This is a genomic window from Streptomyces sp. NPDC059142, assembly GCF_042755665.1.
Taxonomy (GTDB): domain Bacteria; phylum Actinomycetota; class Actinomycetes; order Streptomycetales; family Streptomycetaceae; genus Streptomyces.
This window is the reverse complement of the sequence record NZ_JBHZDA010000055.1, coordinates 1-40902: the sequence shown is the minus strand read 5'-3', so window position 1 is coordinate 40902 and position 40902 is coordinate 1. Positions and strand designations below refer to the sequence as shown.

38 protein-coding genes are annotated in these 40902 nt (G+C 73.2%); 23 read left to right on the top strand and 15 right to left on the bottom strand.

Annotated elements, in window-relative coordinates:
- On the top strand, nucleotides 1–350 hold a 350-nt coding region (locus ACFXPK_RS20440), incomplete at its 5' end, for a PfkB family carbohydrate kinase (protein ID WP_385077290.1).
- A 292-nt stretch (nucleotides 351–642) separates the two neighbouring features.
- Complete coding sequence (locus ACFXPK_RS20435) at nucleotides 643–1935, top strand: transglycosylase family protein (RefSeq protein WP_385077288.1); 1293 nt, start codon at nucleotides 643–645, stop codon at nucleotides 1933–1935.
- On the opposite strand, the gene ACFXPK_RS20430 is transcribed toward ACFXPK_RS20435, so the two are convergent.
- Together ACFXPK_RS20430 and ACFXPK_RS20425 are read right to left on the bottom strand one after the other, a co-directional pair.
- Nucleotides 1816–2844 (bottom strand): DMT family transporter, encoded by a 1029-nt coding sequence (locus tag ACFXPK_RS20430; protein ID WP_385077285.1) that lies wholly within the window; start codon nucleotides 2842–2844, stop codon nucleotides 1816–1818. The genes ACFXPK_RS20435 and ACFXPK_RS20430 overlap by 120 nt on opposite strands.
- Before the next feature lie 267 nt (nucleotides 2845–3111).
- On the bottom strand, nucleotides 3112–3684 hold the full coding sequence (locus ACFXPK_RS20425) for a TetR/AcrR family transcriptional regulator (protein ID WP_384999503.1): 573 nt from the start codon (nucleotides 3682–3684) through the stop codon (nucleotides 3112–3114).
- 95 nt (nucleotides 3685–3779) lie between these two features.
- On the opposite strand from ACFXPK_RS20425, the gene ACFXPK_RS20420 reads away from it, so the two are divergent.
- Nucleotides 3780–4673, top strand: coding sequence for an alpha/beta fold hydrolase (locus ACFXPK_RS20420; protein ID WP_384999499.1), 894 nt, complete (start codon nucleotides 3780–3782; stop codon nucleotides 4671–4673).
- A gap of 14 nt (nucleotides 4674–4687) precedes the next feature.
- On the top strand, nucleotides 4688–5563 hold the full coding sequence (locus ACFXPK_RS20415; RefSeq protein WP_385077281.1) for an alpha/beta hydrolase family esterase: 876 nt from the start codon (nucleotides 4688–4690) through the stop codon (nucleotides 5561–5563).
- A gap of 101 nt (nucleotides 5564–5664) precedes the next feature.
- On the opposite strand, the gene ACFXPK_RS20410 is transcribed toward ACFXPK_RS20415, so the two are convergent.
- From ACFXPK_RS20410 to ACFXPK_RS20390, 5 genes are all read right to left on the bottom strand, one after another.
- Nucleotides 5665–6675, bottom strand: coding sequence for an ABC transporter permease (locus ACFXPK_RS20410; RefSeq protein WP_385077309.1), 1011 nt, complete (start codon nucleotides 6673–6675; stop codon nucleotides 5665–5667).
- Nucleotides 6676–6680: 5 nt separating this feature from the next.
- Nucleotides 6681–7646, bottom strand: coding sequence for an ABC transporter permease (locus ACFXPK_RS20405; protein WP_385077279.1), 966 nt, complete (start codon nucleotides 7644–7646; stop codon nucleotides 6681–6683).
- Nucleotides 7639–9168 carry a sugar ABC transporter ATP-binding protein gene (locus tag ACFXPK_RS20400; protein ID WP_385077306.1) on the bottom strand — a complete coding sequence of 510 codons (1530 nt, stop codon included), beginning with the start codon at nucleotides 9166–9168 and terminating at the stop codon, nucleotides 7639–7641. The genes ACFXPK_RS20405 and ACFXPK_RS20400 overlap by 8 nt, the downstream gene beginning before the upstream one ends.
- 40 nt (nucleotides 9169–9208) lie before the next feature.
- Entirely contained in the window at nucleotides 9209–10294 is a 1086-nt protein-coding gene (locus ACFXPK_RS20395; protein ID WP_384999493.1) for an ABC transporter substrate-binding protein, read from the bottom strand.
- Nucleotides 10295–10482: 188 nt separating this feature from the next.
- Nucleotides 10483–11523: a LacI family DNA-binding transcriptional regulator gene (locus tag ACFXPK_RS20390; RefSeq protein WP_384999490.1), complete on the bottom strand. Its 1041-nt coding sequence runs from the start codon at nucleotides 11521–11523 to the stop codon at nucleotides 10483–10485.
- Nucleotides 11524–11647: 124 nt separating this feature from the next.
- On the opposite strand from ACFXPK_RS20390, the gene ACFXPK_RS20385 reads away from it, so the two are divergent.
- The 4 genes from ACFXPK_RS20385 to ACFXPK_RS20370 all read left to right on the top strand — a co-directional run bounded on the left by ACFXPK_RS20385 (nucleotide 11648) and on the right by ACFXPK_RS20370 (nucleotide 17254).
- Nucleotides 11648–14233: a PA14 domain-containing protein gene (locus tag ACFXPK_RS20385; RefSeq protein ID WP_385077276.1), complete on the top strand. Its 2586-nt coding sequence runs from the start codon at nucleotides 11648–11650 to the stop codon at nucleotides 14231–14233.
- A 199-nt stretch (nucleotides 14234–14432) separates the two neighbouring features.
- Entirely contained in the window at nucleotides 14433–15146 is a 714-nt protein-coding gene (locus tag ACFXPK_RS20380; protein ID WP_385077273.1) for a GNAT family N-acetyltransferase, read from the top strand.
- 120 nt (nucleotides 15147–15266) lie between these two features.
- Entirely contained in the window at nucleotides 15267–16796 is a 1530-nt protein-coding gene (locus ACFXPK_RS20375; RefSeq protein ID WP_385077270.1) for an SDR family NAD(P)-dependent oxidoreductase, read from the top strand.
- A 287-nt stretch (nucleotides 16797–17083) separates the two neighbouring features.
- The gene (locus ACFXPK_RS20370) at nucleotides 17084–17254 is read left to right on the top strand and encodes a hypothetical protein (protein WP_385005250.1); all 171 of its coding nucleotides are present in this window, start codon (nucleotides 17084–17086) and stop codon (nucleotides 17252–17254) included.
- A 63-nt stretch (nucleotides 17255–17317) separates the two neighbouring features.
- Here the strand turns inward: ACFXPK_RS20370 and ACFXPK_RS20365 are convergent, their stop codons facing one another.
- Both ACFXPK_RS20365 and ACFXPK_RS20360 read right to left on the bottom strand, forming a co-directional pair.
- Nucleotides 17318–17827: a DUF1990 family protein gene (locus ACFXPK_RS20365; RefSeq protein ID WP_385077267.1), complete on the bottom strand. Its 510-nt coding sequence runs from the start codon at nucleotides 17825–17827 to the stop codon at nucleotides 17318–17320.
- Nucleotides 17824–18714, bottom strand: a complete 891-nt coding sequence (locus ACFXPK_RS20360) for a YndJ family protein (RefSeq protein WP_385077264.1) — start codon at nucleotides 18712–18714, stop codon at nucleotides 17824–17826. Before ACFXPK_RS20360 ends, ACFXPK_RS20365 begins: the two co-directional genes overlap by 4 nt.
- A gap of 167 nt (nucleotides 18715–18881) precedes the next feature.
- Here ACFXPK_RS20360 and ACFXPK_RS20355 point away from each other — a divergent pair, with 167 nt between their 5' ends.
- The 5 genes from ACFXPK_RS20355 (at nucleotide 18882) to ACFXPK_RS20335 (ending at nucleotide 24771) form a co-directional block, all read left to right on the top strand.
- Nucleotides 18882–20051: a DUF6777 domain-containing protein gene (locus ACFXPK_RS20355; protein ID WP_385077262.1), complete on the top strand. Its 1170-nt coding sequence runs from the start codon at nucleotides 18882–18884 to the stop codon at nucleotides 20049–20051.
- 135 nt (nucleotides 20052–20186) lie between these two features.
- Nucleotides 20187–22307, top strand: coding sequence for a SpoIIE family protein phosphatase (locus ACFXPK_RS20350; RefSeq protein WP_385077260.1), 2121 nt, complete (start codon nucleotides 20187–20189; stop codon nucleotides 22305–22307).
- Nucleotides 22308–22601: 294 nt separating this feature from the next.
- Nucleotides 22602–23606, top strand: a complete 1005-nt coding sequence (locus ACFXPK_RS20345; protein WP_385005262.1) for an aldo/keto reductase — start codon at nucleotides 22602–22604, stop codon at nucleotides 23604–23606.
- Nucleotides 23603–23914, top strand: coding sequence for an L-rhamnose mutarotase (locus tag ACFXPK_RS20340; RefSeq protein WP_385005264.1), 312 nt, complete (start codon nucleotides 23603–23605; stop codon nucleotides 23912–23914). The genes ACFXPK_RS20345 and ACFXPK_RS20340 overlap by 4 nt, the downstream gene beginning before the upstream one ends.
- A 5-nt stretch (nucleotides 23915–23919) precedes the next feature.
- Nucleotides 23920–24771, top strand: coding sequence for an amidohydrolase family protein (locus tag ACFXPK_RS20335; RefSeq protein WP_385077303.1), 852 nt, complete (start codon nucleotides 23920–23922; stop codon nucleotides 24769–24771).
- Here the strand turns inward: ACFXPK_RS20335 and ACFXPK_RS20330 are convergent.
- Nucleotides 24759–25481, bottom strand: a complete 723-nt coding sequence (locus ACFXPK_RS20330) for an alpha/beta fold hydrolase (protein ID WP_385077256.1) — start codon at nucleotides 25479–25481, stop codon at nucleotides 24759–24761. The two genes, ACFXPK_RS20335 and ACFXPK_RS20330, sit on opposite strands and share 13 nt — an antisense overlap.
- 172 nt (nucleotides 25482–25653) lie before the next feature.
- Here ACFXPK_RS20330 and ACFXPK_RS20325 point away from each other — a divergent pair, with 172 nt between their 5' ends.
- Nucleotides 25654–26538, top strand: a complete 885-nt coding sequence (locus ACFXPK_RS20325) for an Fpg/Nei family DNA glycosylase (protein ID WP_385077253.1) — start codon at nucleotides 25654–25656, stop codon at nucleotides 26536–26538.
- A gap of 34 nt (nucleotides 26539–26572) precedes the next feature.
- On the opposite strand, the gene ACFXPK_RS20320 is transcribed toward ACFXPK_RS20325, so the two are convergent.
- The gene (locus tag ACFXPK_RS20320) at nucleotides 26573–27238 is read right to left on the bottom strand and encodes a zf-HC2 domain-containing protein (RefSeq protein WP_385077250.1); all 666 of its coding nucleotides are present in this window, start codon (nucleotides 27236–27238) and stop codon (nucleotides 26573–26575) included.
- A gap of 84 nt (nucleotides 27239–27322) precedes the next feature.
- On the opposite strand from ACFXPK_RS20320, the gene ACFXPK_RS20315 reads away from it, so the two are divergent.
- The 4 genes from ACFXPK_RS20315 to ACFXPK_RS20300 all read left to right on the top strand — a co-directional run bounded on the left by ACFXPK_RS20315 (nucleotide 27323) and on the right by ACFXPK_RS20300 (nucleotide 31244).
- Entirely contained in the window at nucleotides 27323–28072 is a 750-nt protein-coding gene (locus ACFXPK_RS20315) for a LytR/AlgR family response regulator transcription factor (protein ID WP_385004849.1), read from the top strand.
- A gap of 117 nt (nucleotides 28073–28189) precedes the next feature.
- A complete protein-coding gene (locus tag ACFXPK_RS20310; RefSeq protein WP_385004851.1) occupies nucleotides 28190–28555 on the top strand; it encodes a hypothetical protein in 366 nt (121 codons plus the stop codon).
- Nucleotides 28552–30051: a cation acetate symporter gene (locus ACFXPK_RS20305; protein ID WP_385004853.1), complete on the top strand. Its 1500-nt coding sequence runs from the start codon at nucleotides 28552–28554 to the stop codon at nucleotides 30049–30051. Before ACFXPK_RS20310 ends, ACFXPK_RS20305 begins: the two co-directional genes overlap by 4 nt.
- Nucleotides 30048–31244 (top strand): sensor histidine kinase, encoded by a 1197-nt coding sequence (locus ACFXPK_RS20300; protein ID WP_385077247.1) that lies wholly within the window; start codon nucleotides 30048–30050, stop codon nucleotides 31242–31244. The genes ACFXPK_RS20305 and ACFXPK_RS20300 overlap by 4 nt, the downstream gene beginning before the upstream one ends.
- A gap of 70 nt (nucleotides 31245–31314) precedes the next feature.
- On the opposite strand, the gene ACFXPK_RS20295 is transcribed toward ACFXPK_RS20300, so the two are convergent.
- Complete coding sequence (locus ACFXPK_RS20295; RefSeq protein ID WP_385077244.1) at nucleotides 31315–31875, bottom strand: hypothetical protein; 561 nt, start codon at nucleotides 31873–31875, stop codon at nucleotides 31315–31317.
- Between the two features lie 142 nt (nucleotides 31876–32017).
- Between ACFXPK_RS20295 and ACFXPK_RS20290 the strand changes: the two genes are divergently transcribed.
- Nucleotides 32018–32242, top strand: coding sequence for a zf-HC2 domain-containing protein (locus tag ACFXPK_RS20290; protein ID WP_385077300.1), 225 nt, complete (start codon nucleotides 32018–32020; stop codon nucleotides 32240–32242).
- On the opposite strand, the gene ACFXPK_RS20285 is transcribed toward ACFXPK_RS20290, so the two are convergent.
- The gene (locus ACFXPK_RS20285) at nucleotides 32179–32757 is read right to left on the bottom strand and encodes a sigma-70 family RNA polymerase sigma factor (protein WP_385004861.1); all 579 of its coding nucleotides are present in this window, start codon (nucleotides 32755–32757) and stop codon (nucleotides 32179–32181) included. The genes ACFXPK_RS20290 and ACFXPK_RS20285 overlap by 64 nt on opposite strands.
- A 296-nt stretch (nucleotides 32758–33053) precedes the next feature.
- On the opposite strand from ACFXPK_RS20285, the gene ACFXPK_RS20280 reads away from it, so the two are divergent.
- Nucleotides 33054–34211 (top strand): CapA family protein, encoded by a 1158-nt coding sequence (locus ACFXPK_RS20280; RefSeq protein WP_385077241.1) that lies wholly within the window; start codon nucleotides 33054–33056, stop codon nucleotides 34209–34211.
- A gap of 135 nt (nucleotides 34212–34346) precedes the next feature.
- On the opposite strand, the gene ACFXPK_RS20275 is transcribed toward ACFXPK_RS20280, so the two are convergent.
- On the bottom strand, nucleotides 34347–34805 hold the full coding sequence (locus tag ACFXPK_RS20275; RefSeq protein WP_385004865.1) for a universal stress protein: 459 nt from the start codon (nucleotides 34803–34805) through the stop codon (nucleotides 34347–34349).
- A 61-nt stretch (nucleotides 34806–34866) separates the two neighbouring features.
- Here ACFXPK_RS20275 and lysX point away from each other — a divergent pair, with 61 nt between their 5' ends.
- Both lysX and ACFXPK_RS20265 read left to right on the top strand, forming a co-directional pair.
- Nucleotides 34867–38262 (top strand): bifunctional lysylphosphatidylglycerol synthetase/lysine--tRNA ligase LysX, encoded by a 3396-nt coding sequence (lysX, locus tag ACFXPK_RS20270; RefSeq protein ID WP_385077239.1) that lies wholly within the window; start codon nucleotides 34867–34869, stop codon nucleotides 38260–38262.
- 94 nt (nucleotides 38263–38356) lie between these two features.
- Nucleotides 38357–39241 carry a polysaccharide deacetylase family protein gene (locus ACFXPK_RS20265; protein WP_385007543.1) on the top strand — a complete coding sequence of 295 codons (885 nt, stop codon included), beginning with the start codon at nucleotides 38357–38359 and terminating at the stop codon, nucleotides 39239–39241.
- Between the two features lie 67 nt (nucleotides 39242–39308).
- Here the strand turns inward: ACFXPK_RS20265 and ACFXPK_RS20260 are convergent, their stop codons facing one another.
- On the bottom strand, nucleotides 39309–39971 hold the full coding sequence (locus tag ACFXPK_RS20260; RefSeq protein ID WP_385007545.1) for a class F sortase: 663 nt from the start codon (nucleotides 39969–39971) through the stop codon (nucleotides 39309–39311).
- A 333-nt stretch (nucleotides 39972–40304) separates the two neighbouring features.
- On the opposite strand from ACFXPK_RS20260, the gene ACFXPK_RS20255 reads away from it, so the two are divergent.
- On the top strand, nucleotides 40305–40790 hold the full coding sequence (locus tag ACFXPK_RS20255) for a hypothetical protein (RefSeq protein WP_385007547.1): 486 nt from the start codon (nucleotides 40305–40307) through the stop codon (nucleotides 40788–40790).
- The last annotated feature ends 112 nt before the right edge of the window (nucleotides 40791–40902 follow it).

Here is a 40902-nt window from a genome sequence, read left to right as displayed (position 1 = left end):
TTTATATGAGACCGCACAGGCACCCCGCCTCGCGGGGCCGGCGCCTGGCCGGGGCGGGGCGCGTGTGGGTGATCACCCGGGGCGCAACGGGCGCCACGGCGTTCGCCGGGGACGCGGAGCCGGTCTCGGTTCCCGCGGTCCCCGTCGAGGTGGTCAACACCATCGGCGCCGGTGACGCGTTCATGGCCGGGGTCGTCAACTGGCTGACCACGCACGGGGTGGCGGGCTCCGGCGCCGTCGCGGGTCTCTCCCGCGAGCAGGTGACCCGGATGCTGGAGTTCGCGGCCCGGGTGGCCGCCTCGGTCTGCGCCCAGGCCGGTACCGAACCGACCAGACCGCCGGACAACTGACCGCTCCCGTACGGCGGTCGCCGTACCCGGACCACACCGTGGGCCGCCGCTCCGCATCCGTGCGGGGCGGCGGCCCACGGCGCGTACGGGCCCGCCCCCTATCCGGCCGGAGGGATACCCGCGGTGAATTTCGCACTATCGGGGACACCACGGGTGCCGGGATGGCACGCTGTGTGCCGATACGCGGCCGTCCGGTGACCGGGGCGCGGCCGGTGAGCCCTTGTCACGGTCGGCGCGGAGCACTTACGTTGGCCGCTGCGACGTGTCCTACAGCCAGTGGGGGAGCCACATCATGGCCGCAACCGGTCGGCATCGCCGATACCAGCCGAGCCGTATCAACCGTGCGTCGCTCACCGTCACGGCGGGCGGGGCGGGCATGGCACTGCCGCTCCTCGCCGCGGCGACCGCGCACGCGGCGCCGGTGGACGTGTGGGAGAAGGTCGCGGCCTGCGAGTCGAACCACAACTGGCAGATCAACACCGGCAACAGCTACTACGGCGGGCTCCAGTTCACCCAGTCCACCTGGGAGGCGTACGGCGGCACCCGCTACGCGCCGCGCGCCGATCTCGCCACCAAGGACCAGCAGATCGCCGTCGCCGAGAAGGTGCTCAAGGGCCAGGGCCCCGGCGCCTGGCCCGCCTGCTCGGTCCGCGCCGGACTGACCCGGGGCGGCGACGCGCCCGAGATCACCCCGGCGAAGGCCCGCGACACCGGGACCGCGGTCCAGACCGAGGCGCGGACGCAGAGCGCCCCCGCGAAGGCCGAACCGAAGCGGACCGAGACCAGGAAGGCCGCCTCGCCCACCTCCGTACCGACCCAGCGCGAGGGGTACACCGTCGCCCGCGGGGACTCCCTCTCGGGCATCGCCGCCGAGCAGTCCGTCAAGGGCGGCTGGCAGCGGCTGTACGAGGAGAACCGCCGGGTCATCGGCGCGGACCCCGACCTGATCTTCCCCGGGCAGAAGCTGGTGCTCCAGGCGCCCGCCAAGGGAGCCGGGGGAACGGCGGCGCCCGCCCCGGCCGAGAAGCGCGCCGAGACGCCGAAGCAGACCACGAAGCAGCGGGAGAAGGCCGAACCGAAGCAGCAGGAGAAGCCGAAGCAGCAGGAGAAGAAGGCCGAGGAGAAGAAGACCGAGGAGAAGCGGCAGGTCAAGGCGGAAGCCCCGGCCGCGAAGCCGAAGACGGGCTCCATGACCGCCCCGGTCTCCGCCTCCACCGGCACCCAGTACCGCCAGTCCGGCTCCTGGGCCAGCGGCTACCACACCGGTGTCGACTTCCCCGTCCCCACCGGGACCTCGGTCAAGGCCGTCGCCGCAGGCCGCGTGGTCTCCGCGGGCTGGGCCGGAGCGTACGGCTACCAGGTCGTCATCCGGCACACGGACGGCAAGTACAGCCAGTACGCGCATCTCTCCGCCCTCACCGTGCGCGAGGGTCAGAGCGTCGGCGGCGGCCAGCGGATCGCCCGCTCAGGATCCACCGGCAACAGCACGGGACCGCATCTCCACTTCGAGATGCGTACGGGGCCCGGCTACGGCTCCGACATCGACCCGCTCGCCTATCTGCGCGCGGGCGGCGTCCGCCTCTGAGCCCCGCTCCCGGGGCCGTGGCGCCCGCGGCGGCCGGGCGGCCGGGGCCGATGACCCCACGCTGCCCTGCCGCGCCGCACGGGACGCGGCCAGCCGCTCCGTGGTGAGCAGGATCAGCCCGCCCGCGGCGACGACACCCGAGGCGAGCGCCAGCGCCGTACCCAGCGTCCCGTAACGGAATTCCTCACCGAACAGCGTCAGCCCCACGGCCGCCGCCACCACCGGGTTCACCACCGTGACCGTGGCCAGCGGTCCCGCCAGCCCCGCACCCCGGTACGACGCCTGCGAGAGCAGCAGCCCGCCCGCCGCGAGCACCGCGATCACCACCAGGCTCGGCACCCGCACCGTCGGCCGGTCCGAGGTCCAGTCCACCGCGACGGTCTTGGTGAAGACCGAGGCGATACCGAACGCCACCCCCGCCGAGGCCGCCAGCAGCATGCTCCGTACGGCCGGCCGCCCCACGAGCTGCGCGACCAGGAAGAGCAGCCCCACCGCGCCGAACGTGCCGGCGGCCAGGTACAGCCGCTCCCCGCCGTCCAGCGAGTGCCGGTCCGTGCCCTCGGTCAGGGCGAGCAGCCCCGCCAGGCCCACGGACGCCATGAGCGCGCCCCGCCACGCGGTGCGTCCGGCCCTGCGGCCCACGAAGAGCGCCGCCATGGGCAGCGCGAAGACGATGGTGAGCGCGCCGAGCGGCTGGACGACGCTGAGCGGCCCGTACGCCAGCGCGACGACATGCAGCGCCGCCCCGAGCCCGTTGAGGGCCACGGCGGCCCACCACAGCCCGTGGTGCAGCGGTGCGTACGGGCGGGCCGGGGTGTCCGTGGCCACGTGCTCCTGGAGGATCGCCCCGGACGCGTAGGCGACCGCGGAGACCAGCGAGAGGAGAACGGACAGGGCGAGTGCACTCATGCCTTCCACGATCTCTCGCCCCGAGGGATCCCGCGTCGTCCTGGAGACGTCAATGCGGCGTAATGCGGGAGGATGACGTGGCGGTACGGATGTCCACCCGTGGGCGGTGCCCCAGGTCAGCGCCGTCCCCATGGGCCGCGGACCGGGTGGCCCACGGGCGGGCGAACCGGACACGCCGCCACCCCGTGCCACCGGCGGTGGCGGAGCGTGAGCGCCGCCGCGGGACCGGCCCTCCGGTGTGCCGCCCCGTACCGGGAGCCGTGGTGATCAGGGGCGGTGCAGGCCGGTGAGGAGCAGGTCGAGGTAGCGCAGGCCGAGCGCGGCTCGTTCGGTCGGGTCGAGGGCGCTCCGGATGTTCGCGGCGTGGGCGATGCCGCACATCAGAGGGGTCATGTCCGACTCGGTGACGCCGGAATCGATGACTCCCGCCGCGTGCGCGCGGGCCAGCAGCTCGGCGAAGGCCGTGGCGAGCCTTCGTTTGAGGTCGCCGGTGTGCTCCAGGGCGTCGGTGGCCGCGGCGAACACCGGAGGGACCGCCGGGTCGGTCAGCATCACTTCGATCGCCGCGGCGAGGAAATCACGCAACGCCGTCCAGGGGTCGTCCTCGGCCACCGCGTGCTCGGCTCGTCGCAGCAGCTTCTCGACGGCGGGCAGCGCGATGGTCTCCAGCAGCGCCTCCGGCGTCGGAAAGTGCCGGTAGACGGTGGCCACGCCGATGGATGCGGTCCGCGCCACGTCGTTGAGCTGCAGGAGTCTGCCGTCGTCGACGTATCGCCGGGCGGTCTCGATGATGCGTTGCCTGTTCTGGGCGGCGTCCTTGCGCAACGGTGGCGTGCTCATACCCCCACTATAACTGGATGGGGTATCCGGTTGTGCTACGTTGAAGCGGATGACTCATCCACTTATGGTTCGGGTCCCGCAACGAGGAGAGACCGATGCCCTTCACCGTGGACGCCGTCCCGCACCTCCCCGCCGGATTCGGCGACACCTTCACCAGCCGCACCGTCGACGTCAACGGCGTCGAACTGCACGCCGTGGTCGGCGGGACCGGCCCGGCCCTGCTGCTGCTGCCGGCGTGGCCGCAGTTCTGGTACGGCTGGCGGCTGGTGATGCCCGCTCTCGCCGAGCACTTCACGGTCGTGGCCGCCGACATGCGCGGCATGGGCGCCAGCGGCAAGCCCGCCGACGGGTACGACGCGGTCACCCTGGCCGACGAGATGGCCGGCCTGATGACCTCCCTGGGCCACGACGACTTCCATGTCGCGGGCTACGACATGGGGATGATGGTCGGCTACGTGCTCGCCGCCCGCCATCGCGACCGGGTGACCAAGCTCGTGCTGGCCGAAGCCGTCCTCGCCGGCTTCACCCCGATGCCTCCGCTGCTCATGCCCCCCGAAGTCAACGAGCTGGCCTGGCATTTCGTCTTCAACCGTCTGGCCGAGATCAACGAGCGCATGGTGTCCGGCCGCGAGGAGATCTACTTCGGCTACCAGTTCGCCACCAAAGCCGCATCGCCCGAGGCCATTCCCCAAACCGCGGTCGACGTCTACGTCGACGCCCTGCGCGACCCCGCCGCCCTGCACGCGAGCTTCGAGTTCTACCGCGCGGGAGAGTCAGGGGACCAGGTGGTCGCGCTGGCCGCCGAGGGGCCGCTGGACCTACCGGTTCTGGCCATCGGGGGCGAGCACGGCATGCGTGACGGCGTCGAGCGGGCGGTGCGGCAGGTCGCCTCGAACACCAGCGGCGCCGTCGCTCCGGGCGCTGCGCATTTCCTGCCCGAGGAAGCGCCCGAATGGATGGCGCGCACCTTGACCGACTTCTTCGCCTGAACCGGGGGAACACCATGTCCAGCCTTCTCGAAGCCACCCGCGGCAGTGTCACCGTCGCCGGGACCACCCGCACCTTCACCCGTGTCGGCACCGCGGCGCCGGGCGATGCCAAGCCACTGATTCTGGTATTCCACGGATCCGGCCAGACCGGCGACAAACACCGCGCCTTCACCGGCCGGGTCTTCGACGCGCTCGCCGCCCGCGGTGCACTGGTCGCCTACCTCGACGGTTTCCGCGGCAACTGGAACGACGCCCGCCGCGAAAGCCGCTTTCCGGCCCGCCAGGCCGGCATCGACGACGTCGGCTTCACCCGCGCGGTCATCGCCACGTTCGCCTCGGACCGGCGCATCGACCCCAACCGTGTCCATGCCGTCGGCTACTCCAACGGCGGCCAGATGGTCATCCGCCTCGCCCATGAAACGCCCGACCTGCTGGCGGGTGCGACGGTGATCGCCGCCACCATGCCCGCACCGGAGAACTTCCTCGCCGGTCAGGCACCCCGGGCGTCCCTGCCGGTCCTGTTGATCCACGGAACCAAGGACCCCATCGTCTCCTACCAGGGCGGCACCATGAACTGGGCCCTGCGCACCCTCTTCAGGGCGGGCGGCCCGACCTGGTCGGCCCCCCGCACGGCTCGCTACTTCGCCGAGCGCAACGGGATCACCGGCGAACCCACGACCATCCGCCTGCCGAAGAAGACCACGGCCGACTCCACCGAGGTCGAACGCACGACGTACGAGGCGGAAGGTGTCCCCCCGGTGGTCCTCTACACCGTCCACCGCGGCGGCCACACCGTCCCCGCCCCCTCCTCCTCCGCCCCGGCACTCATCGGCAGGACCAGCCGCCAGATCGACACGGCAGATCTCATCACCCGGTTCTTCGACCTCTGACGTCGCCGCGTCGCGGCTGGTGAGGAACGGACGCCGGTGCGCGGCGCGCGGCCGTCTCCCGCCGCGGCGGACGATCCGGGCGGCACTCATGAACCGCCCGCTCAGAGCATCCGGCGCCGCCGCCCCAGCCAGGTCTGGGCGATCACCACGACCGCCAGGAAGGCGCCGCTGACCACCTGTTGGTAGGCGGAGTCCAGCGAGCCGATCTGGTTGATGACGTTCTGGATGACCTTCAGCAGCAGCACCCCGACGAGCGACCCGCTGAGGAAGCCGAAACCGCCCGTGAGCAGGGTGCCGCCGATGACGACGGCGGAGATCGCCTCCAGCTCCATCCCCGTGCCGAGAATGGTCACCCCGGAGACCAGCCAGGCCGCGTTGAGCGCCCCCGCGAGCCCGGCGCAGAGCCCGGAGAGGGTGTAGACGGCGATCTTCGTACGGGCGACCGGGGCGCCCATCAGCGCCGCTGCGTCCTCGTTGCCGCCGACCGCGTACACGTACTGGCCGAAACGGCTGCGGCGCAGCACGACCGCGCCCAGCACGAAGAGCGCCGCCGTGATCCACACCGGCAGGCCGATCCCGAGCAGGGTGTCCTGGCCGAGCCGGGCGAAGAAGGACGTCCCGTCCACCAGGTAGGTGTTGGCGCCCTCGTCGGTGACCGACAGCAGCACCCCGCGCGCCAGCAGCATCGCGGCGAGCGTGACGATGAACGGGGCCAGCCGCGCCCTCGCGATCAGCAGACCGTTGACCAGACCGATCAGCCCGCACACCGCGAGCGGCAGCAGCAGCGCGACGGCCGTCCCGTACCGCGAGCCCCAGGCCGCGAGCACCCCGCCGAGCGCGAAGAGCGAACCCACCGAGAGATCGATCCCGCCGGTGATGATCACGAAGGTCATCCCGAGGGCGACGACGGCGAGGAAGGCCGAGGAGACCGCCATGTTCGCCAGGTTGTCGCCGGTCGCGAAGGTGTCGAAGCCGATCGAGGCGGCGACCGCCACCACCGCGAGGGTGACGAGCGCCCCGTGCCGCTGGGCGAGCGCGCTGATCCGTTCGGCCCGGCTCGCGCCGAACGGATCCCCCTCGTCGTTCAGGGAGTTGGCCTCCCGTGCCTCCACCGTGGTCACCGCTTCCCCCGTTCCCGTGCCGCGTACACCGCGAGCACGATCACCACGGCCTGGGCGATCTGGGTCCAGGACGGCGGCAGGTCGTGTTTGATGAGCGTGGCGGTCAGAAGCTGGATGAGCACGGCGCCCGCCACGGTCCCGCCGATCCTGATCCGGCCGCCGCTCAGCGGCGTACCGCCCACCACCACCGCGGTGATGGCCGACAGCTCCATCAGGGTGCCCAGCGAGGTCGGGTCGCTCGCCTGGAGCCTGGAGGTGGCCAGCACCCCGGCGACGGCGGCCAGGACACCCGAGCCGACGTACACGAGGATCAGCACCCGGCGCACCGGCAGCCCCGCCAGCCGGGCCGCCGGCCGGCTGTCACCGATCGCGAGGAGCTGCCGGCCGAAGGTCGTGCGCCGTACGGTGAACCCCACCGCGAGCGCCAGTCCGGCCGCGATCAGCACCAGATACGGGATCCCCAGCAGATCGCCCGAGCCCAGCGCGGCCAGCCCCGGGTCCCTGACGTCCTTGAGCTGGGGGAGCAGGACCAGGGCGAGCCCGCGCCCGGCGACCATCAGCGCGAGCGTCGCCACGATGGGCTGCACCCCGACGAACGCGACCAGCGAACCGTTGGCGAGCCCGACGGCGGCCCCGCCCACCACCGCCACCAGCAGCGCGATCCACGGCCCGTACCCCAGATAGAGCGAGAGCAGCGAGGTGGAGAGCGCCATCACCGCGCCCACCGAGAGGTCCACGCCCTCGCTCCCGATGGCCAGCGCCATCCCGAGCGCCACGATGATGACGGGGGCGACCTGCACGGCCTGGGTGCGGAAGTTCTCCGCGGACAGGAAGTGCGGGGTGAGCAGCACATTGGCGAGCAGCAGGGCGGCCACGCCCGCGTAGACGCCGTACTCCTGGAGGAGTGTGAGCAGCCGCGCCCGGTCCACGGGGACGCGCCGCGGCGCCGCGAGATCAGTCATGACGGGCCTCGTCCTCCTGGGGTACGCCCCCTGCCGCGATGGCGTGCAGCAGCCGGTCCTCGGTCACCTCGGCACCGGTCAGCTCCGCCACCACCGCACCGTCCTTGAGCACCACGACCCGGTCGGAGCCCTCGATCAGCTCCTCCATGTCGGAGGAGATCAGCACCACCCCGAGCCCCTCGCCCGCGAGTTCGTCGATCAGCCCCTGCACCTCCGCCTTCGCGCCGACGTCGATACCGCGCGTGGGCTCGTCCAGCAGCAGCACCTTGGGGCGCATCGCCAGCCACCGGGCGAGCAGCACCTTCTGCTGGTTGCCCCCGGACAGCTCACCGACCTTCTGGTGCGGACCCGACGCCTTGATCCGCAGCCGCTTCATGAAGGTGTCCACCAGCCGGTCGATCCGCGCGTCGTCGACCAGCCCGAAACGGGCCAGCTCCGGTAGCGCGGCCAGCGCGATGTTCTCCCGTACGGAAAGCCCGGGGACGATGCCCTCGGCCTTGCGGTCCTCGGGCAGCAGACTGATACCGGCCCGGATCGCGGCGGGCGTGGACCCGGTCCGTACGGGCGCGCCCGCCACCACCACCCGGCCCCCGTCGGGCGGCAGCGCGCCCGCGATGGCCTTCGCGGTCTCGCTGCGGCCCGAGCCGAGCAGTCCGCCGAGCCCGACCACCTCGCCGGGCCGCACCCGTACCGACACCCCGTGCAGCATCTGACGCACCGTCAGATCATGTGCTTCCAGGACAGGTTCACCGGCCGTCTCGTGTCCGCCGGAGAACTTCGTGAGCCCTTCGCCGCGCACCTCGCCCATCTCGCGTCCCAGCATCAGCGAGACCAGCCGCAGCCGGTCCAGTCCGGCGATCGGGCCGGTGTGTACCCGGCGGCCGTCGCGCAGCACGGTGACGGTGTCGCAGATCTCGTACAGCTCGTCCAGCCGGTGGCTGACGTAGATCACCGCGATCCCGCGCTCCCTGAGCATCCGGATCACCCCGAACAGGGTGCGGACCTCGCGGGGTTCGAGCGACGAGGTCGGCTCGTCCATGACGACGACCCGCGCGTCGACCGAGACCGCCCGTGCCAGTGCCACCATCTGCTGGGCGCCGACCCCGAGCGAGCGCAGCGGCCGGCGGACGTCCACCCGCAGCCCGAGTCCGCGCAGCGCCTCGTCCGCGTCGCGGTGCATCCGCCCGAAGTCGATCAGCCCGAGCCGGCCGCGGGGCTCGCGGCCCAGGAAGAGATTGCGGGCGACGCTCATCAGGGGGACGAGGTTGACCTCCTGGTAGATGGTGGAGATCCCGGCGTGCTGCGCCTCCAGCGGGGTGGCGAACCGCACCGGCTCGCCCCGCAGCGCGATCTCGCCGCCGTCGGGCCGGTACACACCGGTGAGCACCTTGATGAGGGTGGACTTGCCCGCGCCGTTCTCGCCGATCAGCGCGTGGACCTCACCCGGGCCGACGGCGAGGTCCACCCCGTCGAGCGCCCGCGCGCCGGGGAAGGACTTGGTCAGCCCGGTGACCGACAGCAGCTCCGTGCGTACGCCGCCGGCCCGTGTGTCCGACGGCACGTCAGTAAGCCTTGCCCAGATCGGTCTTGGCGTTCTCGGGGGTGTACGCGGTGTCCTGGATGACGATGTCCTGGGAGACCTTCTCGCCCCGGGTGAAGGTGTCCAGGGTCTGGAAGGCCAGCGGACCGAAGCGCGGGTTGGACTCGATGACACCGGAGATCCAGCCGTCGACAATGCCCTGCACCGCGTTGCGGGTGCCGTCGACGGTCACGATCTTGACATCGCCCGGCTTCTTGCCCGCGCTCTTGAGGGCGTTGACGGCGCCGAGGCCCATCTCGTCGTTCTCGGCGTAGATCCCGGTGATGTCCGGGTTGGACTGGATGAGCTGCTCGGTGACCTGCTGGCCCTTCTCCCGGGAGAACTCGCCGGTCTGCTCGAACACCACCTGGAGCCCGGGGGCCTCGGCCGCGACCTGGTCCTTGAACCCCTTGGTGCGTTCGGTGGTGACGTTGTTCCCGGCGGTACCGAGCAGAATGGCGACCTTGCCCTTGCCGCCCGTCGCCTCGATCATCCGGTCGGCCGCGCGCTTGCCCTGCTCGACGAAGTCCGAGCCGATGAAGCTCACATAGTCCTTGCAGGGCGTCGCGTTGATCTTCCGGTCGATGGTGATGATCGGGATCTTCTTCGCCGCGGCGGAGCGCAGCACCGGGCCCCAGCCGTCCGAGTTGAGCGGCGCGATGACCAGCAGGTCCGCGCCCTTGGTGATCAGGTCCTGGACATCGCTGATCTGCTTGGAGAACTGCGACTGGGCGTTGGCCGTGAGGAGTTCGACGCCCCGGTCGGCGGCCTCCGCCTTGAGGGAGGCCGTCTCCGCGATCCGGAAGGGGTTGGCCTCCTTCTCGGACTGGGAGAAGCCGACGGTCGCGCCGGCCAGGTCCAGCTTCTTCCCGCCGAACTGGTCGAGTCCACAGGTAGCGCCGGTTCCGGCGCTGGGGGAGGCCACCACCTGGTCGCCACCCCCGGCCGCCGCCTTGCTGTCACCGGAGGCGTCGTCCTCCGACTTGGCGCAGCCGGTCAGGGCGAGTGCGGCGACGAGGCTCGCGGCGAGAACGGTCGTGGTGGTGGAACGGACAGCGGAAGACTTCATGGCGGAACCCCATCTCGGCACGGCCCCGGCGCGAGGAACACCGCCCGGGAGATCTGCTCGTACGGTCTGCTGGTCTGCACGGTCTGCTGCGCTTGTTCGGAAGGTTTTTTACATCGTTGTACGGATCCTGTAAACCCTTCGCGCGAGAACGGCGCCACACGGTCCCCGGACCGCTCCGTACGGGCGCCTCACGCGCCGCCGATCGTGGACTCCCGCTCCACCAGCCGGAATTCCGCCCGGAGTTCACGCCCCTGCGGCTCGTCCGTGCCCTGGTCGCCGGCGAGTTCCCGGCCGCCGTCCAGCCGCTCCACGAGGGACTGCACGGCGAGCCGCGCGATGGTGTGTTTCGCGGGGGAGACCGTGGTCAGGGTGACCGTCCCGTACCGGCCCTCCGCGACGTCGTCGAAACCCACCACCGCCACATCGCCGGGGACCCGCAGCCCGCGCTCGGAGAGCACCCGCATCGCACCGATGGCGATCAGGTCGTTGTACGCGAAGACCGCGTCCGGCAGCTCGCCCGAGTCCAGCAGCCGGGCCATCGCCGCCGCTCCGTCCTCGTGCGCCCAGCCGCCGGTCGGCGCGACCAGCGAGTCCGGCGCGGGCATCCCCGCCGCCGCCAGCTCCTCGCGCCAGCCGCGCAGCCGGAGCTGCGAGGGCTCGTTGACCCGGTCGGTACGCGCCCCGAGGAACGCGATCCGGGAGCGGCCCAGCGCGAGCAGATGGCGTACGGCGGTCCTGGCCGCCGCGACGTTGTCGATCGCGATGTGGTCGTAGGGCAGGTCGTACTCCCGCTCGCCGAGCAGCACCAGCGGCGCGTCCCGGTCGCGGCCGCGCAGATCCTCCGCCTCCAGCTCGATGGGGCTCAGGATCAGCCCGTCGATGACCCGCGCCCGGAAACCCTGGCTGACCAGGATCTCCCGCTCCCGGCTGCCCCCGGTGTGATCGAGCAGCACGGTGTACTCGTGCTCGGCGGCGGCGTCGATGACCGCGCCCGCCAGCTCGGCGAAGTACGGATTGCCCAGCTCGGGCACGGCGAGTGCGAGGATGCCCGTGCGGCCCTTGCGGAGGTGGCGGGCCGTCAGGTTCGGCACGTAACCCAGCTCGTCGATGGCCCGCTGCACCCGGGACCGCATCGAGGGGGTGACATGGCGGTAGTTGTTGACCACGTTCGACACGGTCTTGATCGAGACACCCGCGCGCTCCGCGACGTCCCTCAGGCTCACGCTCACCGATATCTGCTCCCTGACTCTGGACAGTGCCGCGAAGGGCGTGCTGTCATGCCAACTGCCGTTCCTTCCAACGTTGTACAGACTGTCGCAACGAGCCGCCACCCTCTCTCCGCAAGGAGGATTTGTGCGCATCCGAAGAAAACTGGCCCTCCTGCTCGCCGCCGTCCTCGGCGTCGCCGGACTCACCGCGGCCCCCGCCGCCTCGGCCGCGGACGACCCGGCCGACGTGCACGGGCTCAAGGGTGAGTACTACACCCAATCCGCCCCCGGTGCCTTCGATTTCCACACGCTGAAGGCCACCGTGTTCGACCCGCTCATCGACTTCGCCAATCTGGAGCCGCGGCTGGCCGCCACCACCGGACAGGCCGACGACGTCTCCGTGCGCTGGACCGGGAAGATCGTCCCGGCCACCTCCGGCGCCCACACCTTCTCGATGATCGGTGACAACGGCTTCCGGCTCTGGGTCGACGGACGCCTCGCCATCGACCACTGGGTCGACGACTGGGACAAGGAGCAGACCGCCGAACCGGTCGACCTGAAGCAGGGTCAGGCCTACGACATCAAGGTGGAGTACTTCGAGCACTACGGAGGCTCGAACCTGCGCCTGCGGTGGACCGAGCCCGGCGGCGTCAAGAAGCCCGTGCCCGCCTCCGCCTTCCGGCTGCCCGACGGCTTCTCGTACAACGGAGCCCTCGCCACCACCGTCCTGCCCGACGGCCGCACCTTGCGCCTGGACTTCGGGCAGAAGCTCGCCGCCCCGCCCGCCGGTCTGGCCGGCCACCTCAGCGCGGTCATCGGCGGCGCGCAGTGGCCGCTCGGCACCGTCAAGAAGGACCCGAAGGACGCCCGGCGGCTGCTGGTCACGCTCAAGGAACCGGTCGTCGGCAGGGGTGGCAGCGCCGACCTCCGCTACGACGGGACCGGCGGCCTCGGCGGCCAGGACGGCGCCCCCGTCGACCCGTTCTGGAGCAGCGGACCCAACACCTCGGAGTACCAGCTCACCACCCCCTGGGCCAAGGAGGTCGGGCCCCGTAACGCCCTTCCCGAGTACCCCAGGCCGCAGTTGACCCGTGACGCCTGGCAGAACCTCAACGGGCAGTGGCAGTTCGCCGCCGCCACCGAGGGCGAGCGGCCCCCGGTCGGCAAGAACCTGCGCGAGAAGATCCTCGTCCCCTACCCCGTGGAGTCGGAGCTGTCCGGCATCGAACGGCACGAGGACCGCATGTGGTACCGCCGCACCTTCACCGTGCCGTCCAACTGGCAGGTGGGCAAGGGCCAGCGGCTCAACCTCAACTTCGACGCCGTCGACTGGCAGGCCGAGGTCTACGTCAACGGCGTCAAGGTCACCGAGCACAAGGGCGGTTACGACCGCTTCACCGCCGATGTCACCGACGCCCTGAAGCCCGGCCGCACCCAGGAGCTGATCGTCGGCGTCTACGACCCCACCGACTCCAAGGACGGCGAGAACCCGCCGATCGGCAAGCAGCGCCTGGACCCCAGCGGCATCTGGTACACCCCGTCCTCCGGGATCTGGCAGACGGTGTGGATGGAACCGGTCGCCGCGGACCACATCGACTCGCTCAAGCTCACCCCCGACGTCGCCGGTGAGAAGCTCGCCGTCGAGGTGCGCGGGCTGCGGGACGGCGTACGGGTCACGGCCACCGCGTACGACGGCCGGCGCAAGGTCGGCACGGTCACCGGCCGCAGCGGCGAAGCCCTCAGTGTGCCGGTCCGCGACCCCCACCTGTGGTCGCCGGACGACCCCCACCTCTACCGGCTCGAAGTGACGGCGGGCAAGGACCGCGTCGGCAGCTACTTCGGGATGCGCTCGCTCACGGTCGAGAAGATCGACGGCACCCCCAGGACCGTGCTCAACGGCACGCCCACCTTCCTGATGGCCACCCTCGACCAGGGCTTCTGGCCGGACGGACTGCACACCGCGCCGACCGACGAGGCCCTCGCGTACGACCTGAAGGCCCACAAGAAGCTCGGCTACAACTCCGTGCGCAAGCACATCAAGGTCGAGCCCGACCGGTGGTTCTACTGGGCGGACCGGCTCGGACTGCTGGTCTGGCAGGACATGCCCGCCATGAACACGATCAATCCGAACGCGGCGTCCCGTGCCCAGTACGAGCACGAGATGAAGCGGATGATCGACCAGCACAGCAGCAGCCCCTCGGTGATCATGTGGGTCACCTTCAACGAGGGCTGGGGCCAGTACGACCAGGCACGCGTCGCCGACCAGGCCAAGGCCTGGGACCCGACCCGGCTGATCAACAACATGAGCGGGGTGAACTGCTGCGGCGCGGTCGACGGCCGCAACGGGGACATCGCCGACGCCCACGGCTACCCGAGCGCGCAGCTTCCGGCGCCCGACGGCAAGCGCGCGCTGGTCAGCGGGGAGTACGGCGGCCTCGGCCTCGCCGTACCCGGCCACGCCTGGCCCGTGCAGCACACCTACGTGGGCGTGGACCAGGCCGCGTACACCGACGCCTATCTGGAGGAACTCGACAAGGTGCGCGCGCTCGCCTGCCAGGGGAGCAACGGCGCCGTCTACACCCAGATCGCCGATGTGGAGGGCGAGCTGAACGGACTGCTCACCTACGACCGGAAGGTGCTGAAGCCCGACGCCCAGCGGCTCAAGGCGGCCCATGAGGCGCTGATCCGCGACGCCGAGAACCCGGCGGCCATGGAGTGCGCCACCTCCTGACCACCGCCCCGGCGGCCCCGCGCTCCACGCGACGGCCCCGGTCCGCCCCCGCCCGGGGACGGACCGGGGCCGCCCGCGCGACCGGGGCGGCACCGCGTCGGCGCGGGGCGCCGGAATAGCCTGCCACCTGCCCGCCTTACAACGGGAGGTTGCCCCGGGGGCGACCGACCCGACCCGGACAGATGGAGGAGCCCCGTCCATGCCCCACGCCCCTGTGCCGCACCCGCTCGACAACCCCACGCGCGCCGCCCTCACCGGGCCGCACGCGCACTTCGCCGAGCGGCACGGCGCGCTGCTGCGCTACCCGGCCGAGGTGGCTCCCTGGCTGGCGCTGCCCGACGACCCGGACGCGACCGACTGGGCCGACGTCGCCGCGTTCGCCGGGCCCGGCGGCGCCCTCGCGCTCGCCGGATTCGCCGGGGAGCCGCCGGCCGGCTGGGAGATCACCTTCCGGGCCGACGGCGTCCAGATGGTGGACGCGGGGCTCGCCGCGAAGCCGGACGAGGAGGCCGTCCCCCTCGGCCCCGCCGATGTGCCGGACATCCTCGACCTGGTCGAGCGCACCCGGCCGGGCCCCTTCCTCACCCGCACCGTCGAACTCGGCACCTACCTGGGCATCCGCCGCGGCGGCACGCTCGTCGCCATGGCGGGGGAGCGGATGCGCCCGCCCGGCTGGACCGAGATCAGCGCCGTCTGCACCGCCCCGGAGTTCCGCGGCCAGGGACTCGCGGCCCGGCTGATCCTCGCCGTCGCCGACGGCATAAAGGCTCGCGGTGACACGCCCTTCCTGCACGCCGCCGCCGACAACACCAACGCCGTACGGCTCTACGAATCGCTCGGTTTCCGGCTGCGCCGCCCCACGAAGTTCCTGGGTGTACGGGTCCCCGCCGGGGCTGTCGTCCCCGCCGGATAAGATGATGGGATTTTGTCGGCTCCCGCTCCCTCGGTACGCTCCTGACCCGCGGTGACGATCCCGGCAGCCGGCACCACCCCCAGTGATCACTGAACAGTGTTTCGACGAATGGCAGCAACGATGACGGTGACAGAGGACAGCCCGGTGTACGGCGGCGGCCCGGCGGGCCCGGCCGACCCGGCCGGGGGCGGCATCCCGGAGCCCCGGGACGGGGACCAGGAGTCCGGTCCCGGCATCGACCCCGAGCGGATGGCCGTCTGCCTGAGCGTCCTGGACGAACTCGACCGGCTCGATGTCGACCACCCCGACGCGATCGCCGTCCGGCGCGCCACCGCCGGGATCTACCGCACGGTGAAGCAGCGCCGCCGCCAGGAGCGCAGGGCCGCCAAGACCGCCCACGACAAGGCCGTCACCGAGGCCACCGCCACCGGCTCCGCCGAGCGCATCGACGACGAGACCCAGGGCCTGCTGCCGTCCTCCTCGGCCGCCGGCGAGATCGCGGGCATCCTCCAGCGCCCGCGCTCCTGCTACATCTGCAAGACCCGCTACACCGAGGTCGACGCCTTCTACCACCAGCTCTGCCCCGCCTGCGCCACGGAGAACCGGGCCCGCCGCGACGCCCGTACGGACCTGACCGGACGCCGCGCGCTGCTCACCGGCGGCCGGGCCAAGATCGGCATGTACATCGCGCTGCGGCTGCTGCGCGACGGCGCCCACACCACCATCACCACCCGGTTCCCCGCCGACGCGGTCCGCCGCTTCAAGGCCATGCCCGACAGCGACGAGTGGATCCACCGGCTGAAGATCGTCGGCATCGATCTGCGCGACCCGGGGCAGGTGGTCGCCCTCGCCGACTCCGTCGCCGCCGAGGGCCCGCTGGACATCCTGATCAACAACGCCGCGCAGACGGTACGCCGCTCCCCGCAGGCGTACAGCGAACTGCTCGCCGCCGAGTCCGCGCCGCTGCCCGCGGGCGAACTGCCCGCCTCCCAGGTCATCGGCGCGTTCGGCAGCGGCTCCCAGGCCGTGCTGTCCGCGGGCGGCGCCGAGGCCCTGAGCGCGTCCGACATCACCGGGCTGGCGCTGGTCGGCGGCTCCGCCACACTCGCCAGGATCGAGGCGGGCACGGCGATCGACGCGGGCGGCCTCGTACCCGATCTGCACGACACCAACAGCTGGGTGCAGACGGTCTCCGAGGTGGACGCGGTCGAACTGCTCGAAGTGCAACTGTGCAACTCCACCGCGCCGTTCATCCTCATCAGCAGGCTGCGCCCGGCGATGGCCAGGGCCGCCGCCGCCCGCGCCTACGTCGTCAACGTCTCGGCGATGGAAGGGGTGTTCAGCCGTGGCTACAAGGGCGCGGGACACCCGCACACGAACATGGCCAAGGCCGCGCTGAACATGCTCACCCGCACCAGCGCGCAGGAGATGTTCGAGTCCGACGCCATTCTGATGACGGCCGTCGACACCGGCTGGATCACCGACGAGCGCCCGCATCCGGACAAGATGCGCCTGGCCGACGAGGGTTTCCACGCTCCGCTCGACCTCATCGACGGCGCCGCCCGGGTGTACGACCCGATCGTGCGGGGCGAGCAGGGCGAGGACCTGTACGGCTGTTTCCTCAAGGACTACGCGCCCGCCAATTGGTAGCCCCGGGGCGGACACCCCGTCACCGGGGTCCCGCTCACTCCTCACCGGGCCCCGGCCGACCGGAACTGCGCCGGTTGGCCGGAAGTTCACCCGAAAGCCAGCCCTATAGAGCGGACTGGCGCTCATCTGGTTACTCTGGTGCGCACGGACGGCCAAGCAGGGGACACACCATCCCCACGGCCGTGCTGGGACAGGTCCCCTACCACGGCCGCGGTCCCGTCCGACAAAACGACGCCACCGCGACGGAACCACCTGTCCCAGAGTTACCCGACACAGAGGAGTGCGCGGTGACACCAGATGTGACGCAGCACGAGCAACGTCCGACGGAGCGCGTCGAGCGTGGTCGCGGGCCCGAGAAGATCGGCAACCTGGAGGTATGGGCCCGATCCGCCCCGATCAGGCTCGCGGGGTACGAGGACGATCTCGCCGAGCCGCACATCCTGCCCGGGGTCGACTGACCGGCCCGCGCCACCGTGTCCCGTACCCCCGCGCGCCGGGGTGCGGGACGACGCGCTCCGGGCTCAGCCCGCGATCCTGGCCAGGGTCCGGCCCAGCCGGCGGGCGTAGGCGCGTTGCAGTACCGGGACCAGCGGGCCCGCGAGCCGGGTGTACCAGCGGGCCGGGCGGCTGAAGGCCGTGACGGTGAACCAGACGGAACCGTCCTCGCCCAGCTCGACCACGAAGGACTCCTCGCCGCACTCCGGATGCCCGGTCAGGGTGCCGTACGCGAAGCCCGTACGGTCCCTCTCGTACGCGGTCCACACCACCCGGCACGGGACGGTCACCCGCAGCGGCCCCGCGCCGAGCGAGACCCGTACCCCGGTGCCCGGCTCCGCCCGGGGGGTGGTGGCCGCGACCCCCGCGCCCGAGCGCCGGTGCAGGGCGAAGGTGGTGACGGCCGCCCCCGCCGCCTCGAAGGCCGGCCGGCCCCGGCCGATCCTGGTCCGGTGGTGGAGCGCGTGGTAGCCGTCCGGCGGCGGTCCGAGCCGGGTGGCGCCCACCTCGCGGTAGGTGAAGGTGTCGGTGTTCATGCGGCGGTCTCCTCAAGTCGGCGCCAGGACAGGATCGAGCAGAGGGCGAAACCGAGGGCGTTGCCGAGGCCGTGGGTGGCCGCCATCCAGGTGAGGGTCGGGTGGGGGAGTCCGGTGGCCTCGCCGAGCGCCCAGCTCAGCGCGAGGAGCATGGTCACCGCCAGCACACCGGAGGAGACGGCGAGCAGGGCGCGCGTGCCCCGGTCCCGCGCACGGGGTCTGATGTCCCGCCAGGTCAGCACCGCGACCGTCCACATGCCCGCGGTGAGGACGACCGCCCCGGCCAGTTCGGTCACCTCGCCGGTGAAGTAGCCGATCAGGACCGTGAGGGTGCCGAGGGGGACGCTCAGCGCCGCGAACCGGCCGGCCGGGCCCGGCGCCGCCCGGCAGACCAGTCCGGCGGTGAGCGCCGCGGCGAAGCCCGCGAAGTGGAAGTGCGCGACCGTCAGCCGCAGGACCGTCGGATCGAAACCGAGCAGGTGGTACCCCCACCGCTCCGCGACCAGGGCGATCCCGGCGATCGACGGGGTCACCAGCGCGGTGAACGCCGCCACTTCGGCCGGAGCCGGGACAAGGGCCCGCCGAGGGGCCGACGGTGGGGCCGGGGGTTGATCCGGGGCCGCGGTCCTGGTCTCCAGGACGCGGCGCAGGGCGAACGGCACCAGGGCGAGGGTGGCGAGGGCGTAGCAGAGGGCGAGCGCGGTGGCCGGCGCGCCGCGCGGCAGCCAGAGGGAGACGGCGCCCAGCAGCCCCGGCAGGGGCCACAGGCGGCGTAGCGCGCGCAGTCCGGCGGTGGCGGGCCTCCGCGGTGTCTCCAGCAGCCGCAGCCCCAGCGGCACGATCCCCAGCATCCCGACCGTCACGATCAGGCTGACCAGCACGGACATCCCACGCCACCCCCAGAGTTGAACGCGTTCAGTTTCCTTGGTGAGCGTAGGCCGTTTATTGAACGCGTTCAAGTCTCGGGCGCGTCGGGGCCGGTCCCGCTTGCGGGGCGCGGAGGCGTCCGGCACACATAAGGGGACATTCATAGAGGAAGAGGCGGGAGATTCTGGTGCGCTCACCCATCGGTCGGCGGAGTGCCGCGCTTGTCGCGCTGTCCGCGGGCGTTCTGATCACGGCGGGCTGCGGGTGGGGCGGCAGTGGCGGCGGTGGCGGTGAGCGGAGCGAGCCGAGCGGCAAGGACCTGCACTTCCAGCCCGTCGCGGCCCCCGGGCCCGACCCCTTCACCTCCTCGACCGCCGCGGCCCCGCTCGCACCGGTGAAGCCGGCGGAGGCCGCCGCGCCGGGCTCCCCGGGGCGGGAGGGCGCGCGGGGCACGGCCACGGGCACCCGGACGCCGCGCGCCCTGCCCGGCTCCACCCCGGGCCTCTACGGCGGCTCCCCGTCGGCCAGTTGCGATGTGGAGCGACAGGTCGCCCTGCTCGCCGGGGAGCCGGCGAAGGCCCGTGCCTTCGCGCGCGGCGCCGCGCTCGGCCGGACACCCGTCCCCGAGTTCCTGCGCGGACTGACCCCGGTGGTGGTACGGGCGGACGTCCGGGTCACCGCCCACGGCTACCGCGACGGAACCGCCACCGCCTTCCAGTCCGTGCTCCAGGCGGGCACCGCCGTCATGGTGGACGAGTACGGCATGCCCAGGGTGCGCTGCGCGGGCGGCACTCCGCTGGGCGCGCCGGTCGCCGCCCAGGGCTCCGTCCACTACCGGGGCAAGCCCTGGCAGGGGTACGACGCCGACCGGGTCGTCGTCGTCCACCGGGCCGCGCGCCCCGTCGACGCGCTGATCATCGTGGACCTGGTCGACCACTCCTGGGTCGAGCGGCGGATCGGTACCGATGGCGGCGAGGACCGGACCCCCGGGACGCCGCCGCCGTACGCCCCGGACGCCGACCTCACCGACCCCGAGGCGGTGAAGGCGCCCGGATCGGTCCTGTCCGGGACCGCCGCCGGCCGCGCGGAGTCCGCGCCCCCCGGCGGCGGCGCCGTACCGTCGGACGCCCCGGCCCGGCGGGAGCGGCCCGGCGTACCGGACGAGCCGCAGGCCCCCGCCGACGACGTGGAGCTGATGCCTGAGGGCGACCCGGGTGGCGGCCTCGGCGAGGCGCCCGGAGCCGACCCCGCCCCGCTCCCGGACGAGCCGCTCGCGCCGGAGCCCGACAGTCCGCCGGAGCCCGGTGGGCCGGTCCTGCCCGACGAACCGGCCGGCGCCGAAGGGTTCCCCGGCTGACCGCCCGTTCCCCGGCCGACCGGCGCGGACGCGCTCCCTGGCCGGTCGGCCCGACCGGACCGGCCGGGCCCTCCGCGCGGTCCTGTACCACCGGGATCACTCGAAGAATCCGACAAATGATGACAGAGTGTCCACATGGTTGAACGGGTAGCGGGTCCCCTGTCGCGCCCCGACGACTGGCCCGTCCACGCCGGCATCAGCCTGTCCCTCAACGGGATGGGCACCTTCGACTGGGATCTCGACAGCGGGCGGCTGCATCTCGACGCGCCCGCCCTCGACGTCTTCGACCTCGGCCCCGAGGAGTACGACGGCCGCCCGGCAGGGCTGGAACTCCGGGTTCCGCCCACCGAGTCCCTCCGGCTCGACGAGCTGATCTCCCGGGCGCTGCGGGACGGCAGCGAGGGGTGCGGCGCGTACTTCCGCGTCCGGCGCCGGGACGGCAGCCTGCGCTGGACCCATCTCCAGGGCGTCATCCGCCGCGACCCCGCGGGCCGCGCCCGCCGGGTGATCGGCCTCGTCCGGGACGCGGCCCAGGAACTGGCCGACTCCGCCGCGCGCCATGAACTGGGCGCCCTGCGCCGGGTGGGCGCGGGCGTCGTGGAGTCCACCACCGCCGCGCTCGCCCACGCCAGGACCGTCCAGGACGTCATCGACGTCCTCAAGCAGTCCCACGGGCTGGCCCACCTCGGCGCCAGCAGCCTCGTCATGGGCCTGCTGGACGCGGGCCGTATCCATCTGGTCGCCGAGGGCCCCGAGGGCTCCTACGTGCCGGGCACCCGGGTCACCCGTACCGACGAGGCGTACCCGATGAGCGAGGTGGTGCGCACGCTCGCGCCCCGCTTCATCGAATCGGCCCAGGAGTTCGCGGACAGCTACCCCACGCTCTGGCCCTCCATCGACGGTCTCGGCATCAACTCCGCCGCCTATCTGCCGCTGATCGCCCAGGCGCGGCCCATCGGGGCGCTCGGACTGCTCTACCGCGACCGGATCGGCTTCAGCGCCGAGGACCGCAACCTGCTCGTCGCGCTCGGCAGCAGCATCGCGCAGAGCCTCCAGCGCGCCGTGCTCTTCGAGCAGGAGCACGACCTCGCGGAGGGGCTGCAACAGGCGATGCTCCCGCGCCGTATCCCGGCGGTGCCGGGGGCCGAGATCGCCGTACGCTACCGCTCCGCGCGGCTCGGCCGGGACATCGGCGGCGACTGGTACGACGTGATCCCGCTGCCCGGCGGCCGGGTCGGCACCGTCATCGGGGACGTCCAGGGCCATGACACCCACGCCGCCGCCGTGATGGGACAGCTCAGGATCGTGCTGCGCGCGTACGCCGCCGAGGGGCACGAGCCCGCCACCGTGATGGCCCGCGCCTCGGTCTTCCTGCACGAACTGGACACCGACCGCTTCGCCACCTGCACCTACGCGGAGGCCGACCTGACGACCGGGGTCGTCCAGCTCGTCCGGGCCGGGCATGTCGATCCGCTGCTCAGGGACACCGACGGGAGCTGCCGCAGACTGCCGCTGCCGGGCGGGATGCCGCTCGGGCTCTCCGCCGCCTTCGGCGGGCTCGACTACCCCGTCGAGACCGTCGAGCTGGACCCGGGACAGACCCTGCTGCTCTACACCGACGGCCTCGTGGAACAGCCGGGCGCCGATCTCGACGACGGGATGCAGTGGCTGGCCACGCTCGTCCGGGACGGGCCGCGCGACCTCCAGCGCCTGGCCGACCGGCTCTGCGAGGTGGTGGACGCGCGGGGCGGCGAGGACGACGTCGCCGTCCTGCTGCTGCGCCGGGGCGGCACACGGGCCCCGCGCTCCGGCGGCAGGCTCTACCAGCGGGTCGCGCCCGACGACGCCGAGGGGCTGGCCACCGCCCGCCACATGATCAGGGCGGCGGTCACCGCCTGGGGCGCCAGGGAGCGCTCCGACGCGATCGAACTGGCCGCCGACGAGCTGATCACCAACGCCCTGCTGCACACCGACGGCGGCGCGGCGGTGGTCGTCCGGGTGCTGCCGCGCACGGAGCGGCCCGAACCGGAGGCCGAGCCCGATGGCGGGCGGACCGGGACGGGCCGGCGGCTGCGGGTGGAGGTCGAGGACGGGTCGAGCGCCCTGCCGCACCGCCGCGAGGCCGGGGAGTCCGGTCTCTCCGGGCGCGGGCTGCTGCTCGTGGACGAACTGGCCGACGACTGGGGCGTCGAGTCGCGCGGCAGCGGTAAGTGCGTGTGGTGCGAATTCGCCGTCCCGGACCGGCCGGGGCGCTGAGCGGGCTTCCCGGCCCTGGTCCCCCCGGTCGGGTTCTCCTGTCAGGCCCCTCCGTCCTGTTTCCCGTCCGGTTTCCCGTCCCGGATTCCCGTCGGGTTCGCCGGTCCGGCCTTCCGGGCCGATCTTCCGTTTCCGGACGGCGGGCCGGGCGATAGATCGGACAGATCGGTGCGGAAAATTCCCCGAAGGCTGCTTCCAGGGTGTTGACGTCCCCAGTCATCCGATGAATATTCGTCGTGATCGATCGAGCGATCAACGACGGACGGACATCGGCACACAGGAGGCGGCAGCGGTATGCGGCACACCACGCTCGGGACCCGCGGCACGGTCCCGGTGACCGGCCTGTCCTTCGGGGCGGCCGGGATCGGCAATCTCTACACCCCGGTCGGCCCAGGGCAGGCGCACGAGGCCGTCGACGCCGCCTGGGACGCCGGCATCCGGTACTTCGACACCGCGCCCCACTACGGCCTCGGCCTCTCCGAACGGCGGCTCGGCGCCGCGCTGCGCGACCGGCCGCGCGACGCGTACACGCTCTCCACCAAGGTCGGCCGGATCCTCGAACCCGTCCCGGGCGCCGCCACCGCCGCGCCCGGCGACCTTCCCGACGACCTCGACCACGGCTTCGCCGTACCGGCCACGCACCGCAGGGTGTGGGACTTCAGCGCCGACGGCGTACGCCGCTCCGTCGAGGAGAGCCTGACCCGGCTCGGCCTCGACCGGATCGACATCGTCTACCTCCACGACCCCGACGACCACGCGGAGGAAGCCCTCACCCGGGCCTACCCGGCGCTGGAGCGGCTGCGCGCCGAGGGCACCGTCGGCGCCATCGGCGCCGGGATGAACCAGACCGCCCTGCTCACCCGCTTCCTGCGCGAGACCGACAGCGACGTCGTCCTGTGCGCCGGCCGCTTCACCCTGCTCGACCAGTCGGCGCTCACCGAACTGCTGCCCGAGGCGGCGGCGCGCGGCAGGAGTGTCGTGGTCGGCGGGGTCTTCAACTCCGGGCTGCTCGCCGACCCGCGCCCGGGCGCGACCTACGACTACACCGCGGCGCCGCCCGCCCTGCTCGACCGGGCCCTGCGCATGGACGCCGTCACCCGGCGGTACGGCGTCCCGCTGCGCGCCGCCGCCCTCCACTACCCGCTGCGCCACCCGGCCGTCGCGAGCGTCCTGGTGGGCACCAGATCCGCCGCCGAGGTACGGGACGCCGCCGCGCTCGCCGACCTGACCCTCCCCGACGACCTCTGGGCCGAACTGCGCGCCGAGGGACTGCTCACCGAGAACGGAGCCACCGTATGAGAGTCGCCCTGCACACCAAGGTCCGCGCCGACCGGATCGAGGCGTACGAGGAGGCCCACCGCGAGGTCCCCGCCGAACTCACCGCCGCGATCCGCGCCGCGGGCGCCACCTCCTGGACGATCTGGCGCAGCGGCACCGACCTCTTCCACCTGCTGGAGTGCGCCGACTACGCCGCCCTGCTCGCCGCCCTGGACCGGCTCCCCGTCAACATCGCCTGGCAGGCGCGGATGGCCGAGCTCCTCGACGTCGTCCACGACTACTCCGAGGACGGCGCCGGCGCCGGACTGCCCGTGGTGTGGGAGCTGTGACCCCGATGCCCCCCGCCCCCGTCGTCGACGCCCACCACCATGTCTGGGACCTGTCCGTACGCCCCCAGGAGTGGATGACCGGCAGCCGGATGGACCCCATCCGCCGCGACTTCACCCTGGACGAACTGGCCGTCGAGGCGCGGGCCGCCGGGGTGGGCCCCCCCGACCACTCCCACCCCGTCCCCGCCCCCGCGGACCCCCCCGTGTGCCGGCCACGCGCCCCCCGGCACTATCTCGGCGGGGGCGTCGTCGGCTGGACCGACCTGACCGCGCCCGGCGTCGCCGACACCCTCGCCGCGCTGCGCGGAGGCCCCGGCGGCGGCGCACTCGTCTCCGTACGCCATCCGGTGGAGGGCGAGGCCGACCCGGAGTGGCTGCTCCGCCCCGACGTGCTGCGCGGGCTGGCCGCCGTCGCGGACGCGGGGCTCGCGTACGACCTGCTGGTGCGCCCGCACCAGCTTCCCGCCGCGATCGGCGCGGCCCGGTCCCTGCCGGGGCTCACCTTCGTCCTCGACCACCTCGCCAAACCGCCCGTCGCCGAGGGGCGCACCAGCCCCTGGGCGGAGCGCCTGCGGGAGCTGGCCGCCCTGCCCAACACCGTCGCCAAGCTCTCCGGGCTGGTCACCGAGGCCGACTGGGACTCCTGGACGGCCGGGGACCTGCGCCCGTACACGGACATCGCGCTCGACGCCTTCGGGCCCGAGCGGCTGATGTTCGGCTCAGACTGGCCGGTGTGCCGGCTGGCCGCGTCGTACGGCGCGGTCCTCGACGCGGCGCGTACGGTCACCGACGGGCTCTCCGCGGCCGAGCGCGACGCCGTCCTCTCGGGCACCGCGCGCCGCGTCTACACCCTCTGAACCGGATCGGTCTCCTCCCCGGCGGCGGCCCGCGCGAAGGCGTCGCGCACCTCGTCGGGGAACCGGTCCAGCCCGAGCAGCCCGGTGACCGAACCGGTCGCCAGCGCGTGCCAGGTGCCCGCCCGGCGCAGCATCGGATGATCGCCCCCGGCGAGGAGCACGGCGCACGCCTCCGCTCCCGCCTCCCGGGCGCGCGCGGCCATCGCCACGCTCTCCCGGGGATCCGTGGTCCGGTCGCGGTCGCCGTGGAGCAGGACGATCCGGCGGCCCCCGAGATGGTCCGCCGGCTCGCCCGGCGGACACCACGGGGCGAGCCCCACCACGCCGACGACCTGCTCGCGCGCGGCGGCGGCCAGCGCGGCGCGCCCGCCCATCGAGTGCCCGACCAGCACCACGGGCACCGGTCCGACGAGCTGTTCCAGCTCGTCCAGCGCCCGCCGGACGTCCCTGGCCGCGTCGGCGCGGGCCCCGTTCCACCCCCGGTGGCGGTAGCGGACCCGGCCCACCACCACGTCGTGGCCCTCGGTGGCGCGGAGCACCGCGCGGGTGAACGGCCGCATCCGGAGCCCCGGTGGATTGAGCCGGGTGGGCGGACGCTCGGACTCCGAGCGTCCGCCGTGCAGCAGCAGGACGACGGCGCGGGGGCGCGCGGCCGTCCTGTCGAGGACGAGCGCGGGGCGGACGGCGGCTCGCCGGTCGCTTTCTGGCACGTGGGCCTTCCTTCCTGCGGGTGCGGGGAGCCCCGGTGGCGGGCGCCCCCTCCCGGACGATTCGGAGCCGCGGCGGTCCCGGACGGCTCCCCGGCCCCGATGTGCCGCGCGTCACCCCTTCCCCGACCCTCCCCGCCGGGCGTTCCCCGGGGCCCTGCGGCACGCTGGAACCATGCCGGAAGTACCCGAGGTCGAAGCGCTGCGCACGTTTCTCGACGGCCACCTGGTCGGCAAGGAAATCGTCCGTGCCCTGCCGCTGACGGTCAATGTCCTCAAGACCTATGATCCGCCGCTCTCGGCGCTCGAAGGGACCACGGTCACCGCCGTCGCCCGCCACGGCAAGTATCTCGACATCGTCACCCGGGGCGCGGGCGGCACCGGTGACGAGACGCTGCATCTCGCCGTCCATCTGGCCCGCGCGGGCTGGCTGCGCTGGAAGGACGCGTTCTCCGGCGCGCCGCCGCGCCCCGGCAAGGGGCCGCTCGCCTGGCGGACCGTACTGGCCGAGGGCGACGGCTTCGACCTGACGGAGGCGGGCACCACCAAGCGCCTCGCCGTCCATCTCGTCCGCGACCCGGCCGACGTCCCCGGGATCGCCCGGCTCGGCCCCGACCCGCTCGCCGCCTCTTTCGACCGGGACACGTTCGCCCGGCTGCTCGCCGGTGAACGGCGCCAGATCAAGGGCGCCCTGCGTGACCAGCGGCTCCTCGCGGGCATCGGCAACGCCTACAGCGACGAGATCCTGCACGCCGCGCGGATGTCGCCGTTCAAACCGGTGAAGAACCTCTCCGAGGACGAGATCACCGAGCTGTACGAGGCGCTGCGCACCACCCTCCGCGACGCCGTCGAGCGCTCGCGCGGGGTGGCCGCGGGAGCGCTCAAGGCGGAGAAGAGGACCGGGCTGCGGGTGCACGGCCGTACCGGCGAGGCGTGCCCCGTCTGCGGGGACACGATCAGGGAGGTGTCCTTCAGCGACTCCTCGCTCCAGTACTGCCCCACCTGCCAGACGGACGGCAGGCCGCTCGCCGACCGCAGGATGTCCCGGCTGCTCAAATGACCGGCCGCTCGGTCGAACCGCGGCCGGGCCGTGGTCAGCCGCCGCCGATCCGCACCACCGTGCGGCCGTCCGCGTGCCGTACCTCGAAGTGGTCGATCTGACCGGGGCGCATGGACGCGCCGCCACGGGTGATCAGCCGCTCGCCGTCCTCCGTACGGGACGCCCAGGACGCCACCGTCTCCCACGACCCGTCCACGCCCACGGCGATCAGCGCGCAGACCCCCGTGACGGCCGGCCGCACCAGCTCCAGATCGACATCGGTGCCCCAGTCGGTCTCCGTCGTCGTCACCATCGCCGCCGTCCCCGTCGTGTGGTCCGACGCCGTCCACTGCGCGCTCGCCGCCGGGCCCGCGGCCGTCGTCCGCGTCACCCCGAGCACGGCGAGCGGACCGCCCACCATCAGCGCCGCCGCCACGGCCACCAGCGCGAGGCGGCGCCTGCGCCCGCGCCGCCGGCCCTCCGCCGTCCGCCCGAGCAGCCGCGCCAGCATCTCCGGGCCCGCGACGACCACCGGCGCCATCCCGGCCGGGGTCTGCCGCGCGTAGAGGTCGAGCTGTGTCCGCACCCCGCCGAAATCGCCCAGCGACAGGGTGCACTGCGGGCATTCCATGAGGTGATCCTCGAAGCGGAAGGCTTCCGCGGCGTTGAGCACGCCCAGTGCGTAGGCGCCGACATCGCGATGGAGGTCCAAGGTCCGCATGGTCTCTGGTACGCAGGGCGGCGCCGAATCATTCAAAGGAGCGCGGTCGACCGCTCACACTCCGGCGCCCTACACTCCGGCGTCATGCTGCGCGTACTGGCTGTGGACGACGAAGAACCGGCCCTGGAGGAGCTGCTCTACCTGCTCAGGGCCGATCCGCGGGTGCTGCGGGCCGAGGGCGCCACCAGTGCGACCGAGGCGCTGCGCGGGATCGGCGCGGCGCTCGACGCGGGACCCGACGACTCCGCGGCCGTCGACGTCGTCTTCCTCGACATCCACATGGCCGGACTGAGCGGACTCGACGTCGCCCGGCTGCTCGCCGGGTTCGCCGAGCCCCCGCTGATCGTCTTCGTCACGGCCCACGAGGGCTTCGCCGTCCAGGCGTTCGACCTGAAGGCCGTCGACTACGTCCTCAAGCCCGTCCGCAGGGAACGGCTGGCCGAGGCCGTACGCCGGGTCGCCGAACTGGTGGGGGAGCGCACCCCGCTCGCCGCCCCGGCCGCCGACCAGATCGCCGTCGAGCTGGGCGGCGTGATCCGCTTCGTCGCCGTCGACGACATCGCCTACGCCGAGGCGCAGGGCGACTACGCCCGGCTGCACACCGGCACCGGCAGCCACCTCGTACGGATCCCGCTGACCACCCTGGAGGAGCGCTGGCGGGCGCGCGGTTTCGTACGGATCCACCGCCGCCATCTGGTCGCGCTGGCCAGGATCGACGAGATGCGGCTGGACGCGGGCGCGATGAGCGTACGCGTCGGCGACGCCGAGCTGGCCGTCAGCCGCCGCCACGCCCGCGCGCTCAGGGATCTGCTGATGCGACAGACCGGTCGCTGACCAGGGCCTTCCCCTTGGATCACCGGGCTGCGTACACTCCGGGCGCGAGCCACCGCCGGACCGGGGGCCGGCACGGAGGGCACGCGGTACGACGGGTACGGCGGGGGAGGGGACACCATGGCGGGGGAGCCCGCGGCGCCGCGCCGCGAGATCGTCACCGGCGAGCCCCGGCGCGTACGGCCCCTGCCGCGCTACCGCGCCCAGGCCGAGATAGCCGAGCAGACCGCGCTCGGCGACGCCTACGTCCGCTCCCTGATGCGCAGTCAACTCCGTGCCGGGCTCACCGCGTTCGCGGTCCTCGCCCTGGTGGCGGGCACCCTGCCGCTGGCCTTCGCCACCCTGCGCGACGCCACCGCCGTCTGGGTCGTGCTGGGCTTCGCCGCCTACCCGCTGCTCACCCTGCTCGCCTGGTGGTACGTACGGCGCGCCGAACGCAACGAACGGGACTTCGCCCGGCTGGTGAAGGGCCGGCCCGCTCCGTGAGCCAGAGCCACCCGGCGGTGGCGATCGCCGTCGTCGTCCTCGCCACCGTCCTCGTCGGCGGATTCGGGCTGCGGATCTCCCGTACCACCTCCGACTTCTACGTCGCCTCCCGCACCGTCGGACCGGGCCTCAACGCCGCCGCGATCAGCGGCGAGTACCTCTCCGCCGCCTCCTTCCTCGGGGTCGCGGGACTGGTGCTGCTGCACGGCCCCGACATGCTCTGGTATCCGGTCGGCTACACCGCCGGCTATCTCGTGCTGCTCGTCTTCGTCGCCGCTCCGCTGCGCCGCTCGGGCGCGTACACCCTGCCCGACTTCGCGGAGGGACGGCTGGAGTCACGGGCGGTGCGACGGCTGGTGAGCGTCTTCGTGGTCGGCGCGGGCTGGCTCTATCTCGTCCCCCAGCTCCAGGGCGCCGGACTGACGCTGAAGATCCTCACCGGAGCGCCCGACTGGTTCGGCGGGGTGCTCGTCTCCCTCGTCGTGGTGGTGGCCGTCGCGGCGGGCGGGATGCGCAGCATCACCTTCGTCCAGGCGTTCCAGTACTGGCTCAAGCTCACCGCGCTGCTGGTGCCCGCGATCTTCCTGCTGCTGGCCTGGCAGGGCGACGGCCGCCCGCCGGTGGACCTCGATCTGACGGGCGCGGTCGCCGGGCGCGCGGACCATCCCCTGTACGCGACCTACGGGCTGATCGTGGCGACCTTCCTCGGCACGATGGGGCTGCCCCATGTCGTCGTCCGCTTCTACACCAGCCCCAACGGGCGGGCCGCCCGCCGCACCACCGTGTTCGTCCTCGGGCTGATCGGCGCGTTCTACCTGCTGCCGCCCGTCTACGGCGCGCTGGGCCGGCTGTACGTGCCCGAACTCCCGCACGGCGCCTACGCCGACGCCGCCGTCCTGCTGCTCCCGGAGCGTGCGATCGGCGGGCTCGGCGGGGACCTGCTGGGCGCGCTCGTGGCGGGCGGGGCGTTCGCCGCGTTCCTGTCGACCGCCTCGGGGCTGACCACCGCCGTCGCCGGTGTGCTCACCCAGGACGTCCTGCCCTCGCGCGGCGTACGGGACTTCCGGCTGGCGACCCCGCTCGCCATGGCCGTCCCCCTCGGCGGCTCCCTGCTGGTCAGCGGGATCCCCGTGGCGGACTCCGTCGGCATGGCGTTCGCGGTCTCCGCGTCCTCGTTCTGCCCGCTGCTCGTGCTCGGGATCTGGTGGCGCCGGCTCACCCCGCCCGGCGCGATCGCGGGGCTGCTGCTCGGCGGCGGTCTCTCGTTCGCGGCCACCGTGATCACGGTGAGCGGTACGGTACGGTCCGGCTGGCCGCACGCCCTGCTGGCCTGGCCCGCCGTGTGGTCCGTACCGGTCGGCTTCCTCGCGATGATCCTGGTCTCGCTGGCCACCCGGAGCCGGATACCTCCCGGCACCAACGCCGCCATGACCCGCTTCCACCTCCCGGAGGCCCTGATGCCGGGCGGCCGGGACACCACGGGAGGGACCCGATGAGCGGAGCCGCGCTCGCCGTACTGATCGTGCTCGGACCGCTGCTCCTCGCGGGCGGCTTCGTCCTCGGCCGCCGCACGGCGCGCCCCGAGCGGACCAGCGATGTCGGCACCCCCGTCGAGCACGCCACCTTCGAGACCCTGCACACCGCGTCGCTGGCCGCGCCTCCGCTGCGGGCCGGGCTCACCGAGGAGAGCGCCCGCAAGGCCGCCCACCGGCTCCGCTCCCTGCTCGGCACGGACGCGCTCTGCCTCACCGACGGGGAGCGGGTCCTCGCCTGGGACGGGGCCGGCGGTCACCACGCCGAGCGGGCCATGGAACGCGCCGGGGACCTGCTCGCCAGCGGACGCGGCACCGCCTTCAGCGACGGCTGCGACGACCTCGACTGCCCGCTGCGCTGGGGGGTGGCCGCGCCGCTGACCGTCGACAACCGGGTGCTCGGCACCCTGATCGCCTACGCCCCGCGCGAGTCGGCGGTGCTGGCCCGCGCGGCCGGCGAGGTGGCCCGCTGGGTCTCCGTACAGCTCGAACTCGCCGAGCTGGACCGCTCCCGCACCCGGCTGATCGAGGCGGAGATCAAGGCGCTGCGGGCGCAGATCTCCCCGCACTTCATCTTCAACTCGCTCGCCGCCATCGCCTCGTTCGTCCGAACCGACCCGGAGCGGGCCCGTGAACTCCTGCTGGAGTTCGCGGACTTCACCCGCTACTCGTTCCGCAGGCGCGGGGAGTTCACCACCCTCGCCGACGAACTCCACTCCATCGACCAGTATCTGGCCCTGGTCCGGGCCCGGTTCGGCGAACGGCTCTCGGTCACCCTTCAGATCGCCCCCGAAGTGCTGCCCGTGGCCCTGCCGTTCCTCTGTCTCCAGCCCCTCGTCGAGAACGCCGTCAAACACGGACTCGAAGGCGCGGCGGCCGCCGCCACCAGCCGGATCACCATCAGCGCGCTCGACGCGGGCGCCGAGGCCGAGGTGGTGATCGAGGACGACGGCGTCGGCATGGAGCCGGACCGGCTGCGCCGGATCCTGCGCGGCGAGGGCGACGCGTCCACCGGCATCGGGCTGCTCAACGTGGACGAGCGGCTGCGCCAGGTCTACGGCGACGCGTACGGCCTGGTGATCGAGACCGGGGTCGGCGCGGGCACGAAGATCACGGTGCGCGTGCCCAAGTACCGCGCGGGGGTGCACGGCACCTGAGCGTCCGCCGGGTCCGTCCCGCGGGCGCGGGGCGCGCCGGGGGACCGGTACGGCGGACGGGCCGCGCGGGTCAGAAGAGATGGATCGCGAGATGGCCCAGCGGCAGCCCGAGCTGCCAGGCCGGGGTCCACACCCGCGGCCCCGCCTCCTCTCCCGGGAACTCCCCCGTGCACTCCACGGCCGGTTCTCCCGCGGCACCACCCGAACGGAGCGCGCTCCCGCGCGGGGGCGCCACCGCGTCGAGGTCGGGCGCCAGCAGCTCCGTCTCCTCCAGCCACCGCCACGCCTCTCCGGCCAGCGCCAGATCGGGGTCGCGGACCTCGGAGTCCGACTCGAAGTCGGCCGCCTCCAGCCGGTCCAGGCGTCCGCACACCCAGTCCCGCCAGGATGTCCCGTACGCCGTCAGTGAGCGCCACTCCTCCATCCTGGCCACGACCCGCGGGCCGCCCACCGAGCCGTCCGAGAGGAAAATCGTCAGGGCGAGCGCGTCCCGGCCCGCCCGGTACTCCAGCGTCGTCGGCGGCATCAGATCCCCGGTGCGCAGCAGCTCGTCGGCGATGTACTCGGCGTACATCCAAGCCATGGGCACCAGAAGGCCGCCGCCGGCCCCTTCGGTACATTCCGGACGCATTGCTCTTCCGCCTTCCTTTCTTCCCCCGAAGCAGGCTGAGGCCGACCGGCAATGGCTGGGCGGTCCTAAGGGAGCATTGAACCGGCGGAGACCGCCCCGCGTGGCCAGAAGAGCAGGATCCGGCGGCGGACGGGAGCGGATTGTGACGGGTGAGGCCGAGAGTGACGCGCCCGGCGATGGAGCGGACGATTCCGGTCCGCATGTGCGGCCGCTCCTCGGTGCCTATGTGCTGGAGGCGCTGGAGCCCGCGGAGGACCGGCGCGTCGCGGACCATCTCGCGGGGTGCGACACGTGCGGCGCCGCCTATCTGGAGGTGGCCGACGCGCCGTCGCTGCTCGCGCTGCTGGAGGAGGACGACCTGCGGTAGCCGGGCAGCTCCCGGGAGAGCGCCCGCAGGGCGTAGTACGAGCGGGACTTGACCGTGCCGGGTGGGATGCCCAGCACCCGGGCGGCCTCGTTCACGCTCAGTCCCCGGAAGTAGATCTGCGCCAGCACCGCGCGGTGCTCGCGGCTCAGCGTCCTGACCGCCTGGCGTACGTCGAGCGCGGCGACCGTGCTCTCCGTACGGTCCTCGGGGTCGGCGGTGGCGGCGAGGACCCCGTCGCTGACCTCCGGGGGGCGCGCGAGACGCGATCTGCGCGCGTCGATCGCCAGCCTGCGGGCGACGGTGAAGAGCCAGGGCCGCATCGACTCGAAGGGCCCCTCGAACGCCTCGGGATGGAGCCACGCCCGTACCAGCGTCTCCTGGAGCAGGTCCTCGGCGCGCTGGCGGTCGCCGTAGGTCAGCCCCAGCAGGAAGTTCAGCAGGGCGGGGCCGTGGTCGCGCTGAAGCTCCGCCAGCGCCCGTTCGTCGGTCGTCTCCGTGGCCGTGGCGGTGGTCATCGTGAACGCCCTTTCCCGTCGGGGTCGCTGTCCTGCGGTGGTGGCTGCCGCCTGCCGTATACGAACCCATGGCGGCGCCGAGGGACAGGGAGCGCACCGAGATCTGCGACGAGCGGTCGCTCACTGCGGCGAGTGGTGCGGTGAACGGTCGGGCGGCGGCGTTCGGCCCCTTTCGGGTGCGGTGTCGGCTTGGTTCCTTGACATGTATTTATATGACTATATGGATTCATTGGGTTGGTATTCCGCCATCTCGCGCCCCCTTCACGGAAACCGGAGCCCGCCCGATGACCCACCGCATGCGACAGGGAGCCGTGGCCGCCGCCCTGCTCCTCGGCACCACGGCGGCCTGCGCCGGCCCCGCCCGGCCGCCCGCCCCCCACGGGCCACCGGCCCACGGCCCCGCCGCGCAGCGCGGCTTCACCCTCGTCGCCTCCGGTGACGTCCTGCCCCACGACTCCGTCATCACCTGGGGCAACGAGGCGGCCGACGGCGGCGGATACGACTTCCGGCCCATGCTCGCCGGGGTGAAACCGGTGGTGTCCGGGGCCGATCTGGCGATCTGTCACATGGAGACGGTGTACGGCGAGGAGGAGGGGCCGTTCTCCGGCTACCCGGCCTTCGTCTCCCCGCCCCAGCTCGCCGCCGGGCTGCGCGCGACCGGCTACGACTCCTGCTCCACCGCCTCGAACCACACCCTGGACGACGGAGCCGACGGTGTACGCCGCACCCTCGACGCCTTCGACAAGGCCGGACTGAAGCACACGGGCTCGGCGCGCTCCGCCGCCGAGGCCGGCCGGCCCGCCCTGCTGACGGCGGGCGGCGCACGGGTCGCCCAGCTCGCGTACACCTACGGCACCAACGACCAGCCGCTCCCCGACGGGCAGCCGTGGGCCGTCAACCTCGTCGACGAGCGCCGGATCGTCGCCGACGCCCGCGCCGCGCGCAAGGCGGGCGCCGACGTGGTCGTGGTCAGCCTGCACTGGGGCACCGAATGGCAGACGGAACCGGACGACGACCAGCTCGGCCTCGGGCGCGCGCTCACCGCCTCCCGGACCGGCGGCCGGCCCGACATCGACCTGATCCTCGGCACCCACGCCCATGTCCCGCAGGCGTACGAGAAGGTCAACGGGACCTGGGTCGTCTACGGGATGGGCGACCAGATCGCCGGGACGATGGCCAACGACGACGGCGACCAGGACGGACGCGGCAACCAGGGCTCGATCGGCCGCTTCACCTTCGCGCCGCCCGCCGCGCCGGGGCAGCGCTGGCGCGTGGCGAAGGCCGAGTTCGTCCCGCAGCTCATGGACCTCACGTCCGGCCGTGTCGTCAGCCTGCCGCGCGCCCTGCGCGACGAGCCCGACCGCGACGACTACCAGGAGGCCAGATCGTCCATCACCTCGGCGGTGCTCGGCCGCGGCGCCGCCGCCGACGGACTGACCGAGGGCGACCGCTGACGGACGGCGGCGGGCGGCGGGCCGCGCCCGGCGGACACGGCCCACGCGGCGGGCCCGGCGGGTCGCTTCGGAACGGCTGCGACGGAACGATCCCCACCGAACGGCTGCTGCGGAACGGCCGCTGCCGAGGGACCGCTACGGAACGACGGTCACCGGCCAGCGGCCCGCCTTGACCAGCCGTACCGCCACCGAACCGACGAACCGGTGGCCCGCCGACTCCGAGGCGCCGACCACCACCGCGTCCGCCGTCAGCTCCTCGGCCGCGGTGACCAGGCCGTTGTACGGGTCCCCGTGGAAGGTGTGGAACTCCCAGCGCACGTTCCAGGTGTCCTTGACCCGCTCCAGCGACCCACGGATCTCGGCCACCAGCCCCTCGGCGATCTCCCCGGTGGCCTCGGCGACCGGGGCCCCCAGGGCGGCGCCCGCCGCCAGCACCGGCTGTACGTAGACGATCGCCAGCAGCGCGTTCTGCCGCCGGGCCAGACCGCTCGCGTACGCGGCGGCACGGAACGAGGACTGGGAACCGTCCATGCCGACGACGATCACCTTCGGGCCGTCGGTCCCGCGTTCGAATTGGGTTGGCTGCTGAGTCACGGCACGCAGGTTATCCGCTCCCGACGCGCGGCCCGACGCCGGTCTGCCTAGAGTGCTGATCATGAGTGCCGGCGGACGGGGACAGGACCGGGGCCAGGGCCCGGGACAGGGCCGGGACGGCGGGCCGGAGCCGGAGCACGGACAGCCCCGGGCGCCGCGGCGCGGGCCGGCCGCCGGGAGCGCCCCGGGACATCTCCTCGACCGGGTGCCGGGCGCCCTGGCGATGTTCTTCGTCGCGCTCGGCGTGTACTGCGCCGCCATCGCCCTCGTCTCCCCGCTGCGCCGTCTCCTCACCCCCGTCACCCGCTTCCTCGACACCGTGGTCGTCCCCCTCAGCGCCAACCTCGCCTACGCCGTCTTCCTGCTGCTCCTGGCCGCCGCCGTCGCCGCCAGGAAGAAGGCCGCCTGGTGGCTGGTGATCGTCTGTCTGGGGCTGCTCCTCCTCAGCGACCTGCTGCTCCTGCTGACCCTCGCCGACCGGGAGTGGCTGCCCAACCTCGTGCTGTGCGCCGTCGTCGTCGCCGTACTCCTCCTGGCGCGCCGTCATTTCTACGCGGAGACACGCCACGGCGCCGTCCGCAGGGCGCTGCTCGTCCTGGTCCTCGGGCTGGGTGCCGGGGTGCTCGCCGGCTGGGGGCTGGTCTCCGCCTTCCCCGGCACCCTCGCGGGCGGCCAGCGGCTCCCGTGGGCCGCCAACCGGGTGTTCGGCGGGCTCGTCTCCTCGGGGGCCTTCGACGGCACGCCGCCCCACCCGCTCTCCTTCCTGCTCGGCCTGTTCGGCGCCGTGGCGCTGCTGGCCGCCGCCGCCACCCTCTTCCGCTCGCAGCGCATCGAATCCGCCCTGCACGGCGACGAGGAACCCCGCATCCGCGCCCTGCTCGCGGCGTACGGCGCCCAGGACTCGCTGGGCTACTTCGCCACCCGCCGCGACAAGGCCGTCGTCTTCTCGCCGGGCGGCAGGGCCGCCGTCACCTACCGCGTCGAGACCGGGGTCGCGCTCGCCAGCGGCGACCCGGTGGGCGACCGCGCCGCCTGGGCCCCCGCCATCGAGGCGTGGCTCGCCCTCGCCAGGCGCTACGCCTGGGCCCCGGCCGTGATGGGCGCCTCCGAGGAGGGGGCGACCGCCTACGCGCGCGCCGGGCTCGGCGCCATCCGGCTCGGGGACGAGGCGATCCTCCTGCCCGACCGGTTCGACCTGGCGGAGCCCGCGATGCGCGGCGTCCGGCAGGCCGTCGGGCGGGTCCGCAGGACCGGCGCCACCGTCAGGATCCGCCGGCACTCCGCGCTCACCCCCTCGGAGACGGCCCGGCTCGTCGACCTGGCCGACGCCTGGCGCGACACCGAGAGCGAACGCGGCTTCTCCATGGCGCTCGACCGGCTCGGCGACCCGGCCGACGGCGACTGCCTGCTCGTCGAGGCACGGGACGCCGGAGGGACCCCGATCGCCCTGCTCTCCTTCGTCCCCTGGGGCGCCGACGGCGTCTCCCTGGACCTGATGCGCCGCGACCGCGACGCCCCGAACGGCGTCATGGAGTTCATGGTCGCCGAGGTGTGCGACCGGGCGCGCTCGCTCGGACTGCGCCGGATCTCCCTCAACTTCGCCGTCTTCCGCGCCGCCTTCGAGGAAGGCGCCCGGATCGGCGCGGGCCCCGTCCTGCGGCTCTGGCGCCGTCTGCTGCTCTTCCTCTCCCGCTGGTGGCAGCTCGAAGCGCTCTACCGCTCCAACGTGAAGTACCGGCCGCGGTGGTTCCCCCGCTTCCTCTGCTACGGCGACGCGGGCTCCCTGGCCAGGATCGCCCTCGCCTCCGGCATCGCCGAGGGCTTCGTCACCGTCCCCGGCCTCGGCACCACCCCGGGCCGGTGGCGCCGCCGTCCCCGCGGCGTCACCGGGCCCGCCACCACCACCGGGCTGCCCACCATCGAGGCGCTACGGCTGCCGGGCACCGGCACCGCGCCCCCCGTACGGCAGCGCAGAACGCCCGAGCAGGTACGGGTCCGCCACCTCAAGCTGGAGCGGCTGCGCGCCGCCGGTGTCGACCCGTACCCCGTCGGGGTGGCCCCGCCCACCGCCGCCCTGGCGGAGATCCGGGCCGCGCACCCGGCGCCGCCCGCCGGCTCCCGTACCGGCGAACGGGCCACCGTGGCCGGACGGGTGATGGCGCTGCGCGACTTCGGCGGTGTCGTCTTCGCCGTCCTGCGCGACTGGTCGGGCGATCTCCAGCTCGCCCTGACCCGCGACACGGCGGGCGCCGGGTCGCTGCGCCGCTTCACCGCCGACATCGATCTCGGGGACCAGCTCACCGCCACCGGCGAGATCGGCGCCAGCGACCGGGGCGAGCTGTCCCTCTTCGTCACCGACTGGCGGCTCACCGGCGCCTGTCTGCGCCCACTGCCCGACAAACGGCGCGGCCTCACCGACCCGGAGGCCCGGGTACGGCACCGCTCGCTCGACCTGATCGTCAGGCCCGAGGCGCGCGAGGTCCTCCGCGTCCGCTCCGCCGCCGTCCAGGCGGTGCGCCAGGGGCTGCTCGACCGCGGCTATCTGGAGGTCGAGACCCCGATCCTCCAGCGGGTGCACGGCGGCGCCAACGCCCGGCCGTTCACCACCCACAGCCACGCCTACGACCTCGATCTCACCCTGCGCATCGCGCCCGAGCTGTATCTCAAACGGCTCTGCGTCGGCGGCCTGGAGAAGGTCTTCGAACTGGGCCGCACCTTCCGCAACGAGGGGGTCTCGTACCGGCACAACCCCGAGTTCACCATGGTCGAGGCGTACCAGGCGTACGCCGACTACGACGTGATGCTCGATCTGACCCGCGAGCTGATCCAGGGCGCGGCGACCGCGGCCCACGGCGCGCCGGTCGCGCGCGGGACCCGCCCCGACGGCCGCCCCACCGCACTCGACCTGTCGGGACGCTGGCCGGTCAGAACGGTGTACGGAGCCCTCTCCGAGGCGCTCGGGGAGGAGATCGGCGCCGGGACCGGCGAGGCGGCGCTGCGCCGGCTCTGCGACCGGTCGGGCGTGCCGCACACCCCGGACGACACGCGGGGCGAGATCGTGCTGGAGATGTACGAGCGGCTGGTGGAGGCGCGGACCCGGGAACCCGTCTTCTACAAGGACTTCCCGACCGATGTCTCCCCGCTCACCCGCCCCCACCGGGCCGACCCGCGGCTCGCCGAGCGGTGGGACCTCGTCGCGTACGGCACCGAACTGGGCACCGCCTACTCCGAGCTGACCGACCCGGGGGAGCAGCGGCGGCGGCTCACCGAGCAGTCCCTGCGCGCCGCGGGCGGCGATCCGGAGGCGATGGAGCTGGACGAGGACTTCCTGGAGGCGCTGGAGTACGCGATGCCGCCCACCGGCGGTCTGGGGCTCGGTATCGACCGGCTCGTCATGTTCCTCACCGGGCTGACCATCCGTGAGACACTGCCGTTCCCGCTGGTGCGCAGGGGCTGAGGCGGGCTCGGTCCCCTCATCCCATCGGGTGCTTTCCCCGGGATAACCAGTGTTGGTGAACGGCGCGGAGCATCCGCCGTACGAACCATTGGTCATGAAAAAGGATCAGATGATTCTGGGGCGCCGCGGGGTGCTGCGGATCGCCGCCTGTCTCGGCGTCGCGGTCACCGCGCGGCTGCTGAGCACCGGAGAGGCCGGGACACCGGGACGCCCCGCGGGGCCGCCGCCCGCCGCGGGGCCGGAAGCGCCGCTCCCCGGGCCGGACCCGTCCATGACCGGCGCGGGGGGACCGCCGGCCGGCCTGGGGACCCGCCCCTCCTCGTACCGGCTCCAGCCCATGGGCGAGGGGGCGGTGACCGGCCTCGGCAGAGCCCTGCCCCCCGTACGCCACAGGCCCTTCCTGGAACTGCCCGAACTGGGCCACACCATGGTGCTCACCTTCGACGACGGGCCCGACCCCGCGTACACCCCCGGCATCCTGCGCACCCTGCGCGAACACGACGTCCGCGCGATGTTCTTCGTCTGCGGCGAGATGGTCGACGTCCACCGCGATCTGCTGCGGGAGATCGCCGACGACGGCCATGTCATCGGCAACCACTCCTGGTCGCACCCGCAGATGACCAAGCTCACCCGCTCCGGGATCCGCGGTGAGATGGAACGGACCAGCGAGGTGATCGAGGAGACCGTCGGAGCCGCGCCGCTCTGGTACCGCGCGCCCTACGGCGCCTGGAACCGGCACTCCTTCGAACTCGGCGCGCGGATGGGCATGGAACCGCTCGCCTGGACCGTCGACACCCTCGACTGGACCACGCCGGGCACCGGCACGATCGTCCGCAGGGTGCTGGCCGGCGCGGGCCCCGGCGTCGTCATCCTCTCGCACGACGCGGGCGGCGACCGCTCGCAGAGCGTGGCGGCGCTGCGCCGGTATCTGCCCCGGCTGCTGGACGGGGGCTACCGCGTCGCGGTGCCGCACCGCTGAGCCGCGACCAGGGCGGGGGAAGGGGTGGGTACGGGGCCGGTCCCGCGGCGGGACCGGCCCCGTACCGTCAGCGGGTGGAGACCAGCCGGGCGAAGACGACGACGTTGCCGTCGTACCCCCGCGTCTTGGAGTAACCGCCGCCGCAGGTGATCACCCGCAGCTCGGCGTGGCCGGTGTCGCCGTAGACCCGGGAGCCGGGGAAGTCGTTCTTCGAGAAGACCTCGACCCCGTAGACCTCGAACACGGCGGTGGTGCCGTCGTACCGGTCGACCTCGACGTGCCGGCCCCTGGCCACCGCGCCCAGACCGTAGAAGACGGTGGGTCCCGCCTGGTTGTCGACATGGCCGACGACCACGGCCGTCCCGCGCTGGCCCGGTGACACCCCGTTCTGGTACCAGCCGGCCAGATTGGGGTCCTGCGGGGGCGGCGCGGCGATCCAGCCGTCCGGGTCGAGCCCCACGTCCATCACCGGTGCGTCCACCTTGATCGCCGGAATGCGGATCCGGGACATCGGGGCGTACGGCAGCGGCTTGATGTCCGGCAGGGCGGTGGTGGCCAGCGCCGCCGGATCGGGCCTGCTGGCCGGCGCCGCCGCGGACGCCGGTTGCGGGGGCCCCAGCGGTACGTCCACCCCGTTGCGCATCAGGGCGATTCCCGTGAGCATGACGAGAGCCAGTACGCCCCAGGGCGAGCGCTTCCTCGACTCCGGGGCGTGGTGGTCCTGGCCCATATTTCTCCCTTCGTGGGCAGCCTGCACGCACGGTAAGGGCGCCGGGCCCGACCGGCGATCACTGGCGGGCGAACGGGTGGCACGGGCGGGCGCGATGACCCGACCGGGTCACCGGAACCTCCTGATCGAGTAATCGGCCCGACAAAATTTCTGACGGTCCGTGACCTGCGGCTCCGCCCGGACGGAGGCCCTTGTGACGGCGTGTCGGCCTCCCCGCGCACACCCGGCCGAAATGCGCGCTTCCGGTTGCCCGGTGAGGGTTCGTCATGGAAGGCGTTCTCGTCGAATTTCCCGGAGCGCCGCTTTGGGGCGTCTTCCGCTGGAGGTTCAACGATGCGTGCTTCACGCGCTCTCGCGGTGACCGCGACCGCCTGCGCGGCCGTGGCGCTCTCCGCTCCGCTGGCCGGCGCCACCAATGGCCCCCGCGATGTCTCCGTCAACCCGTTCGAGGTCCACCGGGGCGGCACACTCCATATCCGGGTGGAGGGCTGCGGCCACGGAGGCACGGTCACCTCCAACGCCTTCTCCCGGGTCGAACTGTCCGTCAACTCCTCGGGGCACTCCTCGGCCCGCGCCCGGATCCACGACTTCACCACGCCCGGCCACTACAACCTGGCGGTCCGGTGCAGCGACGACCCCCGCACCGTCACCCACCAGTTCCGGGTGCTGGAGGGGCGGGGCGCGCTCGGCGGTCTCGGTGGCTCCGTCGGTCCCAGTTCCACGGAGATGGCGGTCGGCGGCGGGCTGGTCGCCGCGGCGGCCGTCGGCGGGTCGTTCTTCCTCACCCGTCGCCGGCGTCTGAACGCCGTCGGCGTCTGACCGGACGGTCCCGGTGGGCCACCCGGCAGGGAGGGCCCGGACGGACGCGCCGGGGAGAGCGGGCGCGGACACGGGAAAGAGCGAGGACGCCGGACGCCCGTCGCCCCGAGCC

What these genes read in the sequence shown, in the direction of transcription:
- ACFXPK_RS20430 (WP_385077285.1), bottom strand. Translation starts at nt 2,844, where the DNA reads ATGAGTGCACTCGCCCTGTCCGTTCTCCTCTCGCTGGTCTCCGCGGTC.
- ACFXPK_RS20415 (WP_385077281.1), top strand. Translation starts at nt 4,688, where the DNA reads ATGTCCAGCCTTCTCGAAGCCACCCGCGGCAGTGTCACCGTCGCCGGG.
- ACFXPK_RS20360 (WP_385077264.1), bottom strand. Translation starts at nt 18,714, where the DNA reads ATGTCCGTGCTGGTCAGCCTGATCGTGACGGTCGGGATGCTGGGGATC.
- lysX (WP_385077239.1), top strand. Translation starts at nt 34,867, where the DNA reads ATGAGTGCCGGCGGACGGGGACAGGACCGGGGCCAGGGCCCGGGACAG.
- ACFXPK_RS20380 (WP_385077273.1), top strand. Translation starts at nt 14,433, where the DNA reads ATGCCCCACGCCCCTGTGCCGCACCCGCTCGACAACCCCACGCGCGCC.
- ACFXPK_RS20395 (WP_384999493.1), bottom strand. Translation starts at nt 10,294, where the DNA reads ATGAAGTCTTCCGCTGTCCGTTCCACCACCACGACCGTTCTCGCCGCG.
- ACFXPK_RS20420 (WP_384999499.1), top strand. Translation starts at nt 3,780, where the DNA reads ATGCCCTTCACCGTGGACGCCGTCCCGCACCTCCCCGCCGGATTCGGC.
- ACFXPK_RS20260 (WP_385007545.1), bottom strand. Translation starts at nt 39,971, where the DNA reads ATGGGCCAGGACCACCACGCCCCGGAGTCGAGGAAGCGCTCGCCCTGG.
- ACFXPK_RS20325 (WP_385077253.1), top strand. Translation starts at nt 25,654, where the DNA reads ATGCCGGAAGTACCCGAGGTCGAAGCGCTGCGCACGTTTCTCGACGGC.
- ACFXPK_RS20335 (WP_385077303.1), top strand. Translation starts at nt 23,920, where the DNA reads ATGCCCCCCGCCCCCGTCGTCGACGCCCACCACCATGTCTGGGACCTG.
- ACFXPK_RS20345 (WP_385005262.1), top strand. Translation starts at nt 22,602, where the DNA reads ATGCGGCACACCACGCTCGGGACCCGCGGCACGGTCCCGGTGACCGGC.
- ACFXPK_RS20350 (WP_385077260.1), top strand. Translation starts at nt 20,187, where the DNA reads ATGGTTGAACGGGTAGCGGGTCCCCTGTCGCGCCCCGACGACTGGCCC.
- ACFXPK_RS20310 (WP_385004851.1), top strand. Translation starts at nt 28,190, where the DNA reads ATGGCGGGGGAGCCCGCGGCGCCGCGCCGCGAGATCGTCACCGGCGAG.
- ACFXPK_RS20265 (WP_385007543.1), top strand. Translation starts at nt 38,357, where the DNA reads ATGAAAAAGGATCAGATGATTCTGGGGCGCCGCGGGGTGCTGCGGATC.
- ACFXPK_RS20340 (WP_385005264.1), top strand. Translation starts at nt 23,603, where the DNA reads ATGAGAGTCGCCCTGCACACCAAGGTCCGCGCCGACCGGATCGAGGCG.
- ACFXPK_RS20435 (WP_385077288.1), top strand. Translation starts at nt 643, where the DNA reads ATGGCCGCAACCGGTCGGCATCGCCGATACCAGCCGAGCCGTATCAAC.
- ACFXPK_RS20280 (WP_385077241.1), top strand. Translation starts at nt 33,054, where the DNA reads ATGCGACAGGGAGCCGTGGCCGCCGCCCTGCTCCTCGGCACCACGGCG.
- ACFXPK_RS20295 (WP_385077244.1), bottom strand. Translation starts at nt 31,875, where the DNA reads ATGCGTCCGGAATGTACCGAAGGGGCCGGCGGCGGCCTTCTGGTGCCC.
- ACFXPK_RS20365 (WP_385077267.1), bottom strand. Translation starts at nt 17,827, where the DNA reads ATGAACACCGACACCTTCACCTACCGCGAGGTGGGCGCCACCCGGCTC.
- ACFXPK_RS20300 (WP_385077247.1), top strand. Translation starts at nt 30,048, where the DNA reads ATGAGCGGAGCCGCGCTCGCCGTACTGATCGTGCTCGGACCGCTGCTC.
- ACFXPK_RS20320 (WP_385077250.1), bottom strand. Translation starts at nt 27,238, where the DNA reads ATGCGGACCTTGGACCTCCATCGCGATGTCGGCGCCTACGCACTGGGC.
- ACFXPK_RS20425 (WP_384999503.1), bottom strand. Translation starts at nt 3,684, where the DNA reads ATGAGCACGCCACCGTTGCGCAAGGACGCCGCCCAGAACAGGCAACGC.
- ACFXPK_RS20315 (WP_385004849.1), top strand. Translation starts at nt 27,323, where the DNA reads ATGCTGCGCGTACTGGCTGTGGACGACGAAGAACCGGCCCTGGAGGAG.
- ACFXPK_RS20285 (WP_385004861.1), bottom strand. Translation starts at nt 32,757, where the DNA reads ATGACCACCGCCACGGCCACGGAGACGACCGACGAACGGGCGCTGGCG.
- ACFXPK_RS20255 (WP_385007547.1), top strand. Translation starts at nt 40,305, where the DNA reads ATGCGTGCTTCACGCGCTCTCGCGGTGACCGCGACCGCCTGCGCGGCC.
- ACFXPK_RS20405 (WP_385077279.1), bottom strand. Translation starts at nt 7,646, where the DNA reads ATGACTGATCTCGCGGCGCCGCGGCGCGTCCCCGTGGACCGGGCGCGG.
- ACFXPK_RS20375 (WP_385077270.1), top strand. Translation starts at nt 15,267, where the DNA reads ATGACGGTGACAGAGGACAGCCCGGTGTACGGCGGCGGCCCGGCGGGC.